We start from the raw sequence: 57,671 nt of genomic DNA, 5'->3' as shown, positions 1-57,671 counted from the left end.
GGCACCACCGGGCCGAACTGCTCTTCCTGATACACGCGCATCTCGGTGGTGACCGGGTAGAGCACTGCAGGATAGAAGAACGAGCTTCGGGATTCGCCGCCGTTGGCGTTTACCACTTTGGCGCCTTTACTCACGGCATCCGCCACCAGCGAGTGCAGATAATCGACTTTGCTCGATTCCGGCAGCGGTGTCAGCGCCACGCCGTTTTCCCAAGGCATGCCCGGTTTGAGGGACTGCAGCTTGTGGTTGAATTTCTCGATGAAGCTGTCGACCACGTCTTCATGGACGAAGAGGATTTTCAAGGCGGTACAGCGTTGACCGTTGAACGACAGCGAGCCGGTCACCGCTTCGTTGACTGCGTTGTCCAGGTCGACCTCGGGCAAAACAATCCCGGGGTTTTTCGCATCCAGCCCCAGGGCGGCGCGCAAACGGTGAGGTCTTGGGTGCAGTTTCTTCAGGTCACTGGCAGCTTTGTTGGTGCCGATGAAGGCAAAAATATCGATCTTGCCGCTGGCCATCAGCGCGCTCACGGTTTCGCGGCCGCTACCGTAGATCACATTGATCACCCCGGCCGGGAAGCTGTCGCGAAAGGCCTCCAGCAGCGGACGAATCAACAGCACGCCGAGCTTGGCCGGTTTGAACACTACGGTGTTGCCCATGATCAGGGCCGGAATCAGGGTGGTGAAGGTTTCGTTCAGCGGGTAGTTGTAAGGCCCCATGCACAGCGCCACGCCCATCGGCACCCGGCGAATCTGGCCGAGGGTGTCCTGTTCCAGCTCGAAACGGCTTGAACGACGGTCCAGTTCCTTGAGGGCATTGATGGTGTCGACGATGTAATCGCAGGTGCGGTCGAATTCCTTTTCCGAATCCTTGAGATTTTTACCGATTTCCCACATCAGCAGCTTGACCACTGCTTCGCGTTGTTCGCGCATGCGCCCGAGGAAGGTTTCGACATGCTGTATGCGTTCGGCGACGCGCATCGTCGGCCATTCGCCCTGACCTCTGTCGTAGGCACGGACGGCGGCATCCAGGGCGGTCAAGGCGGTGCTGGCATCCAGCAGCGGAGTGCTGCCGAGGATAACTTGTTCATCAGCGTTGTCACCGGCCAGGTACACCGGGCTTCGCACCTGCGCGAGGGGGCCGGGCCAGATTTGCAAGGTGCCATCGACCAGGTATTCGCGTTGTTCAATCCGGCCGTTGAGGCGGTATTTTTCCGGGATGTCGGCGGCGGTAGGAAACAGCTGGCTGAGAAGGTTATCTGTGGTCATGGTGCTACCCCGTATGGATTGGGTTTTGCAGACAAGAGTTTTTATTGTGAAGCGTGACCGATGGTCAAGGTATTGAGGCCACTCGCGGTGGTCCTCCATCGGTATTGCTGAATCGTTTTACCTGATTGTGACAAGGGTTGTCATGCGCCATTTATCCGGGCCTGTTCGACTCTAGCTCAATGCCGCCCTGATCGGGTCGATCGAGGAGGGCGCAGGCTACTGAAAATGCTATCGATCTCTGATGCTGTGCAAGGCGTGCCTCGGGAAACCTTGTCGCGCTTTTTTTGTCGCGGATGGTTCATTTCCCCTGAAACGGCAAGCGCTTGCCCCCGCCTGCCGGTTAAACTTCGCGTTTTCAACAGGAGTTCACATGAGTTACTAGCAGCCGGGCATCCTCGCCACTCCAGTACCGCCACAGGCACGCCATTTGTTTTTTGCGCTCCAATCCGCTGAAGCATTGCCGGCGGCGATCGACAAACTGTTGCAACTGGTGGACGGGAAAACCGCGGTAGTTGGCTTCGGCGAGTCGCTGGTACGGGCCCTTGGCGGTCGGATCGATGGTCTGCGGGCATTTGCGGCAATGACCGGAGTTGGCGTGGATAACCCTTCGACCCAGCACGCCCTCTGGTGCTGGTTGCACGGCGAAGACCGCGGCGAATTGCTGCATCGCAGCCGCGCCATTGAAACGGCATTGGCCCCGGCCTTGCGCCTGGTGCAGATGACTGAGGCCTTCCGCCACAAGACCGGGCACGACCTGACGGGTTACGAAGACGGCACCGAAAATCCCCACGATGAAGCGGCGGCGACAGCAGCCTTGGTGGGCGAGGGCGTTGGTCTGCACGGCGGCAGCTTTGCGGCGATTCAGCAATGGCAGCACGACCTGGACGGTTTCGCTGCGATGCCGGCCGAGGAACAGGATCACATCATCGGTCGGCGCAAGAGTGATAACGAAGAACTCGAGGACGCGCCAGAGTCCGCTCACGTCAAACGTACCGCCCAGGAGAGCTTCGCCCCTGAAGCCTTCGTCGTGCGCCGTTCCATGCCGTGGGTGGAAGGTGATCGCGCGGGTCTGGTGTTCCTCGCTTTCGGTTTTTCCCTCGATGCCTTTGAAGTCCAGCTGCGGCGCATGAGCGGCCTGGAAGACGGCATCGTCGATGGCCTTTATCGGATGAGCCGGCCGATTACCGGTGGCTACTACTGGTGCCCGCCGCTCATGGATGGTCATCTGGATCTGCGGGCGTTGCGGATTGGTTGAAGTGATGCATGTGCGGAGTATGCGGGGCTCCCAAAAGATCGCAGCCTGCGGCAGCTCCTACGCGCCGACCGTGTACAACCCTGAATTATCGGGTGTACACAAAACCTGGAGCTGCCGCAGGCTGCGATCTTGACGATCTCTCCCGCACAGAAGATCTTGAAATGCAGCTCTAACCTTATGCTCAAAGGGTATTTCCCAAGCCCCCAAGGCTTTCCCTAAGATCACGTCATAACTCGTTATGACAAGTGATATCGATGACCGACCCCGCCAACTCAGTGCTCTCACTTTCCAGTGTGCCGCTACATACCCAACTGCGTGACGTGCTGCGTGCACGGATTCTCGACGGCGAATACGCCCAGGACAGCCAGATGCCCTCGGAAAGCGAATTGGGCAATCTGTTCAAGGTCAGCCGCATCACCGTGCGCCAGGCCCTGGGTGATTTGCAAAAGGAAGGGTTGATTTTCAAGATCCACGGCAAAGGCACCTTTGTTGCCAAACCCAAGACCTTCCAGAACGTCAGCACCCTGCAAGGCCTGGCCGAGTCCATGACCGGTCGCGGCTACGAGGTGATCAACCGCCTGCGCAGCTTCAAGTTTATCGCCGCCGACAAGCTGGTAGCCGAGCGTCTGCAAGTGGCTGAAGGCGACACCGTGGCGCAGATCAAACGGGTGCGCCTGATCAATCGCGAACCGGTTTCCCTGGAAATCACCTACTTGCCCCAGGCCCTCGGCGAGCGTCTGGAGAAGGCCGACCTGGTGACTCGCGACATCTTTCTGATCCTCGAAAACGACTGTCACCTGGCGCTGGGCCATGCCGATCTGGCCATCGATGCGGTGCTAGCCGACAGCGAGCTGACCCAGGCGCTGAACGTCGAGGCCGGCTCGCCGATCATGCGCATCGAGCGCCTGACCCACACCGCCGACGGCCAGCCGGTGGACTTCGAACATCTCTACTACCGCGGCGATGCCTTCCAGTACCGCTTGCGGATCGACCGGCAAAAAGGGGATCAGGTATGACCCACAGCTCTATGACTAGCAGCTCCATGATTAGAAAGACCCTCGAACAGGAATACGACATCGTGGTGATCGGCGGCGGCACAACTGCAATGAGGCGAAGATCATGAACCAGGCCCCTGAATCGGTCGGCAACTCCACCAGCAAACAACAGTTGCGCCTGAGCTGGGCCGATGGCCGGGTGCAACTGCTTGATCACGCGCAATTGCGCCGCCAGTGCCCTTGCTCGCAATGCCGGGCCTTTCGCTTGCAAGGGCTGACACCGATGGTCGCCGCCAGCGTCCGTTTGCTGGAGCTCAATCCCCAGGGTTATGGCTTGCAACTGGTGTTCAGTGATGGGCATGGGCGGGGGATTTATCCATGGGCGTATCTGGCGGGGATCGACTGAGAGATCTGCCGACGATCAAAAGATCGCAGCCTTCGGCAGCTCCTACGCCGACCGAGTACACCCGTGAACTCTCGGGTGTACGGCAACCCCCCGTAGGAGCTGCCGCAGGCTGCGATCTTTTGATCTTCGCCTGGCGATCCCACCCGCGCCAATGCCGTTGACGACTGGCGGCTCTTGTCAGAAAAACCCGACAGGAGTACAAATGTACTCCATGACGACTTTAAGCCCCCGCCGCACCGCCATCCTGACCTTTATCCGCGATCGTATCGCGCAGCAAGGCCAGCCACCGAGCCTCGCCGAGATCGCCGAGGCCTTTGGGTTTGCCTCGCGCAGCGTGGCGCGCAAGCATGTGGTGGCTCTCACCGAGGCCGGTTTCATCGAGGTCAACGCCCATCAGGCGCGGGGTATCCGGCTGTTGAACCAGCCGCCCCGGCCCGAGCTGCTGGATATTCCGGTGCTGGGGCGGGTGGCCGCCGGTGTGCCGATCGGTGCCGATGCCGAGGTGCACAGTCGGCTGATGCTGGACCCGGCGATGTTCTCGCGAATCCCCGATTACCTGCTGCGGGTTCAGGGTGATTCGATGATCGGGGACGGCATTCTCGACGGCGACCTGGTGGGCGTACGGCGCAGTCTCGAGGCGCAAAACGGCCAGATCGTGGTGGCGCGGCTCGACGGTGAAGTCACCATCAAGCGTTTTGAACGGACCGCGGGGAGTGTGCGCTTGCTGCCGCGCAACCCGGCCTATGCGCCCATCGTTGTGCGCGCCGATCAGGACCTGGCCATCGAAGGGGTGTTCTGCGGCCTGGTGAGGCAAGGATGATGGGCGCCGTCGTTGCTCTGGACACGTTGTTCAATGGCGGCCAGGTCTGGAAGGGCCGGCCTGCCGCGCCGCCGGCCAGTCCTCAACCGACTGGCCATGTGGCACTGGATGCAGCCTTGCCCACTGGCGGCTGGCCGGAGTCGGCTCTGACCGAAATCCTGATTGCCGAGCAGGGCGTCGGCGAGTTGCAGCTGGTCTGGCCGACCCTGGCGCGGTTGTCCGCCGAGGGCGAGCGGATTGTCCTGGTGGCGCCGCCCCATGTGCCGTATCCGCAGGCCTGGCAGAACGCTGGCGTGGATCTGCGTCAGCTGTCGGTGATCCAGGCCAGTGAACGCGATGCCCTGTGGGCGGCTGAACAATGTCTGCGTTCGGGCAGTTGCGGCGCGGTCCTGTGCTGGCCGCAGAAGGCCGACGACCGAGCCTTGCGCCGGCTGCAGGTGGCCGCCGAAACCGGGCAGACCCTGGCGTTTGCCTATCGCTCGATCAAGGAAGCCATCAACCCTTCGCCAGCGGCCTTGCGGATCGCCATCGATGCCCGGCCCGCGCAACTGCGGGTGCTCAAGTGCCGTGGCGGCCTGGCCCGTTCGGCACCGATCGCCTTTACCACAGGGCATTGAGGTTGGCATGCGCTGGGTCTGTATTCTCTTTCCGCAGTTGGCGCTGGATGCTGCGTTGCGTCAGCGGCCCGATCCCGATGAACCGCTGGTGCTGCTGACGGGCACTGCGCAGCGTCGGGTATTGCAGGCGGTGAATGCCTCCGCTCGGGCGCTCGGCCTGCGGCCGGGGCAATCGCTGACCGCCGCCCATGCCATGAGCAAAGCCTTTGTCAGCGCCGAATACGACGTGGCCGAAATCGAGCGGTGGCAGCAGTTTCTTGCGGCCTGGGCTTACCGTTTCAGCTCCCAGGTCAGCGTGTTTTATCCCCGCGCCTTGTTGTTTGAAATCGAATCGAGCCTGGGTCTGTTCGGGCCCTGGCCGCACTTCGAGGCGCGGCTGCGGGCGGAACTCACGGAGCTGGGTTTTCGCCATCGCATCGTCGCCGCACCCAATCCGGCGGCTGCACGGATCCTGGCCAACGCTTATGACGGCCTGGCGGTGGCGGACAATCAGAGCTTGCAGCGAATCCTCGGGCAGATGCCCATTGACCGGGTCGGGCTCGAGCAGGAGGTCGCCACGGCCTTGTCGCGCATGGGCCTGCGGACCTTGAGTCAGGTTCAGGCGCTGCCCCGCCATAGCCTGGCGCGGCGCTTTGCAGCCCAGGTGCTCAAGCACCTCGACACACTGCAGGGCGACCGCCCGCTGGCCCTGGCGTTTTACCTGCCGCCGGACCGTTTTGACGCGCGTATCGAACTGAATTTCGATGTCTTGTCCCATCAGGCGCTGCTGTTCCCGTTGCGCCGGCTCACCGGTGATCTGTCGGCGTTTCTCTGTGGTCGCGACAGCGGCGTACAGCGTTTTGATCTGCATCTGGAACATGCCGGGTTGCCTGACACGCAGATCAAGGTCGGCCTGCTCAGCGCCGAGCGCGATCCGGCGATGCTCTTCGAACTGGCCCGCGGTCGACTGGAACAGGTGCAGGTCGGGTCGCCGGTACGGGGCTTTCGTTTGGTGGCCCATGACTTGCCCAGGTTCGTCCCGCAGCACCGCGAACTGTTCGACGAGCGCCCGCAGCAATCCATGCCCTGGGAACAACTGCGCGAACGCCTGCGGGCGCGACTGGGGGATGACGCGGTGCATGGCCTGCGCTTCCAGGCCGATCACCGGCCGGAGCACAGCTGGCAGCCGAGCGCCGATAGCCAGAGCTGCCCGCCGACCCCCGGCCTGCAGCGCCCGGGCTGGTTGCTCAGCGAACCGCTATCGGTGCACGAAGGCGCGGCGCGGATCCTCATGGGGCCGGAGCGCATCGAGTCCGGCTGGTGGGATGGCGGCGATGTGCGCCGCGACTACTACCTGATCGAAACCCGCTCCGGCCAGCAGGCCTGGGCCTGGCGCAGCGTGGGCGAGGCCGGGCCCTTGTGGCTGCAAGGCTGGTTCGCATGAGCCTCGAGTATGCCGAACTGCACTGCCTGTCGAACTTCAGTTTCCAGCGCGGTGCCTCCAGTGCCCGCGAGCTGTTCGAGCGGGCAAAACGTCAGGGCTATCAGGCCTTGGCGATTACCGACGAGTGCACCCTGGCCGGCATCGTCCGCGCCTGGCAGGCCGCCAAAGAGGTTGAGTTGCCGCTGATCATCGGCAGCGAAATGCGCATCGAAAACGGCCCGAAACTGGTGCTGCTGGTGGAGAACCTCGAGGGCTACCAGGCGCTTTGCCGGCTCATCACCCGGGCGCGGCGGCGGGTGGAGAAGGGTCAGTACCAAGTGCTGAGGGAGGACTTCAGCGAACCGTTGCCGGGGTTGCTGGCGCTGTGGCTGCCCGACACCCTGGAGGTCGAAGGGGAAGGGCGCTGGTTGCGGCAGGTGTTCGGCGAGCGGCTGTGGCTGGCCGTCGAACTGCACTGCGGGCAGAACGATGCCCGACGGCTGGCGGATTTGCTGGCCCTGGCCGCCGCCCTGGATATTGCGCCGGTGGCCAGCGGCGATGTGCATATGCACGCCCGTGGACGGCGCGCCTTGCAGGACACCATGACCGCGATCCGTCATCACGTGCGAGTCGCCGAGGCCGGGCAACGCCTGCACCCCAACGGCGAACGGCACTTGCGCAGCCTCGAGGCCTTGCAGGCACTGTATCCGCCGCAGCTGCTTGAAGAGTCAGCGCGCATTGCCCGACGCTGCACCTTCGACCTCGGCCAATTGCGCTACCAGTACCCCCGTGAACTGGTGCCTGAAGGTCACAGCGCAGCCTCCTGGCTACGTGAGCTGACCGAGCAGGGCATGCGCTGGCGCTGGCCTGAAGGGGTGGAAGACAAGGTGCTGGCGCTGATCGAAAAGGAACTGAAGCTGATCAGCGAGTTGAGCTACGAGAGTTACTTCCTCACCGTCCACGACATTGTGCGCTTCGCCCGCAGTCGCGACATCCTCTGCCAGGGTCGCGGTTCGGCTGCCAACTCGGCGGTCTGTTATGCCTTGGGCATCACCGAAATCAACCCCGGCCTGATGAACATGCTATTCGAGCGCTTCCTGTCCAAAGAGCGCAACGAACCCCCGGACATTGACGTCGATTTCGAGCATGAACGGCGTGAAGAGGTGCTGCAGTACGTGTTCCAGCGCTACGGCCGGACCCGCGCCGCGCTCACGGCGGTGGTCAGCACTTACCACGGGGCTGGCGCGGTGCGGGATGTGGCCAAGGCCCTTGGCTTGCCGCCGGATCAGGTCAATGCCCTGGCTGATTGTTGCGGCCACTGGAGCAACGAGCCGCCCTCGGTGGAGCGTCTGCGCGAAGGCGGCTTCGACCCGGACAGCCCGGTGTTGCACCGGGTACTGAGCCTGACCGGACAACTGATCGGCTTCCCCCGGCACCTGTCCCAGCACCCCGGCGGTTTCGTGATTTCCGAGCAGCCGCTGGACAGCCTGGTGCCGGTGGAAAATGCCGCCATGGCCGAGCGCACCATCATCCAGTGGGACAAGGATGACCTGGACATGGTCGGGTTGCTCAAGGTCGATATCCTCGCCCTTGGCATGCTCAGCGCCATCCGCCGTTGTTTTGACCTGCTGCGTCGTCATCGCGGGCTTGATCTGAGTCTGGCGAAGGTGCCGAAAGAAGATCCGAAAACCTACGAAATGATCGGCCGGGCCGACACCATCGGCGTGTTCCAGATCGAGTCCCGGGCGCAGATGTCGATGCTGCCGCGACTCAAGCCTGTGAAGTTTTACGATCTGGTGATCGAGGTGGCGATCGTCCGCCCGGGGCCGATCCAGGGCGGCATGGTGCATCCGTATTTGCGGCGGCGTAACAAGGAGGAACCTGAAACCTATCCGTCCGAAAAATTGAAAGCCGTCCTGGAGCGCACATTGGGTGTGCCGCTGTTTCAAGAGCAGGTCATGCAGATTGCCATCGTTGCCGCCGATTACAGCCCCGGCGAAGCCGACCAGTTGCGCCGTTCCATGGCTGCCTGGAAACGCCACGGCGGACTGGAACCCCATCAGCTACGGCTCAAGGAGGGCATGCTGAAAAATGGCTATACAGAAGAATTCGCCGCGCAGATCTTCGAGCAGATCAAGGGCTTTGGCAGTTATGGTTTTCCCGAGTCCCACGCGGCCAGTTTCGCCTTGCTGACCTACGCCAGTTGCTGGTTGAAATGCCACGAACCGGCGGCCTTTGCCTGCGCGCTGATCAACAGCTGGCCGATGGGTTTCTACAGCCCGGACCAGATTCTGCAGGACGCCCGTCGGCATCATCTGCAAATCCGCCCGGTGGACGTGCGCGCCAGCGACTGGGATTGCAGCCTGGAACCGAACCGGGGTGAACAGCCGGCGATCCGCATGGGCTTGCGGATGATCCGCGGTTTTCGCGAGGACGATGCCCGGCGCATTGAAGCGGCGCGGCTGGTCGGTGCCTTTGTCGATATAGCGGACCTCGGCGTGCGGGCCCGGCTCGACGCCCGGGCCCAGGAGCAACTGGCCGACGCCGGGGCTTTGCGCGGGCTGGCCGGGGATCGCCATCGGGCGCGCTGGGAGGTGGCAGGGGTGCAGAAGCAGCTTGGCTTGTTTGCCGGTTTGCCCAGCCAGGAAGAGTCGGTCGTGGTCTTGCCCAAGCCGACCGTGAGCGAAGACCTGCAAGCTGACTACGCCAGTGTCGGCACTACACTGGGTCCGCATCCGCTGGCCTTGCTGCGGGCTGAACTGAAAGCGCGGCGCTGCCGCAGTTCACGGGAATTGCTCGAGGTCGAGCATGGGCGCAACGTCAGCGTCGCCGGGCTGGTCACCGGCCGACAAAGACCGGGGACCGCCAGCGGCGTGACCTTCGTCACCCTGGAAGACGAGTTCGGCAACGTCAACGTGGTGGTCTGGCGTGACCTGGCCGAGCGTCAACGGCAGGTGCTGGTGGGTTCGCAGTTGCTGAAAGTCGACGGCACGCTGGAGACCGAGGGTGAAGTGCGGCATTTGATTGCCGGGCGCTTGAGTGACTTGAGTTCGTTGCTGACCGGGATCAGTGTGCGTAGCCGGGATTTTCGCTGACAAGAACGGGTTATCCCGGTTGTTTTCGTGGTGCCGGTCAAGCCCCCATCCAGAGCCAGCGCCAGCGCAAACCACCTCGCGTCGTACAAGTCATTCCACCGTTATTGCGCGATCGCCCGGCAATGGGCTATATGACATTCAGTCATTATTTGAGAATGAGTAGAACGGACCGACCCAGGCGAGTGTCAACTGACAGCAATAGTCCGTTACCTCCGACTCCCCGTGATATGTACAGAGTAAGCCGATGCAGTTTTTATCTGAAAGCCACGGGTGTCAGGGCTGGAGCGGTGAAATGGCCGGACGCATTCGCGCGTTCGACTGGACCCTGACTGAGCTGGGTGCCATCGAAACCTGGTCGACCAGCCTGCGCAGTACCGTGCAGTTGCTGCTCGCTTCGCCGGTGCCGCTGGTGATGCTCTGGGGCAAGCCTGGCTACATGATTTACAACGACGCCTATTCGCTGTTCGCCGGTGGGCGTCATCCGTATCTGCTGGGCGCTCCCGTTGAACTGGGTTGGCCGGAAATTGCCGAGTTCAACCGCACGGTGGTGGACACTTGCCTGGCCGGCGGTACCTTGTCGTTTCGCAATAAAGAGTTGGTGTTGTTGCGCAACGGCCAGCCAGAAAGCGTCTGGATGGATTTGTATTACAGCCCGGTGGCCGGTGACGACCAGGTCCCGGCGGGTGTCATGGCGATAGTGGTCGAAACCACCGCCCATGTCATATCCGAGCGCCGTCGACAGGACGCCGAGCAGGCCTGGCGCGCCGCCAACGAACGGGTGCAGCTGGCGCTCAATGCGGGGGCCTTGCTCGGTTCCTTTGTCATGGACATCAAGGCCAATCTGCTGTCCGGGGATGAGCGTTTTGCGCGGACTTTTTCCTATCCGCTGGAGCAGCCGCTGGATCAGTTGGCGCCTGATATTGCCGGAAGCAGGATTCACCCCGATGACCTGGAGGAGGTCAATCAACTGTTTGCGCATTCGCTGCAACATGGCAGTGCCTATAACGTGGAGTACCGCGTTCGCAATCCTGACGGCAGCTACCGCTGGGTGCTGGCCAGCGGTTGCTGCGAGTACGACGATCAGGGCCAACCCTTTCGTTTTCCGGGAGTTCTGATCGATATCCACGAACGGAAAATAGCCGAGGCCTCATTACTCAAACTCACCCGCAACCTCGAACAGCGGGTCGCTGACGAAGTGCAGGCGCGCCTGGCGGCCGAAGAGCAATTGCGTCAGTCACAGAAGCTGGAGGCGATTGGCGGATTGACCGGTGGTGTTGCCCATGACTTCAACAATTTGTTGCAGGTGATCGCCGGCAATCTGCACCTGCTGGCTCGTCATGAGCCAGACAACGCGAACGTGCAACGCCGGGTCAGTGCGGCAATCGCAGCGGTCGATCGCGGTGCCAGGCTTTCCTCGCAACTGCTCGCCTTCGCCCGTCGCCAGCCGCTGTCACCTGCGGTCTACAGCCCCCGGCGAATCTACGAAGGCCTGGGTGAACTGTTGCAGCGGGCCCTGGGTGAAACCATTCGGATTGACGTGCAGTTACCAAATGACCCCTGGCACATTCACGTCGACCGCAACCAGCTGGAAAATGCCGTACTGAATCTGGCCATCAACGCCCGGGATGCGATGAAGGGCGAGGGGACCATTTGCATCAGCGGGGAGAACATCGCACTGGACCGCAGGTTTTGCGCGGGCAAGGGCATCGCCGCGGGGGACTATGTGCGCCTGTCGGTGACCGACACTGGGGAGGGTATGCCTCCCGAGGTTCTCAAACAGGCCTTCGAACCCTTTTTCACCACCAAGGCTGACGGCCATGGCACGGGCCTCGGTTTGAGCATGGTGTTCGGTTTCGTCAAGCAAAGTGGTGGCCATGTGGAGATCGTCAGCAGCACCGGGCAGGGCACCACGGTGCAGATGTATTTTCCTCGCAGTACATTGCCGCAAACCCCTGAGTCGCCGATCAATGGCGCCCAACAGACGGGTGGGCAGGAGACCATCCTGGTGGTAGAAGACAACGAGGATGTGCGCGACGCCGCCGTCGAGCTGTTGCAGCAGTCGGGCTACAACGTACTGACCGCAGCCAATGGCGATATGGCAATGGAGATGTTATTGGAGGGGGGCAGGGTGGATCTGATTTTCACCGACGTGGTAATGCCAGGGCTGATCAAAAGCGCTGACCTGGCCGCGTGGGCCAAGGTGCAGTCGCCACCCATTGCGGTGCTGTTCACTTCGGGGCACACCCGGGACATCATCTCGCGCAACCACCAACTGAGTCCCGATACCCATCTATTGAGCAAACCCTACGGGCCGGATGCACTCGGCACTATAGTCAGAACCCTGCTCGGCGCTTGAGTCTTGCCCCGATATGAATTGAGCGACGACTCGGCACTCACCCACACAAGGCTGCCCATGACTTCACAGCGTAACAATCCTCCCGATCGTTCCGGCTTCGTCAAGGTACGGGGTGCCCGAGAGCACAACCTGCAGAATGTCGATGTGGACATTCCCCGGGACGCGCTGGTGGTCTTTACCGGAGTCTCCGGCTCGGGCAAATCCTCGCTGGCGTTCTCGACTTTGTACGCCGAGGCACAGCGGCGCTATTTCGAATCCGTGGCGCCTTATGCGCGGCGCCTGATTGACCAGGTGGGCGTGCCGGATGTCGATTCCATCGAAGGCCTGCCGCCTGCGGTGGCCCTGCAACAGCAACGCGGCACGCCCAGTACCCGTTCTTCGGTCGGCAGTGTCACCACCCTGTCGAGCTTGATCCGTATGCTCTATTCCAGGGCCGGCAGCTATCCGCCGGGGCAACCGATGCTCTATGCCGAGGACTTCTCACCGAATACGCCCCAAGGCGCCTGTGCGCAGTGTCACGGCCTGGGAAGGGTCTACGAAGTGACCGAAACGTCGATGGTGCCGGATCCAGGCCTGACCATCCGCCAGCGCGCCGTGGCGTCCTGGCCCACGGCGTGGCAAGGGCAAAACCTGCGGGACATTCTGGTGACTCTCGGTTATGACGTTGACGTGCCCTGGCGCGACCTGCCAAAAAAGCAGCGCGACTGGATCCTCTTCACCGATGAGCAACCGACGGTTCCGGTGTACGCCGGGTTCACCCCGGCGCAAACCCGCCAAGCCCTCAAGCGCAAACTCGAACCCAGCTATCAGGGCACTTTCACTGGCGCGCGGCGTTATGTCCTGCACACTTTCACCCACTCGCAAAGCGCCTTGATGAAAAAGCGTGTGGCGCAATTCATGCTCGGCAGCCCATGCCCTTTGTGTGATGGCAAACGTCTCAAGCGCGAAGCGCTGTCAGTGACCTTCGCCGGTCTGGATATCGGCGAGCTGTCGCAAATGCCTTTGCTGCAAGTGGCCGAGGTATTGAAACCGGTCGCCGCCCAGAGTTTCCTGGAACACGCCGATGATGGCGGTGAAGTGATGAGCCACAGCCAGACCCGCGAGGCGCGCGAGGAACGTGTGGCCCATGGGGGCATGGCCCACGCGGACGCACCGGATGTGCGCCACACGCCTAATCTGTCGCTGGAAAAGCGTCTGGCCGCGCAACGCATCGCCCAGGATCTGCTGGAGCGGGTCAGCACCCTGACCGACCTCGGGCTGGGCTATCTGGCACTGGAGCGCAGCACGCCGACCCTGTCATCCGGCGAGTTGCAGCGCTTGCGCCTGGCCACTCAGCTGGGCTCGCAGTTGTTTGGGGTGATCTACGTACTGGACGAACCCTCGGCCGGTTTGCATCCGGCTGATGGTGAAGCGCTGTTCGAAGCCTTGCAGCGCCTCAAGGCGGCGGGCAATTCGTTGTTCGTGGTCGAACACGACCTGGAAACCATGCGTCGCGCCGACTGGCTGATCGATGTCGGCCCGGCCGCTGGCGAGCATGGTGGTCACGTGCTGTATAGCGGACCTCCGGCCGGTCTGGCGCAGGTTGCAGCGTCGCAGACCCGCGCTTACCTATTCGCTGAGCAACGAACCACACAACCCGGCGTTCGCCAGGCCAGCGGTTGGCTGCGGCTCGAAGGCGTCAGCCGCAATAACCTGAACAATCTCAGCGTCGAATTTCCTCTGGGCTGCTTTACCGCTGTGACCGGCGTCTCCGGCTCCGGCAAGTCGAGCCTGGTCAGCCAGGCCTTGCTGGAATTGGTCGGCGCCCATCTTGGACGGGCGCAGAACAATGCCGAACCGCAAGAACTGAACCTGGAGGACGAGACGCCGCAAGCCAGTGGCGGACAGGTGATTGCCGGGCTGGAATCGATCAAGCGCCTGGTGCAGGTCGACCAGAAACCCATTGGTCGTACGCCACGTTCGAACCTGGCGACTTACACCGGGCTGTTCGATAACGTGCGCAAGCTGTTCGCCGCGACACCCGAGGCGCGCCAGGAAGACTATGACGCCGGCCAGTTTTCCTTCAATGTCGCCAAGGGCCGCTGCGCGACCTGCGAGGGCGAAGGATTTGTCAGCGTCGAATTGCTGTTCATGCCCAGCGTCTATGCGCCGTGCCCGACCTGCCACGGCGCGCGCTACAACCCGCAAACCCTGGCCATCACCTGGCGGGGTCTGAACATCGCCGAGGTGCTGCAGCTCACCGTGGAGCAGGCGGTCGAAGTGTTCGCCGAGCAACCCGGGGTGCGCCGTTCCCTGGAGGTCTTGCGCGATATCGGTCTGGGTTATCTACGCCTCGGCCAGCCCGCCACCGAGCTCTCGGGTGGCGAAGCACAACGGATCAAACTGGCCACCGAACTGCAACGCAGTCAGCGCGGCGCGACCCTCTACGTGCTGGATGAACCGACCACCGGCCTGCACCCGAGAGACGTCGACCGTTTGCTCGAGCAACTGAACAATCTGGTCGAAGCCGGGCATTCGGTGATCGTCGTCGAGCACGAGATGCGCGTGGTCGCGCAAAGCGATTGGCTGATCGATATTGGGCCCGGCGCCGGGGATCAGGGCGGCAAAGTGGTTGCCTGTGGTCCACCGCACAAGGTCGCGAAAAACCGGAAAAGTCGTACCGCGCCCTTTCTGGCCAGGGTCCTGGCTCAAGCAACCGCTTGATGGGAGGACTGCGGCGGTTGGTCGCGGTCCGGACACTCAATTGTCTTTTTTGTGGGCACTCTGGAGTTTTTTCGCCATTTGCAGATTGGGCGACGAACGGTTACCGCTGGTCTGATTGACGGTCGACAGAAGGGCGTAGGCAAGGCCATGCTGGTAATTGGTGATTGCGATAAAACGCAGTTGCCTCCGATCAACAAACGGAGGTGTTCCATGCCGGTGAACCATGATATTTATCAGGATTTGGGCTGTACGAAGGAAGTCATCCAACAAAAGCGCGCCAACGACCCCCATCTCCACTCCTTGCTCGATAAATACTCAAGCATTGATGCCGAAGTGCTGAAGGCCGAGGCTGCGGCAGCCGCTGATGATGATCTGAAGAAGCTCAAGGAGAAGCGTGTGTTGATCAAAAGAGAGATATTAAAGCTGACAAATCCATCCTGAATCCGTGAATCCCTGAGCGGGGCAGCGCAGATTGCCTGTGCACCCCGCCAGATTGTCCCTCAGTCATTATTTGAATGCTCACGCTGTCAGTTCTTCCGCCATCTCCAGAGGGTGTTTCATTCTGGGCAGGGTATTTGCGTCGACGGCCGGCGAGCAAATAAATGGAACGGCGATAAATGTCCACTCCTCGAAATATCAGAGTCTGACGTTTCAGGCTTCAAGCGAGGTGCTTATGAGCGATCCAAGATTTCCCAGCGAAGAACAGGGCGGTAATGACCCGATGCCAACGTCCCCTGACCCCATGGGCCCAGGACGGACCGCGGTCAAGCCGGAGAAAGAGCGGGGTATTGATGAACTGCCGGACAATGAAGGCGTGCGGCCGTTGGATGAGGACGATGAAACCGGTATGGATCCGGAGCGGATACGGGAAGAGACCGATAATGCGGTGCAGGATAAACCGATGGATCCGCGTTGAAATCAGCAAAAGCCCCAACGGAAATCTATAGCCAGGTGAGAATTTGTGGCGAGGGAGCTTGCTCCCGCTGGGGCGCGCAGCGGCCCCAAAACCAGCCATCGCGATTCTTCAGATAGGAACGCATCAGGCAGTTTAGGGCTGCTTCGCAGCCCAGCGGGAGCAAGCTCCCTCGCCACAGGGACCGCGTTCGACGCAAGATTTATTCTGCGCTGCGCATCGCCTGACTCAACGGCAACCGTGCCATATTGCTGGCCTTCAGCGACCCCAGATACAACCAGTCTCCATACTCGCGCACCGTGGTAATCGGCGAGTAATTGCCGCTGCTGTTGTCCTGCAGATTGGCAACCACCTTGCCTTCAGTGTCCAGCCCCAGCGCGAACGCGCGTTTCTCGATGGGCTTGGGCAGGACCATCAGCGCCCGGACCAGCACTTTACGTACATAGGGGTAACCCGCGGTGCCGTCGAGCAGTGGACTGCGCGGGGCATAAAGCGCGACCCAGAACCGGTCACGGCCGTTGAAACTCAGGTTGTCGGGAAGGCCAGGCAGGTTGTCGATAAACACGTCATGAGTACCGGCCCTGGCTCCGGTCAGCCAGTAGCGGCTGATGCGATAGGCACCCGTTTCATTGACCAGCACAAAGGCTTCGTTCGGCCCCAGTGCCACGCCATTGGCGAACTCCAGCCGGTCCAGCAGCAGCTCGGTCTTGCCGGTCTGGAAGTCGTAGCGCAACAGTCGCCCGTCGCCACCGTGTTCGATGATGGCCTCACCATCCTTGCCATAACCCCAGCGGCTCGAAGCATCGCTGAAATAGGCATAACGACCGGCCGCATCCACCGCGACGTCGTCGGTGAAACCGAAGGGCAGGCCGCCGGCCTCGATGGTCAGCACAGCCAACTGACCCTGAGCGTCCAGTGCCAGCAAACCTTTGACCCCGTCAGCAATGATCAGCCGACCGTCCGGATGCCGGCTCAGGCCCAACGGCCGGCCGCCGGTGTCGGTCAGCACGTCGAGGCTCTTGCCATCAAGGCTGGTGCGGATCACCCGACCGTCGTGCAGACCACTGATGAGAAAACCCTCCTCCAGCAGCAGCGCTTCAGGCCCGGCAATATCCGCGGCACCGACTTTTTCCGCAGCTTTGAGCTTTTGGTTTTCGGCATAGGCGCCGTTACTCAGCGACGGCGCGGTGGCGGGTATCCAGCTCACCGGCTGGACCTTGGTCGGCATCAGCAGCAGAAAGGCCGCGATGGCAATAACCAGCAGCAGAACCAGGTGGCGAATCTTGACTCGACGAGGGGTGGGGGCATTTTTCATCAAGCACTAACTCCTGTCTCGGCCGGGATGCTCCGTTGCGCCATCTCGGATAATGCCAGCAGGGACGCGGCCGATTCGCGCTCTATCCGTTGCTTGAACAGCAACTGATTGCCCAGGCGCATCAGCAGGCCGCTAAAGCGATATTCCAGGGTGCGGCTGAACCGGGTACCGTTGCCAGCGGCAGGCTGGCATTCATAGGTCACCCGCAACTCAAGGCCATGATCACCCTGGGCCCGCGCGCTCCAGCGCCGGCCAGGCAGGTACTCGTTGACTTCCCAACTCAAATGACCGGAACGGCCGCCGGCGCGAATGTCCTCTTCAAAGCGCGAACCGGCATGCAGCGGGCCGCTCTGGCCTTCGACCTTGAGCGAAGACGGATGCCACTCCGGCCAGCGGCTGGCGCTGCTGGCATAGGCGAGAACGGCTTCCGGGCTGCGGGCGATATCGACGTGATGCTGCATGCGGGTCATGGGCGGTCTCGTTGTCAGAGAGTAGGGGTTGCCTTCGGGCTCCCAATACAGCGTGCCAAAAAGATAGTCCATCAGCGGCAGGACGATGTTGAAATTGCGTTCCTGCATCAGTTCGTGACGGTGATGCAGTTCATGCAGACGGCGCATCTGGCGAATCCATGGCAGCCGAGTGATCGGGTTACCCGGCGGCAGATGTTCGCAGGCGTGAAACACTTCGTAGGCCAGATAACCGAGAATCATGCAGCCGGCAAACAGCGCGGCGACATTGGCGTTGAGCTGCTTGAGCAGCCACCAGGCGGGAAGGGTGATCAACAGGCTGTGCACCACGATCAACCAGGCCGGGAACAGAATCACCCGCCAGTCGCGGGCGCTGTTGTAGCTCATCTGGCCCGGTGCGAAAAAACTGTGGTGGTCACCGGCATGCCGCGCATAAAACATCCGCGCAAAGCTTTTTTTGTGATGGCCCAGATGCCGGTGCACGATGTAGATGCAAAGGTTGAAGAACAGCAAGGTCAGCGGCACCGTCAGCCATTCCAGCGGTTGGACCTGGTCCAGGGTGCGCCAGAAAAAGCCGATACACAGCAGACCGAAGACCAGCACGAAGCCGCCATGCAGCCACGGGTTGTACAGCGGATGGATGCCGGCACGGTAGCGGCTGCGAAACGCCTGGGTGGACTGCTTCACTGCGGTCTCCTGTTGTCATTGTTATAGACAGAAGATTAGCCCTGGCCGGGTTTGCCGGCTAATGGTTATTCGCGGTGATGGTTTGAGTTGTAGCTGGGGACATTGATCGCGCCAGTCGAACGCAATACCTGTGGCGAGGGAGCTTGCTGTGGCGAGGGGGCTTGCCCCCGTTGGGTCGCGAAGCGGCCCTAAAACCGGCAATTACGGTTATTCAGGTAGAACGCGTCAGCCGGTTTACGACTGCTTCGCAGCCGAACGGGGCGGTGCGGCGGTCCGACAAGCCCCCTCGCCACAGTAAGCCACCTCATCACAGGGTTTCCTCGCCAAGCCTTGGATTGGCTGTTTCGATCAGTGTCCCGGACTCACCGGCTCCCGCAGATGCCCCGTCGGAAAGTGCCGGGCATAGGCCTGGCACACCCGCAGTACCTGATCATCGGCATACCGCGCAGCGACCACCTGCAAACCCACCGGCAAGCCGTTCGGCGCCACTCCGCAGGGCACCGACGCGGCGGGTTGCTGGGTCAGGTTGAAGGGGTAGCTGAAGGGGGTCCACTCCATCCATTCGCCAAAGGGCGAACCTGGCGGCACGTTGTGGCCGGCTTCGAACGCGGTGATCGGCAGCATCGGCGAGACCAGTACGTCATAGCGCTGGTGGAAGGCGCTCATCCGCGCCACCAGGGCGGAGCGGGCTTCGAGGGCGCTGGTGTAGTCGCTCAAGCTGATCCGTTCCCCGAGCTCGGCGATTCGCAGCAGCCCCGGATCAAGCAGTTCGCGCTGGGCACTGCTCAGCTGCCCGGCCAGGCGCGCGGCCCCGGCGAACCACAGGGTGTTGAACATCTCCAGCGGGTCGCTGAAGCCCGGGTCGATCTGCTCGACCTCAGCGCCCAGCTCTGCCAGGCCTTGTACCGCCAGGGCCACCAGCCGGGCGACCTGCGGGTCTACCTGCACATGGCCGAAGTCCGGGCTGTAGGCGATGCGCAGGCCTTTGAGGTCGGCGCCTTCCCGCAGCCAGGGCGTGCTGCGTGGCGCGCCGATCAGCCCGTCGCGGGCATCGGGGCGGGCGACGGTTTGCAGCATCAGCACAGCGTCTTCCACGGTGCGGGTCATGGGCCCCAGATGGGAGAGGATGGTCATGGCGCTGGCCGGCCATTGCGGTACATAACCAAAAGTCGGTTTGATCCCGAAGGTGCCGGTGAAGGCACAGGGAATCCGGATCGAACCGCCGGCATCGCTGCCCTGGTGCAGCACCCCGAGATTCAGCGCGGCCGCGGCCGCGGCACCGCCGGACGAGCCGCCGGCGGTCATCCGCGTGTCCCACGGATTGCGGGTGATGCCGTACAGCGGGTTATCGGTCACGCCTTTCCAGCCGAATTCCGGGGTGGTGGTCTTGCCCAGCAATACCGCACCGGCCTCGCGCATGAACGCAGTGAAGGGCGCGTCCACCTCCCACGGTCCCTGGGCCGAAGTACTGCGCGAACCTTTGCGCGTCGGCATGCCCCGGGTCAGGGTCAGGTCCTTGATCGACCCCGGCAATCCATCCAGCGCACCGCAGGGCTGGCCCTTGAGCCAGCGCTGTTCGGAGGCGCGCGCCGCCGCCAGCGCGCCTTGCGGGTCGACATGGCAGTAGGCGTTGACCAGCGGGTTGAAGCGCTCGATTCGCCCCAGCGCATCTTCGGTCACTTCGACTGGAGACAGGCTTTTGTCGCGGTAGCGGGCGAGCAGTTCGACGCCGCTCATCTCGGCGATAGTGCGGTGCTCGATCATGCGGATTTCCCTCCCTGGGCGGCATTGACCATCGCCCGCAGCAATACTGCACAGCCGGCGGCCAGATCATCCGGGGCGGCGTTCTCGATTTCGTTGTGGCTGATGCCGCCTTCGCACGGCACGAAGATCATCCCCGCCGGGCCGAGTTCAGCGACGAAGATCGCGTCATGCCCGGCGCCGCTGACGATGTCCATATGGCTCAGGCCCAGACGCTGCGCGCCCTGGCGTACCGCGTCGACGCACTCTTGAGCGAAGTCCAGCGGCGGGAAATCGGCGGTCGGGGTCAGCTCGAAGCTCAGCCCGTGCTGCTCGCAGGAGGCCTCGATGACCGCGCGGACTTCATCGACCATGGCTTGCAGCTTGTCCGAGTGCAGGTGGCGCAGGTCAATGGTCATATGCACCTGGCCAGGGATCACATTGCGCGAACCCGGATGCAGGTTCAGGCAACCGACGGTGCCGCAGGCATGGGGATGATGGGCATGGGCGATACGGTTGACCGCGCTGACCACTTGCGCGGCGCCGACCAGGGCGTCCTTGCGCAGGTGCATGGGCGTCGGTCCGGCATGGGCTTCGACACCGGTCAGGGTCAGGTCGAACCATTTCTGCCCGAGGCAACCCATGACCACGCCGATGGTGGTTTGCCGGTCTTCGAGCACCGGGCCCTGTTCGATATGTGCCTCGAAATAGGCACCCACTGGATGCCCGAGTACCGCCCGCGAACCGGCGTAACCGATGCGCTGCAATTCGGCACCCACCGATACCCCTTGTTCGTCCTGCTTGAGCAGGGTTTCGCCGAGGTCGAATTTGCCGGCGAACACCCCCGAACCCATCATGCACGGTGGAAAGCGTGAGCCTTCCTCGTTGGTCCAGACCACCACTTCGATGGGGGCTTCGGTTTCCAGCCCGAGGTCATTCAGGGTGCGGATCACTTCCAGTCCGGCCATGACCCCGTAGCAGCCGTCGAACTTGCCGCCGGTGGGTTGGGTGTCGATATGGCTGCCGGTCATTACCGGCGCACGCTGCGAATCGCGCCCGGCACGGCGGGCAAAGATGTTGCCGATGGCGTCGACGCTGACGCTGCATCCGGCCTCTTCGCACCAGCGCACGAACAGGTCGCGGGCCTGGCGATCGAGGTCGGTGAGGGCCAGGCGACAGACGCCGCCCTTGACGGTGGCGCCCAATTGCGCGAGGTCCATCAGTGATTGCCAGAGGCGGTCGCGGTTGATCAGTGGTGCGTTGCTGTCGAGCTGTTGCGATGGATCGAGACGGCTGTTCATAAAAGAAGCTCTCCGGTCAGGCGCTCAGGGCCAGGTAACGGTTTTTGATCATCGGGTCGGCACGGAAGGCCGCGGCGCTGCCTTCGTAGACCACGCGACCCTGTTCGAGCACGTAATGACGGTCGGCGAGCTTGTCGCAGACCATCAGGTTCTGCTCCACCAACAACACCGGCAGGCCGTCCTCCTTGATCTTGCGCAGGATCTTCACCAGCTCGTCGACGATCACCGGCGCCAGGCCTTCGGTGGGCTCGTCGAGGATCAGCAGCTTCGGGTCATTGAGCAGCGCACGGGCGATGGCGAGCATCTGTTGCTCGCCGCCGGACAAGGCGTGGCCGGCATTCTTGCGGCGCTCCTTGAGCCTGGGGAACATGCCGTAGACGTCTTCCATCTGCCAGCGGCTGGTCTTGCGCACGGCGATGCGCAGGTTTTCCTCGACGGTCAGCAACCGGAAAATCCCTCGATGTTCCGGGACCAGCGCCAGACCCTGGCGGGCAATCTCGAAGATCTTCTGGCCGACCAGGGCCTTGCCGTTGAAATGGATCTGGCCCTGGCGCGGGCAGATGATCCCGAGGATGCTGCGCAAGGTAGTGGTCTTGCCGGCACCGTTGCGTCCGAGCAAGGTCACCAGTTCGCCGGGGTTGACGGTCAGCGACACGCCTTCGAGGACGTGGCTCTTGTCGTAGTAGGAGTGGATATTCTCGACGATCAGCATCAGGCGGCTTCTCCCAGATAGGCGGCACGCACGCGCTCATCGGCGCGGACGAATTCCGGTGTGCCTTCGACCAGGATCTGGCCGTGGCTCATGACGGTGATGCGTTGGCTGATGGACATGACGATGCTCATGTTGTGTTCGATCAACAGCACCGTATGGTCACGGCCCAGGTCGCTGATCAGCTGGGTCATGATCGGAATGTCATCGATGCCCATGCCCGAGGTCGGCTCATCGAGCATCAGCAGTTTTGGCCGCGAGCAGATCGACATGCCAACCTCCAGCACCCGCTGCTGGCCGTGGGACAGCTCGCCGGCGAGGGTGTCGGCCCGCGGCGTGAGCTTCAGGCGCTCCAGCACCTGGTCGGCCATCTCCAGGTGCTGGCGACGGCTCTCCACCCGGCTCCAGAAATTCAGCGCGCCGAGGCCATCCCGGCCCTGGGCGGCCAGGCGCAGGTTCTCCCGCACACTGAGGTTCTGGAACAGGCTGGTCAGTTGAAACGAACGGGCCATGCCCAGGCCGACCCGGCTGTGGGTCGGTTTGCGCACGATGTTCTTGCCGTCGAAGTGAATGGCTCCGGCGGTGGCCTGGCGCTCGCCGGTCAGGCAGTGGAACAGGCTGGTCTTGCCGGCGCCGTTGGGGCCGATGATGGTGTGGATAGTCCCGGCCTGGACCTTCAGGTTGACGCCATTGACCGCATGAAAGGCGCCGTAGGCCAGCTCCAGGTCGCGGGTTTCCAGCAGGTAGTGTTCAGCGCTGCTCATAACAGTTTCTCCTTGGCCTGCAGGGCCGCCTTGCGATTGCCGCGAAAACGTTCCACCAGTGACGACAAGCCGCCCCACAAACCGCCGCGCATAAATACCACCACCAGGATCAGGATGATCCCCAGCAGCATCAGCCAGCGCGGCCAGAGGTCGGAGAGGAAGTCACCGAGCAATACGATGGAGCCGGCGCCGAGCAAGGAGCCGAACAGCGATCCGGTGCCGCCGACTATGGTCATGATCAGGATGTTCTCGGACATCGCCAGGTCGATGTTCGACAGCGGCACGAAGTGCAGCAGCATGGCGTACAGCGCCCCGGCGATACCGGTCACTGCACCGGACAGGACGAACACCAGGATCTTGAAGTGCCGGGTGTCGTAGCCGATGGCGGCGGCGCGGGTTTCGTTCTCGCGGATCGCCATCAAGGTGCTGCCGAACGGCGAGGCAATGACCCGGCGGGCGGCGATGAAGATCAGCAGGAACAGCACCGCGACGAAGCCGTAGAAGGACCGCGCGTCGGTGAGCGACAGCAGCTCTGTTTCGCCGATGCGGATTTCCGGGCGCGGCACGTTGAGCAGGCCGTTGTCGCCGCCGGTCCAGTCGCTCAGGGTGTAGGCGATGAAGTAGGCCATCTGGCTGAAGGCCAGGGTCAGCATGACGAAATAGATGCCGGTGCGACGAATCGCCAGGGCACCCACCAGAAACGCCAGGAAGCCGCCGGCCGCCGCCGCGCCCAACAGCGCGCTGAACAGGCCCAGTTGCAGGTGGATCATCAGCAGCGCCGCACAGTAGGCGCCGGCACCGAAGAAAATGCCTTGACCGAAGGACAGCAGCCCGGTGTAACCCAGCAGCAGGTTACAGGCGAGGGCGGCCATGGCGAAAATCAGGATTTCCGTGGCCAGGGTCGCCGACGGCAACACCAGCGGCAGGCCGATCAGCACACCGATCACCAACAGCAGCATGTAGCGCGACTGAGTCTTGGCAAAGGGCAGGGGATTTTTCTCAGTCATGTTCATGCTCTCCCGAACAGGCCGTAAGGACGCACCAGAATCACCAGCGCCATGGCGCCATAGATCATCAGGCTGGCGCCCTGGGGCCAGATTGTGGTCATCAGGCTTTGCACCACCCCGACCAGCAGACCGCCGATCAGCGCGCCGCTGAACGAGCCCATGCCGCCGATCACTACCACCAAGAACGCCACCCCGAGAATCTCCGGGCCGACGAAGGGCTGGGCACCGCGCAAGGGCGCAAACAGCACCCCGGCGACACCCGCCAGGGCCACGCCCAGGGCGAAGGTCATGGAGAACAGCCGGAAGATATTGGTGCCCAGCAGCGATACGGTTTCGGTGCTTTCACTGCCGGCCCGCACCAGCGCGCCAAAGCGGGTGCGCTCCAGCAGCAGCCACAGCGCCAGGCCGATCAGCCCGGAAAAGACGATCAGGAACAAGCGGTAGTAGGGATACACGAAGTCGCCGATGATCAACACGCCGCGCAGCAGTTCCGGCACCGCCACGCTCTTGCCCACCGGGCCCCAGATCAGCACGCTGGCCTCCTGGATAATCAGCGCGATACCCAGGGTCACCAGAATCTGGAAGGTATGGGGCAAGTGATAGATCCGCTGGATCAATAATCGCTCGATGGCCCAGGCCAGGGCGGCCACCACCAACGGCGCGACGAGCAGTGCCAGCCAGAAACTTCCGCTCAGGCTGACGACGGTGTAGCAGATGTAGGCGCCGAGCAGGAAAAACGCGCCGTGGGCGAAGTTGACGAAGTTCAGCAGGCCGAAAATGATCGTCAGGCCGACCGCGATCAGGAAGTAGATCATCCCCAGGCCAAGGCCATTGAGGATCTGGAACAGGTAAAGATTGAGCATGCAGGAACCCTCTGCAGGGAGCCGAACGACAACACGTCACTCGGCCCGCTGCCTGTGGCAAGCGGTAGAAAGGTTTCTCGGTTTAGCCCAGTACGCAGCCGGTCGCATCTGCCGGCGGGAATGAGCGCCCGGAGCTGACCACTTGCGCCAGGTCATCCTTGTCGCGCATGTCGGCGGCGGCCTTGCCCACCAGCAGGTAGTAATCCTTGATCACCTGGTGATCGCCGGCGCGGATCGATTCCTGGCCGGTCGGCCCTTCGTAATTTAAACCCTGCATGGCCTTGGCCACGGTCGGGCCGTCGAAGCTGCCGGTGGCGATAATGCTGTCGAGCATGATCTTGGTGCCGATGTAATCTGCCGCCAGCGGGTAGGTGGGATTGATGCCGTATTTGGCCTGGGTGATCTTCACCAGTTCGCGATTGAGTGGTGTATCGATCTGGTGCCAGTACTGCGCACCGAGGTACACGCCTTCGAGGACATCGCTGCCCAGTTCCTGGAACTGATCGAGCCCGGCGGACCAGACCAGCAGCACCTTCATGCGTTCCTTGATGCCAAAGTTCACCGCCTGGCGCAGGGTGTTGGAGGACTGGCTGCCGAAGTTCAGCAGCACCAGCACGTCCGGCTTGGCGGCGATGGCGTTGGTCAGGTAGCCGGAAAATTCCTGCTCCTGCAGTGAGTGATAGCTGTTACCGATATGTTCGACGCCATGCTCGGCGCAGACTTTTTTCGCGCCTTCGAGCAACGCTTCGCCGAATACGTATTGCGGGGTAATGGTGTACCAGCGCTTGGCCTCGGGCAGCAGCTTGATCAGCGGCACCAGGGTCTCGCGGATCGCCCCGTAGGTCGGCACCGACCAGCGAAAGGTCGCCGCATTGCAATCCTTGCCGGTGATTTCATCGGCGCCCACCGGGGTCATGAATACCCCGCCGACCTTGCCCACTTCCTTGGCCACCGCCAGTGCCGAGGACGACAAGGTACAGCCCTGGAAGAACCGTGCCCCGTCCTGCGCAATCGCCTCCTGTACCTTGCGTACCGCCTTGCCGGCGTTGCCTTCGGTGTCGATCACCTTGTAGTTCAACGGACGACCGAGCAAGGTCGGATGCTGCTCGATCGCCAGGCGCGAGCCCATGTCGGCGAACTTGCCATAACTGGCGAAGGCCCCGGACATCGATTTGAGCCCGTAAAAGGTGAACGGCTCGGCGGCAAAAGCGTGGCGCACACTCAGCGGAAGGCTGAGGGCACCGGCGACGGTCAGACTGGCTTTCAACAACGTACGACGCTGCATAGGGTAACTCCCTGGTTTAATTATTGGTAGGAGTGGCAATGGCAAAACGGCGCATCACGGCCTGTGGGCAGGCCTTTTATTGGAGGTCGGGACGGGTGTCAGTGACTGTGATCGAACTCCAGCAAAAAGTGGCGGGTGACTTCCCCTTCGAGGGCGCTCATGTGGTGCTCGGCATCGCACATGTGTTCATGCATCAATTGCCGCACGCTGTTCTCGTCCTCGGCTTGCAAGGCGTTGAGCAGGCGCTTGTGGTAGTCGAGGTTGGCCGCATCGAACTGCTTGCGCTTGGGTTTGTAGGCTTTCTTCAACACCACCAGATCGCGCAGCAGGTCATTGAGAAATTGCGCCATGAAAGCCAGCAGCGGATTGGGGCAGGCACGGGCCAGCAGGTTGTGGAATTCCAGTTCCGCCAGGCGCTGTTCGCGCTGGCCGGCTTCGCTGTCTTCCGGTGCGCTGCAGAAATCGACGTTGTCCTGCAGGGCCTTGAAGTCAGCCGCGCTGAGGCGGCCGATCACCGACACCGCCAGTTCGACCTCGATGACCTTGCGCAGTTGGTACACCTGCTCGCCGTCCAGGTGCTGGAAGTGCAGGTAGTTGCGCAAGGCGCGGCTCGCCGGTTCGGTCCCGGCTTCATTCAGGTAAGCGCCGCCGCTGGGGCCGGTGCGGGTGTTGACCAGGCCTTCGACCTCAAGGGCCTTGAGCGCTTCACGGGCCGAGCCCTTGGAGCACTGGAAGCTTTCCATCAGCTCGCGCTCGGTGGGCAAACGGTCACCGGGGCGCAGCGCGTCGGTGACGATGGAGCGCTTGACCGACTCGACAATCACGTCGGAAAGCTTCTGGCGTTTGCGGCGGAGCGGGCGACTGAGCATGTTTTCTATTTATCCTATTAATGCGGATAAATAGCACTTAATAGGGCTTGGTCGGACACGTCAACTGCTGGCATGGCGGAGGGGTCGCTTTCAGCGGAAAAGGGTCGTAAACAGATATAGCGGCTAGTCTGTCGGGACTGGCAGCAACCCGAGACTCAGTTCGATGATTCAATGCAAACGCGCCTACAGCCCGGCAGAGGCCAGTGATGGTTACCGGGTGCTGGTCGATCGTCTGTGGCCCCGCAACAGCCGCAAGGACCAGCTGGCGCTGGATGAATGGCTGCGCGAGGTTGCACCGTCAACCGAACTGCGACGAGCGTTCAAGCAGGCGCAGGTGGACTTCGAGACCTTTCGCAGCCGCTATCGGCAGGAACTGACTGCCCGGCCCGAGCTTTGGTGGAAACTGCTGGAAAAGGCGAGGACGGGCACGCTGACGCTGATTTACTCGGCAAAGGACGAGCAACACAACAATGCCCAAGTACTGGCGCAGTGGCTGGAAGACGAACTGGATCGGAGCGGTGATTCGAGTTCGCCGGTGTGTTACGCGGGGGATTTTGACTGAAGCCGAGAGCTCTGTGAATGCAGAACCCCTCGCCACAGGGGGGGCATCGCCAGCCGTTGTTAATCGGGACCCGAGCGCTTGCGTCGGTTACCGGTGATCATCGACAGCGGCAGGTTTTCCCGCAAGCGCAGGCTCTCCACCACGGCGGCGGCAATATGCACACAGACCATAGTGAGCAGGGCGTTGGCCATCAGCTCGTGGATATCCCGTGGCAAGTCCTCGCCCCAGAAATAATCCACTTCTTCCATCAGGAAGCCGGTGATGCCGAGGCCGACCATCAACAGCAGCATCAGGACCATCACCAGCGCACCGATGGGTGAATGCCCCATGCGGTGATAGTCCTTGCCGCCCAGCAACGTGCGGGTATGCCAAACGAGGCGCGCAGGGGTCGGCCAGAAGTCTGACCAGCGCGCCGCCGGCGAGCCGATAAAACCCCAGACCACGCGTACCAGCACCACAACCACTGCGTAATAGCCCAGCCAGCGATGCCAGCCGTCACCTTCCTCATTGAGGAAGTAATCGCCAACGAAGGCGACCACCAGGGACCAGTGGCAAAAACGTACCAGTGGGTCCCAGAGGCGCAGGGTTTCAGTGTTCATGTCATTCCTTTTCGATCTCTTGCTTCACGACTTTGCCAGAGACCGGGTCGAAGTAGATCTCGACTTTTTGCTTGGCTTTGTTCCAGCCATAGATTTCATAGCAGTTGCCGGAGGTGACCTTGAACTTCTTTATGTCATAACCCTGAGCCTTGAGGTCTTCCTGGAACTTGGCCGGGTCCTGCCATTGAGCCTTGTCGGTCTTGGTGCATTCAGTGGCGGCCAGAGTCAACGGGCTGATTGCCAGAAGGGAGATCAGAAGAAGTGTGCGCATGGGGGCTCCTCGGGATGTTGTTGTTCACTGGCAATGCGAGAGATTCTCACTCAATTTGCCACTGCGCTGAAGCTTAGTAGGGCTTTCAAGACCTGTCACTGCAGCGTTGGCAACTTCGCACCGTATTTGAAGGGCGCCTCTTATTGTTACTTGAGTGCAATATTAATGAACTTAAGAAGCATTATTATCAAGTTGTGGTGAGTTGTCTGAGGCCGCACACTGGTTCTGCTTCGTCCTGCAGCACTTTCCCGGTCTTACTGACCGACCTTCTTTATCGGCATCTGACGCTTGCTTATCCATTTAACTGGAGAGCGGAATTCTGCTGCACGGACCTGTCAGCGACTTCTTGTGTGATGGAATGATTATGGCCAGTGCAATACTTTCCGACAGTAACACCACCTACAACTATGAGATCGTCAGACGCTTCACGTTGATGACGCTTTTCTGGGGCATCGCTGGCATGGGCATGGGGGTATTTCTTGCCGCCCAACTGGTCTGGCCGGAGCTGAACTTCGGACTGGCCTGGACCTCTTTTGGCCGCTTGCGACCGATCCATACCAACCTGGTGATCTTCGCCTTTGGTGGCGGTGCGTTGTTCGCCACTTCGTTTTATGTGGTGCAACGCACCAGTCGCGTGCGGCTGATCTCCGAGCGCCTGGCCAACTTCGTATTCTGGGGTTGGCAGGCGATTATTGTGGCGCTGGTGATCAGCTATCCGCTGGGCTATACCACGTCCAAGGAATACGCCGAAATGGAGTGGCCGATCGCCCTGGCGGTGACAGTGGTCTGGGTGGCTTATGCTTGTCTGTTCTTCGGCACCATAGCGCGGCGCACGGTCAAACATATCTATGTCGGTAACTGGTTTTACGGTGCGTTCATTGTGGTCACGGGCATGGTTCATGTGATCAACCATATCTCGATTCCCGTCAGCCTGATGAAGTCCTACTCCAGCTATTCCGGGGCCACCGACGCAATGATTCAGTGGTGGTACGGCCACAGTGTGGTGGGCTTCATTCTCTCGGTGGGTTTTCTGGGAATGATGTATTACTTCGTGCCGAAGCAGGCCGAACGGCCGATCTACTCCTATCGCCTGTCGATCATCCACTTCTGGGCGATCATCACCCTGTATATCTGGGCCGGCCCGCACCATCTGCACTACACCGCATTGCCGGACTGGGCCCAGTCGCTGGGCATGGCCATGTCGATGATCCTGCTGGCGCCGAGCTGGGGCGGGATGATCAACGGCATGATGACCCTGTCCGGTGCCTGGCATAAATTGCGCACCGACCCGATCCTCAGGTTCCTCGTGGTGTCGCTGGCGTTCTACGGCATGTCGACTTTCGAAGGGCCAATGATGGCGATCAAGACGGTCAACGCACTGTCCCACTACACCGACTGGACCATTGGCCATGTGCATGCCGGTGCCCTCGGCTGGGTGGCGATGATCAGCATCGGCACGCTCTATCACATGATCCCGAAACTCTATGGCCGCGAGCAGATGCACAGCATCGGGCTGATCAATGTGCACTTCTGGCTGGCGACCATCGGCACGGTGTTGTACATCGCCTCGATGTGGGTCAACGGCATCACCCAGGGGTTGATGTGGCGGGCGATCAACGACGACGGCACGCTGACCTATTCCTTCGTCGAAGCGCTGCAAGCCAGTCATCCGGGTTACATCGTGCGCCTGATCGGCGGCGCGACATTCGCCAGCGGCATGCTGCTGATGGCGTACAACACCTGGCGCACGGTGAGGGCAGGGGAACGACTGGTCTCGGCGCCTATTGCGGCAATGGCCTGATGTCCGGGGGCATGTGTGTGCGAAGATCAAAAGATCGCAGCCTGCGGCAGCTCCTACGAGGGGGATTTGCCTACACCCGCGAAATGGCGGATGTACGAGGTCGGCGTAGGAGCTGCCGCAGGCTGCGATCTTGGCGATATGGGCAGCGCTGAAAGTGTTTCGATCAAATCAGCGGATCCCAACGTTGCGACCAGTCACTGTCGGCCTTGACCACTGCTCTGAGCAGCTCGAACGCCAGCTGCAAGGTGGTCGAATCGCGATCCCGGGAATAGACCAGGTAAGTCGGGTAACTGAACTCCGGTGCTTTGGGCACCCGTTCCAGTACGCCGCTGTGCAGGTAGCTTTGCACCACTCGGGTTCGGAAATAACCTGAACCGCCGTTTTCGAGGATGTATTGCAACGCCAGTGGCCCGAGGTTGAAGCTGAGGGCGGCCTTTGCCTTGTCCGGCAACGCTGCGTCGTGTTGCCGGCGAAAGTCTTTGCCCCAATCGATATAGATATAGGGCTCGGGGTTGGCGACCAGGCGCACCTGAATCAGCTTTTCTTCCAGCAACTGCTCGACTTGCAGGCGTGGCCAATATTCCGGTTGATAGACCAGCGCCGCGTCCAGTACCCCCAGTTCAAGCTGGCGCAAGAGGTTTTCGCCATCGCGAATTTCCGTGCGCAAGGCATGGCTGGGAATTTTTTCGCGCAACTCGCGAGCCCAGCTGAGCATCAACGGGTTGCAGAGGCTGACCTCACCGCCTATATGCAGCACGTTACGGTAACCGTCAGGCAATGGCAGATCGCGGCGGGCCGCTTCCCAGGTCTGCACCAGTTGGTTGGCATAGACCACGAAGGCTTCGCCATCCGGGGTCAGCCTGGCACCGGCGCGATTGCGCACGAACAAGGTGCTGGAGAGTTGGCTCTCGAGTTTCTGCACCCGTGCGGTGATGGCGGTCTGGGTGACGTGCAACTTCTCGGCCGCCGAGGCCAGGCTTCCGTGGCGAACGATCTCCAGGAAGGTGCGGGCTAGATCGATGTCCATGGGCATCCCGGTATTGAAAGTGGCTTGCAGTGTAAAGCAAGCGCCATTTCGATGGGTCGGATGGCCTGAAGCAGTCGACGCCGGAACTCAAATCAAAAGGCAAAACACGAACAGCCAAACGCCCCCCAGAATCCCTGGAAGTCGCTGGTTGGCACTGACGACAAACGCGCGCTCTCATGACGGTGGGCATGCACCGCGCACGGGCCGACGCAGTGGTGAACCTGCGCGGTCAGCGGCGCAGTCGGCTTCCAGTGGCCCGGGACCTTGAGCACCGGCGACCAGTCCGGCATCACCGGCACGGCGGGTGGAGCAAGCTTGTCGAACTCCAGGGTGCCGTGGACTACCTTGCCATCGACCACCGTCAGCACTGATTCGATCCATTTGATGGCTTCGTCGTCGACGCTGAAGTAGTCCGCGGACAGCGCCACCAGGTCCGCCAACTGGCCGACCTTGATCTGACCTTTTTTGCCCTGTTCGGAGGAAAACCAGGCGCTGCCGTGGGTGAACAGTTCCAGTGCGGTGTCGCGACTCAGGCCCTGCGGGTACAACTCCAGGCCACCGACGGTGCGTCCGCTGACCAGCCAGTACAGAGAGGTCCAGGGGTTGTAGCTGGACACCCGGGTGGCATCGGTGCCGGCACCCACCGGGAGGCCTTCGGCGAGCATGCGCTGGATCGGCGGTGTGTGCTCGGCAGCTTTGGCGCCGTAGCGCTCGACGAAATATTCGCCCTGGAAGGCCATGCGATCCTGGATGGCAATGCCGCCGCCGAGGGCGCGGACCCGCTCGATATTCTGCGGGGTGATGGTCTCGGCATGGTCGAAGAACCACGGCAGACCATTGAACGGAATGTCGCGATTGACCTTTTCGAAGACGTCGAGCATTCGCGTGATCGATTCGTTGTAGGTGGCGTGCAGGCGGAACGGCCAGCGTTGTTCCACCAGATGCCGAACCACCGGCTCCAGTTCCTGCTCCATGGTCTGCGGCAGGTCCGGGCGCGGTTCGAGGAAGTCTTCGAAGTCGGCCGCCGAGAACACCAGCATTTCCCCGGCACCGTTATGCCGCAGGAAGTCATCGCCCTGGCCGTACTTCGAGGTGCTGGTCCAGTTCTTGAAATCGCTCAGCTCTTCCTTGGGTTTCTGGGTGAACAGGTTGTAGGCGATACGCACCGTGAGTTGCTGGTCGCGGGCCAGTTGCCGGATGACCTGGTAGTCGTCGGGGTAATTCTGATAGCCACCGCCAGCATCGATGGCGCTGGTCACGCCGAGGCGATTGAGTTCGCGCATGAACTGGCGGGTCGAGTTGACCTGGTATTCCAGCGGCAGTTTCGGCCCTTTGGCCAGGGTCGAGTAGAGGATCATCGCGTTGGGCCGCGCAATCAGCATGCCGGTGGGGTTGCCATTGGCATCGCGCTGGATCTCGCCACCCGGCGGGTTCGGGGTGTCGCGGGTGTAGCCGACCACCTTCAACGCCGCGCGGTTGAGCAGGGCGCGGTCGTAGAGGTGCAGGACGAAAACCGGAGTGTCCGGCGCGGCTTTGTTCAGTTCTTCAAGGGTCGGCAGTCGCCGTTCGGCGAACTGGAATTCGTTCCAGCCACCGACCACCCGGACCCATTGCGGCGCGGGGGTGCGATCGGCCTGGTCCTTGAGCATGCGCAAGGCGTCGACCAGTGAAGGCACGCCTTCCCAGCGCAGTTCCAGGTTGTAGTTGAGACCGCCGCGGATCAGGTGCAGGTGCGAATCATTGAGCCCGGGAATCACCGTGCGTCGTTGCAGGTCGATGACCTGGGTGGCCGCGCCGCGCAGGGCCATGGCCTCGGCGTCGCTGCCGACGGCAATGAACAAACCGTCCTTGATCGCGACGGCAGTGGCCTGAGGTTTGTCACGGTCGACGGTGTGCAAGCGACCGTTGTACAGAATCAGATCGGCCGGGGCGCTGGACATGGTACTGCTCCCTGCGATTAAAGGACTGATCCAGGCGCCGAGTGCGCCTGCTGAAAGGCCTTGCAGGACACGACGGCGATTGAAACCGTCGTGCTCGTCGGCTGGACTCATGCTGTTGTTCTCCCCGTGACAGGTGCTGGCCCAATGAACTGGCGTTCACCTGCCGGACGGCACACAAGTGTGCAGGCAGAAGCGCCGCAGAGAAATATAGACCGCAAATCCGCACCCCATGGTCCGGGGTGCGCAAATACCTGTATCCGGAAAATACCAATCCCGCCATGAAGGTGTGCCAACTGAAGCAGTTGGTTATTTTTACAGCGACTTTCCTGCAATCGATTGTAGGCAGTTTCTGAATAAGCTTCGGAAGTTTCCTAATGGTGCTTCAAGGGATGGATTGGCCGCGTGAGATAGTTCATTGTCGTTGTAGGGAGGAGATCGGTGTGCGTATCGCAAGTGCTTTGCCCGTATGTTTAAAATGGAATTTATGTGCTGTGGCTGGCAAGTTTTTGTATTGGGTCGGCTAAAGGTGTGAATTCCAGTCTTACTTGATTGTCGTGATGGCATTTGCTGTTGCGCAAGTGTCTGGAGGAGTTATGGCTACAAGCAGTTTTCAAAATGAAGTGCCTAAGGCTCGGGTCAATATCAAGCTCGATTTGCATACCGGCGGTGCGCAGAAAAAGGTCGAGTTACCGCTGAAGTTGATGGTGATGGGGGATTACAGTAACGGCAAGGAACAGCGTTCGTTGTCCGAAAGAAGCAAAGTCGATGTTAATAATTATAACTTCGACAGCGTTTTGGCCGAGTTTTCTCCGAGGCTGAAACTGGCGGTGGAAAATACCCTGGTTAATGACACCGACACATCTGTCGAGTTGAGTTTCCAAAATATGAAGGATTTCGAGCCAGAGCAGGTGGCGCGGCAAATACCGCAACTACGTGCCCTGTTGGCCATGCGCAACCTGCTGCGCGACCTCAAGTCGAACTTGTTGGATAACGCGACCTTCCGTCACGAACTGGAACGCATCCTCAAGGATGATGCACTGAGTGACGAACTGCGAGCGGAATTGGCCGCCCTGGCTTCACAGGAAGATCGTTAATTCACCTAGGTTCGTTTAAAAGGAAGTTCCCATAATGTCCGTAGAACATTCTGGCGTGCAATCGCGCGGCGCCGCAGTATTGACTGAAGAAAATCAAAGCGTATATGGCGCCTTGTTCAGCAAGATCAACCTCAGCCCGGTTGCAGAACTGGGAGGTATCGAAGCTTTTCAGAACGCTGAGGCATTGTCCGAGGCTTCCGCCGATGAACGGGTTAGCGCCGCAGTCAGCGTGTTCTTGAACTTGCTCAAACAATCGTCGCAGAAAGTCGAACGTCTGGATAAAACGCTGCTGGATGAGCACATTGCGTCGTTGGATGCGCAGATCAGTCGCCAACTTGATGCGGTGATGCACCACCCTGATTTCCAGCGAGTCGAGTCGACCTGGCGCGGCGTGAAATCGCTGATCGATCAGACTGATTTTCGCCAGAACGTACGTATCGAACTGTTGGATGTCAGTAAGGATCACTTGGTACAAGATTTCGAAGATGCACCGGAGATCGCCCAGAGCGGCCTGTAACCGGCTGACCCTGCGACCTCTGGCGAAGGAGTGAGCAATGACCGAACTCAATCCTTCGCTCTACGAAATGCTCCTGCAGAATTTCGACGGCGAGCTGGACCTGTATCGAGTCGGCGAAGAGGACCAGCACACCCTGTCGGTACTGGACAACCTGCAACGCATCCTCAACAGCCGGGCTGGGACGCTCAGCCATCTGCCGGACTACGGTCTGCCGGATATGGGCCTGATCCTGCAGGGACTACCCGCTACGGCGCATGGGCTGATAGGCACCATGGCCGACACCTTGCTCAAGTACGAGCCGCGTCTGGTGGCGGTGAACATCGAACTACTGCCGCAGGCTCAAGCGGGTCATCTGGAGTACGCCCTCGACATGCAACTGAACGGGGGCAAGCGGGTGACCTTCGGCACTACCCTTGCGCCCGAGGGCAAAGTGCTGGTGCGCCACCTGAAGCGGCAGAACTACCTGTCGAAGTCGTGAAACCTCTAACGGAAAGGATGCTGGATGACGGCGTTGTTTGAAATGCGTATTCGAGTTGGCGGTGATCCGCGTGGCTTCGCCGAGTTTATGGCACTGCACGATGAACTGGCCAAACTGAGCCACCCGGCGTGTCCGGACGTGGACTGGTTCAAGGTGGAACAGCTGTGCCTGACGTTATTCCAGAGGAACGGGGCGGAATTGCAAACCCTGACCTCCTTCGCGCTGGCTCGCAGCCAACGCCATGGTTTGGATGGCATGGTGCAGGGGGTGGCGCTGATAGAGACGCTTGTCTGCGAATGGCCGAACTTATGGCCCACTGCGCCGTCAGTGCGCCTGGATATCCTGGCCTGGTTGTTCGCTCAACTGCAGCCGTTGCTGCGCAGCCTGGAGTTGACTGCGCAGAGTCTGCCAGCGCTGGTCCATCTGGACACCGAGTTGGCGCGTTTGAACGAGCGGTTGGATCGCCAGGTGCAGGTCCCTCTGGTCACGCTGCAGGCTCTGCGTCAGCAGGTCGGCAGCCTGATGCAACGCCTGGAACGAAACATCTCTTCGGGTGAAACGCAGCGGCAGTCGATGAGGGTGCCTGAACCGCCATTCATGATGCCTGTGGTCATTCTGCCGGCCCCCCATGAGCCCGAAGTGTCGGCCTCTCAGCTGAAAACAAAGAGGCGTCGTATCGCCCTGTGGTTGTTTGCAGTGGCGGCTACTATCACCTTGGCCGGCTGGTTTGGGTCCAGGGACTGGCTGGCAGGTCCGGACAGTGATGGTTTATTGTCCGATCCGGTGCGCCTGGACAGTCTGTCACTGTTCGAGGCCGGCAGCGCCGAGCTCAAGCCTGGCTCGACCAAGGTGCTGATTAATGCCCTGGTCGACATCAAGGCCCAGCCAGGCTGGCTGATCGTCATCGCCGGGCATACCGATGCCACTGGCAACGCCGATCACAACCTCCAGCTGTCCCGCGCCCGCGCCTTGGCAGTGCGTGACTGGATGCAGCGCATGAGCGATATCCCCGACAGTTGCTTTGCTGTCCAGGGGGTCGCGGCCAGCCAGCCGATCGCCAGCAATGATACCGAGTCCGGGCGAGCGGCCAACCGTCGTGTCGATATCCGCCTGGTGCCGCAAGTGGGGGCCTGTGGACAACCCACTGTGGGCTCGTTCACATAATTTTTGGTTACCCTTGAGGCGGAAAACACGAATCCCGCCATAAAGGCGGGATTCGCTTGTAGCCAGACTTGCTCCCGAGAGTCGGGAGCTACGCGCTTAGGCCGGGAACAATTCGCTCAGCTTCATCGCCAGCATCATGTCGCCTTCAGCGCGCAGTTTGCCGCCCATGAACGCCTGCATGCCGTCGGTTTCGCCGCTGACGATGCCTTGCAGGGTTTCGCTGTCCATGACCAGGGTCACGCCTGCGTCAGGGTTTTCACCTTCTTTCAGCTCGCAAGTACCGTCTTTGACGACCAGCGAGAAGTTCTGTTCTTCGTCGATGCGAAAACCGAATACCAGGTCCAGGCCCGCGGCAGCGGCTGGGTTGAACTTGGCTTTCATTGCTTGTACGGCGTCAGCTACGGAGGTCATGGTTCGATCCTTTTTATGGGGTTGTTACAACAAGGGTCAATTGCCCGGTACTCAACGGAAGGTGATGAGTTCCGGGGTCTTCAGCAGCTGCAGATGTGCATGACTGTTGAAGGAAGCCAGGGCAACCTCGCGACCGCGAAACTTGAGCAGGTTGAGCGAGGTGTTGACGATTTGCCAGTTCAGTTCAAAGGCCTGTGCGGCGGGCATTTGAGTAATCAGGTGGAGCAGGGCAGTGATGGTCCCGCCGGAAGTGAACACGGCGATTTTCTGGGTGTTGTCCGCTTGCTCGAGGATACGCTGCAAACCGGCCTGGACACGACCGACAAACCCCAGCCAGCTTTCCAGCCCTGGCGTGTCGTAGGTGCCACTGAGCCAGCGCTCGATGATCAAGGCGAAGATGCGCTGAAACTCTGCGCGATTTTGCGTGGCATTGCGCAGGATGTTCAGCGCTTCGGGTTCTTCCGTCAGCAGGCCGGGAAGCAGGGCACGGATGATCGCGTCGGCATCGAATTCGTTGAAAGCAGAATCGATTTCCAGGGGCGGCACAGGCATGCCGACCGCGCTGAATTGTTCAAGTGCCGAGTTAGCCGTGTGCTGTTGCCGGCGCAAGTCGCCCGACAGGCAGCGATCGAAGCTCAGGCCCAGTTCGGCCAGGTGGCTGCCGAGCAGTTGTGCCTGGCGCACACCGGTCGGCGACAGTACGTCATAGTCGTCTGCACCAAAGGAGGCTTGGCCATGTCGAATCAAGTAGATGCTGCCCACGTGCGCGTCATCCCGGTGCGTTGTAAGTTTTGCGAGGTTATGAGGATGGCGGTGGGCTGTCAATGAAAAAACATACGCTTGTTTGAAATGTTCGTTAGAGGCCGGTAACAGCAGGTTTCACGGCTGGCCGCGAGGCGGGCGCATGAGTATGCTTGAGGTATCCCGCGACCGATTGTCCAGCGGCGCACAGTATTTAAGGAGTCCCTGTGGAGTTTTTTGCGGAGTACGCAACTTTTTTGGCTAAAACCATCACCCTGGTGATCGCTATTCTGGTGGTCCTGGCCAGTTTCGCGGCCCTGCGCAGCAAAGGCCGGCGCAAGGCTGCGGGCCAGTTGCACGTCAGCAAGCTCAACGATTTTTATAAAGAGCTGCGTGAGCGCCTGGAGCAGGCCTTGCTCAGCAAGGATCAACTCAAGACCCTGCGCAAAGTCGAAAGCAAGCTCGAGAAAAAACAGAAGAAACAGCATGAGGCCAAGCCACGGGTGTTCGTGCTGGATTTCGATGGCGACATCAGAGCCTCCGCCACTGAAAGCCTGCGTCACGAAATTACCGCTCTGCTGAGCCTGGCGACGCCCAAGGATGAAGTGGTGCTGCGTCTGGAAAGCGGCGGCGGCATGGTCCACAGCTACGGCCTGGCTTCTTCGCAACTGGCGCGGATCCGTCAGGCCGGGGTGCCGTTGACCATCTGCATCGACAAGGTTGCAGCCAGTGGCGGCTACATGATGGCCTGCATCGGCGAGAAGATTATCAGCGCGCCATTTGCCATCCTTGGCTCGATCGGCGTGGTGGCGCAGTTGCCCAACGTCAATCGCCTGCTGAAAAAACACGACATCGACTTTGAGGTCCTGACCGCCGGCGAGTACAAACGCACCCTGACCGTATTTGGCGAAAACACCGAGAAGGGTCGGGAAAAATTCCAGGAAGAACTGGACATCACCCATCAGCTGTTCAAGAACTTCGTCTCGCGCTACCGCCCGCAACTGGCCATCGATGAAGTGGCAACTGGCGAAGTCTGGCTCGGTGTCGCGGCGCTGGACAAGCAACTGGTCGACGAACTGCAGACCAGCGACGAATACCTTGCCGAACGCGCCAAGGGTGCCGAGCTTTACCACCTGCACTACGCCGAGCGTAAAAGCTTGCAAGAGCGTGTCGGACTGGCGGCGAGCGGCTCGATTGACCGTGTGTTGTTGAGCTGGTGGAGTCGATTGACTCAGCAGCGGTTCTGGTAAGTACAAGGGGCAGGCTGGAGCTGGAGGGTAGGGGAGAAGAGCCAGCTTGCCCTTTCGTTTGAATTTTCTGCACGCTGTTATCTTTCACTGATAGTGGATATCTGACGGTTGTCGGTCTGTTTGGTATCCATGCATCTGGATGTTTTTATTGTCACTGTACTGCACCGATTGTCGATGAGTCCTACAGTCTCTATCTCTATGGAATGGTTTTTATTGTAGTTGATTTAGATAAACTCGGTTTTCCATAAATAGCAGCAAGGACGTTGCAGTCATGTTGAATTTAAACAAATACAATACTGATCCGGATATTTTCGCGATTTTTGAAAAGCTCCTGCCCAAGCCATCCATGTTTCTTATTGATGACCGGTTAACCCTTGACCTCAAGGTTGTCTATCGCTCGCAATCGGGTGACATTGAATATGCCTTCATCAATCATCATCAAAAAAATCAATGGGGGTCTGACATTAAGTATTTTATTGAGGGTGAGTACTGGGGGAGTTTGAACAAGAAGTTGTATGATGATGTGCCTGCCTTGGCCGCAGCTCTACGGAAGCGTGGTCTGGAACAGGTCGAATTATAAATATTACAATTGGTTGTTTAATGGATTGAATGGTAATAATTTTTTCCGGTCAATCATTAGGCCCTGACCCAAGAGTGGATTCTTGAGTCAGGGCTTTTGCCGGGGTTTGGCCAGAGGGTGGTATTTATCTATAGTCGGTTGTTGTTGAGTGAGTTAGTAAAAGGCTTGACCGCTAACGCCCTGGCCAGAAACCCCAGCCTTCAGTGACCGATAACTGCCGCAGAGTGAGCGGCTCGATCGAGATGGCGGCCGCTTGTGTTTAACGCTTCCGGACCCACCGCAAAGGAATTGCACAATGATTGACTCTAAAGACAACCTCGAATCCGACAAACCCAGGCTGCCCGTTGCACCGAAGCGCGCGGATCTGCAGGCAACCGTTGAAACGGCGTTGCCACTATCGCCTGGCCAGGTTGGTGCGCAGCTCATCCAGGCAAAATGGGGTAAAGATATCGACCCGCAGACTGCACTGCTGGTAACGCTTGACTACAACTACCACGGCCATCCTGTACAAAACGGTGTCAAGCAGGGGCGGGTAGCGAGCTGCCAAAGCCTGACGCAAGTGTTGTCGGCCAATTATCAAACCGTGGGTGATGGGCGTTTCGGGGAAACCGCTTTCGGTCTATACACGCCCCCCGACATCGGCCCGCAGGTGCGGATAGTCGATAAGGTCGATGAATTCGCCGATGTTGGCAGTGGCAACCATGAAACCTATGAAGGCATCTATCGGCGCACCAATCCGCAAACCTATGGTCCGCTCACGCAAATTGCATTGAGGCCCGCCGACTTTAAAAAGTGGGTGTGGGAACTCGAGTTCAAGGATCAATACCGTGACTATGTGCGTTCGGCCTGGCCGTCGGACGAGGTGATCGTTGCACCGGCAGCCTATCCGGCGCGGACATCGGTCAAAGCGGCTTTTGTCATGACGGCCTTTTTGCAAAGGCAAGAGAACAGCCTCACACAGGACGGTCTTGAAGTGGCGCTGCGAGCGGCAGGGTTGGCGCCCGACCAGCAGTGGCAGGATCTGACTGTCGAGCAGTTGCAAGCTCCGACGCGCGCGTCCCATCTGGTCGAAGTTGCACGGCTGGTGCTCTATCGCTACACCGCCAGCGATATCTGGATTTTCCGTCACCGTTCCAGCGCAAGGGTCCTGTTGTATGTTCCAGGGAACTCTTCGCCGTTGCATTACTTTGCCGATGCCAAGGCGTTGCATGGCTGGATCGTGGAGCAGGGCAAGGATGCGGACAAGAAACAGGCACTGGCCGCCCACTTTGCCGAAGATGATCGCAATGACGGCACCTTCCATGGGGGTGTGCTGACGGCACTGGATGGCATGGCCACTTATCCTCGCCAGTACCATCTGAAAAAAGGTGCCGGGTTTTTCAATGATGACGGCTATTGGGACCCTGCCGACTACATCCACTTCCAGGTTGCACCTTCCGGCACCGATCCTTTCGCGCAACTGGTGCTGAGCATGAAACAGGCGGCGCAGGCCAGCATCGAAACCATCCGCAGCGATGCCCAGGTCAACCGGGATAACCTGAGCGCAGTGGTCGAGCCGATCGTGCAATGGGTCAACCAGTTCGGGCCATTGGCCTTGTTTGTTCCGGGTGGTGAAGGCTTGCTGGCGTTGGCTGGAATCATCGATGCCGGTTTCGGCCTGGACCAGGCGATAAACGGCAAGAACCCGGACGACCGATCAGCAGGTATTGCTCGTACGGTGTTTGGTTTGCTGAATGCGCTTCCTCTATTGGGTGCGGGTGCTGCGCTGAAAGGCGAAGATACTACCGAGGCGCTGACAGGTTCTGGAGAAAATCCGGGGGAGCCCGGTATCAGACCGCAAACAGACGAAACGCCACTACTCAAGGATAATTTGTCCGGTGACGCGGTGGCCGCGACATCAGCGCCGGCAGGAGCCAGGACGCGCCTGGAGTTGTTGCGAGGGATCGGCTCCGACGTTGCGTCATTCAGCGATGAGGTGCTGGCGCAAATGGGTAACGTCAGCGCGGTCGACAACGACATGCTGCGCCTGATGCAGGCCGGACGCCCACCGACACCACTGTTGGCCGATACGATCAGCCGCTTCAGGATTGATCAGGACCTTCAGGTTTCTACCCCACAGACGGGTCTCGGGCAACAGACCGTCATTAGTCGGTCTGAACTCTTCCAGACTCGTTACGAGGCGCTCCAGCATTCCGAGCATAAATGGGTGAGGCTGTTTCAACGTCAATACCCAGGCTTGCCCAAAAGCGCCATAGAGCAGGTGCTCGAGAGGTCAGGGGTGGATATTCAGGTGCCACCCACCGTGGCTGAGGCCAAGCGCCTGCTCAGTCAGTTGAATGGCAAGATGACCCATTACAGGCAACACGTACGACTCGATCGCGCCTATGAAGGGTTTTACCTGCGTTCAGTAGGAAACCCCGAAACGGACATACTGGCCTTGCATTCACTGCAAGCGTTGCCGGGATGGCCCGAGGCGGTTCGTATCGAAGTGCGAGAGGGTTCGGCTGGAGGCAGAGTCCTGGACCACATCGGTCCTGTCGATGCATCTGTGCGTAGACATCTGATCAAGGTTGCAGACCGGTACCAGGGATATGACGCTCAGGGTCTCGTTCGCCAAGACACGAATGATATCTATCAGGCCGTTCTCGACACCCTCCCAGAGGTTGAACGCTCAGCGCTGCAGTTGCAACCGCTTGACGAAGTGCGGGACCTGAAGCTGAAAATCGGCGAACGAAGGCTCTCGCGTTCCGAACTCATTACAGGACTTCAGCGGATGGACTCCGGGTTGTCTTTTGAGCCTGAAGGGCTGCGAGGTGGAGGTTATCCGACGGACTCAGCGGGTGACGCGTTATCGCGCGATGTCGGGAAGTTTCAGCTCAAGTCGATTTACCCCGAGTTCACTACCGCGCAGATCGATGAGTTTCTGCAGCGCCTGGGCGCCGGGCCTCTGGAAGAACTGAGGCAGCTACAGATACAGCTCACACAACTTAATCTCGACTTGACCGGATGGATCAACCAGGTCCTGCAGGAAGTTGGCGATTTGGAAGTTGAGCTTCTGGTCGCGGGCGAAGAGGCGGCACAAGGGATGGATGCTGCGCAGATCGCAGAGGAGAACCTCGAGCGAGTCGAAACGGCGGTACATTATGAGCGGGAGGCGAGGATTGAACTGGCATCCGAGCTAATGAGCTTCTGGCAAAAGCGCGGGCATGAAAGTAGTCGCCTCTATGCAGGGGAGCAGTTACTCGGTTACAAACTGGAACTGGATTTCGAGGAGTTTCATCGCCTGCCGACCTTGAGCGCGAAGTTCACTGACGTCCTCGAACTGTCCATGAAAAACTTCCAGCTGACCCGGCCTGAAGGACTTAGCGATTTCCTGGAATGTTTTCCCAATCTTCGAACGTTGAATATGGAGGGTGTCGACCTGCGCCTGTTGAATGTACAGGGCGTGTGGGAAGGCGTCTTGCCGCAAGCCATTCCTCGTATGCTCAACCTCACCACACTGAACCTCAAGTCGACCTTGTTGGTGTTGACCGAGCGAGCAGCAGGTCAGCTGTCTGACCTGGTTCGCCTGCAAGTATTGGACTTGAGCGATAACCCCTTGGGTGAGCCTCCGTTGATCCTGGGGATGACTGAGTTACGCAAGCTGAACCTGAGCAATACCGGCATCACCCGCTATCCGTTAGGCATCCCCGATCATCCGCAGTTGGAGTCCCTGGACCTGAGCAACAACCGGCTCAACCGAATACCTGCGGAGGTTCTGGCTCAGGCGGTGGCCAGGGATCGCGTCTTGCTGTGGGGTAATCCGCTGACGGATGAGAACAGCCTGCGGCGCATCATTGCCCATCGGGAACAAACCGGTATCAATCTCTGGTTGAGCGCGCCAAGACCGGATTTCAGTCAACCCGCTGTCTGGTTGCAACGGCTTCCTGAGGCGCATGTGGCGCTCAAACGTCTCATGTGGCAGCGCCTGGAAGCGAAGCTTGGGTCTACCCGCTTTTTACGAGTGTTCGAGGGGTTGAGTCGCACTGCCGATTTCCAGGTGAGTTACCCGGTGCTGCAGGCACGGATATGGGGCTTGCTGGAGCAGGCGGATGCGTCGGACGAATTGTGGGGGCTGCTAAGCAGGGATGTAGCGTTATCGGCTCTGGATGTTGAAAATCCGTTCGTGAGCTTCACGCGTCTCGAAAACAGGGTCAGGTTGTACCGCGACTGGGTACAGATGGGCAGACCCATTCCGATAGCTGAGCTGTAGTACGACTGATTGGTGCAGCAAGCCTTGAACCCGGGGCCGGGTTCAAGGCTTTTGAGCATTTAGCGTCGACGGAACAGCGGTAGCGGTTCGTCAGCGGCAGCCTGATAGGTCACCGAGAAGTCCCTGAGGCTTTCCAGGGCTTCGTACGGGTCTTTGTCCGCGCGCAGGGCGTAGGCATCGAAGCCGCAACGGTGCAGATAGAACAGCTGGTCACGCAGCACATCGCCGATGGCCCGCAGTTCACCCTTGAAGCCATAACGATCGCGCAGCAGGCGCGCGTTGGAGTAGTTGCGCCCGTCGGTGAAGGCCGGGAAATTCAAGGCAATCACCTGGAAAAACTCGACGTCGTCGCCGATCTCTTCGGCTTCTTCATCGGCGTCCAGCCACACACCCAGGCCGCCGTCGCGGGCCTTGAGGGCGTGAGCATGATCACGCCACAAGGCCAGCGGGACGATCAGGTCGTCGCAGTTGGAGATACCGTCGAGGGTCGCGTCCTTGGGCATCAAGTGCCAGGTTTCGTCGATGACCTCGTTGTTCTTAATTATTCGCTGCATAGACGCGTTCCTTGAAGAGGTCAATGCCGATACGTTGGTAAGTGTCGATGAAACGTTCGTCTGGAGTACGTTGTTCCAGATACACGTTGATCAACTTCTCGATCACGTCGGGCATTGCATCCTGGGCGAAGGAAGGACCGAGGATCTTGCCCAGGCTGGCATCGCGGCTGCCGCTGCCACCGAGGGAGACCTGGTAGAACTCTTCGCCTTTCTTGTCGACTCCGAGAATGCCGATGTGGCCAACGTGGTGGTGACCGCAGGCATTCATGCAACCGGAGATGTTCAGGTCCAGCTCACCGATATCGAACAGGTAGTCCAGGTCTTCGAAGCGACGCTGGATCGACTCGGCAATCGGGATCGACTTGGCATTGGCCAGGGAGCAGAAGTCACCGCCCGGGCAGCAGATGATGTCGGTCAGCAGGCCTATGTTCGGCGTGGCGAAACCTTGCTCGCGCAGCTCGCCCCACAGAGTAAACAGCTGGCTCTGCTCGACGTCGGCGAGAATGATGTTCTGCTCGTGGGAAGTGCGCAGCTGGCCGAAGCTGTAGCGATCGGCCAGGTCGGCAATCCCGTCGAGCTGCTTGTCGGTGACGTCGCCCGGGGCAACCCCGGTCGGTTTCAGCGACAGGGTTACCGCCACATAGCCCGGCTTTTTGTGGGCCAGGGTGTTGCGGGTGCGCCAGCGGGCGAAACCTGGGTGTTGTTTGTCGAGTTCGGCCAGCTCCGCGGCCTGGTCGGCCAGGGCTTTGTATTCCGGATCGACGAAATGCTTGGCGACACGATGAACTTCGGAGTCGGTCAGGGTGGTCTGGCCACCGCGAAGGTGGACCATTTCCGCGTCGACTTTCTCGGCGAACACTTCAGGGGTCAGGGCCTTGACCAGAATCTTGATCCGCGCCTTGTATTTGTTGTCGCGACGGCCATAGCGGTTGTAGACCCGCAGGATGGCATCGAGGTAACTCAACAGGTCCTGCCATGGCAGGAACTCGTTGATGAAGGCGCCGACCACCGGGGTCCGGCCCAGGCCACCACCCACCAGCACCCGGAAGCCCAACTCGCCAGCGGCGTTATGCACCGGCTCCAGGCCGATGTCGTGGACTTCAATGGCTGCGCGGTCCGAGGTCGATCCGTTGATGGCGATCTTGAACTTGCGCGGCAGGTAGGCGAATTCCGGGTGGAATGTCGTCCATTGACGAACGATCTCGCACCATGGGCGCGGGTCGATCAATTCGTCGGCAGCGACACCGGCGAACTGGTCGGTGGTGACGTTGCGCAGGCAGTTACCACTGGTTTGAATGGCGTGCATCTGCACGGTTGCCAGTTCAGCCAGGATATCCGGGATGTCTTCCAGCGCCGGCCAGTTGAACTGCACGTTCTGCCGGGTGCTGATGTGGGCATAGCCCTTGTCGTAGTCGCGAGCGACCTTGGCCATCATTCGCGTCTGGCGCGAAGTCAGTTGGCCATAGGGCACGGCAACCCGCAGCATCGGGGCGAAACGCTGGATATAAAGGCCATTTTGCAGGCGCAGGGGGCGGAATTCTTCTTCGCTCAGCTCACCTGCCAGATAGCGTCGGGTCTGATCACGGAACTGCTTGACGCGGTCCTCGATGATCCGCTGATCGTATTCGTCGTATACGTACATATAAGTCCTGTTCTCAGGCTGCTTTGCCACAGCAAATCCGCGCGCACGGCCGCGCACTCCCAACGGAGCCGAGGCACGATACCAGTTTGCAGTTATGCGCAAAAGTGATGTTTGAGTATATGCAAAGAACTAAAACGACTAATGGACTCCATGGGAGTGAAACCCACATTTGTGGTGCGGGCAATACTGGACTTTACTGTGCTCGAGTCTTCGTGCAATCACCGATAAAACCGACAAGAGGCGATGCAATGAACAACACGACCAAAGCCAGTAAAAGCGACAGCAGTGTCGATGCATGGGCAATTCTGTTTCTGATCGTCCTGGTGGTCTCGACCGCGGTGTACTGGGTCAGCCATCAATAAGTAACCCAGAGTCCGGGCCCTGATCCGACAATTTTCGGACAAAATGGAAATCAAGCGCAGGAGATGGCATTAAGCCAGTATTCTGCGCCGCTGATTTTCCGGGGCTCGGATGACTATATTGAAGTTTTTTTTGCGGTGTATTGCTGGCGTCAGGCGTGATTATCGGGCCGGATGCGCATGTAGCGTCGGTGCTGTTCCTGAATCCGGGGGCCAGACTGCTGGCGCATTGACCTGCGCTTCAGACGCCGGCCAGATGCAAGACCAGTTTCACAATGCCAAACAGCGCCAGCGCAAAAACCACCGTGAACACAATGCCCAGCACCACGAAATGACTGGGTTTGCCGTGGGTGAAATCCCGCTCGCGATTTTTCCCGCTTTGCACGCCAAATGCAGCGGCCACGATGCTGTGCAGCATCTGCCACAGGGTCGGCGGTTTGTTGTTGGCAGGGTCGGCCATAAAGCCCTCGACACAGGTTGGGTGCACAGAGCATAGCCAATTTGTGGCAATGGTGGTGACTGCAAAAAGATCGCAGCCTGCGGCAGCTCCTACGCGCCGACCGCATACATCCTCAATGTCGAGGGTGTACGTCAATCCACTGTAGGAGCTGCCGCAGGCTGCGATCTTTTGATCTTGATCTTGATCTTGACCTTAATTGTCATAACCCAGGTTAGGCGACAACCAGCGTTCGGTAACACTCAGGTCCTGGCCTTTGCGTGCGGTGTAACTCTGCACCTGATCCTTGTCGATCTTGCCCACGGCGAAATACTGCGCTTGCGGGTGGGCGAAGTACCAGCCACTGACCGCCGCTGCCGGGAACATTGCATAGTGTTCGGTGAGAAACACGCCGCTGCGGCCGGCCTTGAGTTCGCTGGCCTCTGGATCGAGCAGCTGGAACAAGGTGCCTTTCTCGGTGTGATCCGGGCACGCCGGGTAGCCTGGGGCAGGGCGGATGCCGGTGTATTGCTCTTTGATCAGCGCGTCGTTGTCGAGCTGTTCGTCCTTGGCGTAACCCCAGTAGTTTTTCCGCACCTGCTGGTGCAGCCACTCGGCGCAGGCCTCGGCCAGGCGGTCGGCCAGAGCCTTGACCATGATCGAGTTGTAGTCGTCGCCAGCGTCCTGATAAGCCTTGGCCACTTCTTCGGCGCCGATCCCGGCGGTGGTGATGAAGCCGCCGACATAGTCAGTGATGCCGCTCTCTTTCGGCGCAACGAAATCGGCCAGGGAGAAGTTCGGCTTGCCGTCGGTCTTGATGATCTGCTGGCGCAGGTGATGCAATTTGGCGATGGGCTTGCCGTCGTCGCCATAGACTTCCAGGTCATCGTCCTGCACCTGGTTGGCCGGCCAGAAGCCGAACACCGCGCGGGCGCTGATGAGTTTTTCGTCGATCAGCTTGGCGAGCATTTCCTGGGCGTCGGCAAACAGCGAGGTGGCTGCTTCACCGACCACTTCATCGGTGAGGATGCGCGGGTACTTGCCGGCCAGGTCCCAGGAGATGAAGAACGGCGTCCAGTCGATGTATTCGGCCAGCACCTTGAGATCGATGTTGTCCAAGACCTTGGCGCCAGTGAAAGTCGGCTTCACCGGCTGGTAGCCGCTCCAGTCGAACTGCGGCTTCTTGGCGATCGCCACCGGGTAGCTCAGGCGTTCGGTGCGGGCGCTGCGATTGGCGGTGCGCTCGCGGACTTCGATGTATTCCAGGCGGGTCTTCTCGACGAAGGCCGGTTTCAGTTCCTTGGACAGCAGCTGAGTGGCTACACCCACGGCACGGGAGGCGTCAGTGACGTAGATCACCGCATCGTTGCTGTACTTGGGCTCGATCTTCACCGCCGTGTGGGCCTTGGAAGTGGTCGCGCCGCCGATCATCAACGGCAGATAGAAGTTCTGCCGCTGCATTTCCCGGGCAACGTGGACCATCTCATCCAGGGACGGGGTGATCAGGCCGGACAGGCCGATGATGTCGCACTTCTGTTCCTTGGCGACCTGGAGGATTTTCTCCGCCGGCACCATGACCCCGAGGTCGACAATGTCGTAGCCGTTACAGCCCAGCACCACGCCGACGATATTCTTGCCGATGTCGTGCACGTCGCCCTTGACCGTGGCCATGAGGATCTTGCCCTTGGCTTCCGGTTTGTCGCCTTTTTCCAGCTCGATGAACGGGATCAGGTGGGCCACGGCCTGCTTCATTACGCGGGCGGATTTCACCACCTGCGGCAGGAACATTTTGCCGGCGCCGAACAGGTCGCCGACGATGTTCATGCCGGACATCAGTGGGCCTTCGATCACTTCGATCGGGCGGGCGAACGACAGCCGGGATTCTTCGGTGTCTTCAACAATGTGCGTAGTAATACCCTTGACCAGCGCATGCTCCAGACGCTTGTTGACCTCCCAGTTGCGCCACTCGCCGGTTTCGGCTTCCTTGACGCTGCCATCGCCCTTGTACTTGTCGGCAATCGCCAGCAGCGCATCGGTGCCGTTCGGGGTGCGGTTAAGCACCACGTCCTCGACGGCGTCACGCAGCTCGGCCGGGATCTGGTCGTAGATCTCCAGTTGGCCGGCGTTGACGATGCCCATGCTCAGGCCGTTGCGGATCGCATACAGCAGGAACACCGAGTGGATCGCCTCGCGCACCGGGTTGTTACCCCGGAACGAGAACGACACGTTGGACACGCCACCGCTGGTCAGCGCGTAGGGCAGGTGGTCGCGGATATAGGCGCAGGCATTGATGAAGTCGACCGCGTAGTTGTTGTGCTCTTCGATACCGGTGGCGATGGCGAAGATGTTCGGGTCGAAGATGATGTCTTCCGGCGGGAAGCCGACTTCGTTGACCAGAATGTCGTAGGAGCGTTTGCAGATTTCCTTCTTGCGCTTTTCGGTGTCGGCCTGGCCGGCTTCGTCGAAGGCCATCACCACCACTGCGGCACCGTAGCGCTTGCACAGTTTGGCGTGCTGGATGAACTGCTCGACACCTTCCTTCATGCTGATGGAGTTGACGATGCCCTTGCCCTGGATGCACTTGAGGCCGGCTTCGATCACTTCCCACTTCGAGGAGTCGATCATGATCGGTACGCGGGAGATATCCGGTTCACCGGCGATCAGATTGAGGAAGGTCACCATGGCCTTCTTCGAATCGAGCATGCCCTCGTCCATGTTGATGTCGATCACCTGTGCGCCGGCCTCGACCTGCTGCAGGGCGACTTCCAGGGCTTCGGTGTAGTTGTCTTCGCGGATCAGCCGGGCGAAACGCGCGGAACCGGTGATGTTGGTTCGCTCGCCGACGTTGACGAACAATGAATCGCGATTGATGGTGAACGGCTCCAGGCCCGACAGGCGGCAAGCCTTCGGGATGTCCGGAATCGGCCGCGGCGCGTAGTTGGCCACGGCTTTGGCGATGGCTTCGATGTGGGCGGGGGTGGTGCCGCAGCAGCCGCCGACGATGTTCAGGAAGCCGCTTTGGGCGAACTCTTCGATGACCTTGGCGGTTTCCGACGGCAGCTCATCGTATTCACCGAACTCGTTCGGCAGGCCGGCGTTCGGGTGCGCGGACACATAGGTGTTGGCCTTGTCCGACAGCTCTTCCAGATACGGGCGCAGCTCGCTGGCACCCAGGGCGCAGTTCAGACCGACGGAAATCGGCTTGGCGTGGCTGATGGAGTTCCAGAAGGCTTCGGTGGTCTGGCCGGAGAGGGTGCGGCCGGAAGCATCGGTGATGGTCCCGGAAATCATGATTGGCAGTTCGATCCCCAACTCTTCGAACACGCCTTGCACGGCGAAGATCGCTGCCTTGGCGTTCAAGGTGTCGAAGATGGTTTCGATCAGGATCAGGTCGGCGCCGCCTTCGATCAGGCCTTTGGTGGCTTCACTGTAGTTCTCCACCAGCTCGTCGAAGGTCACGTTACGGTAGCCAGGGTTATTCACATCCGGCGACAGCGAGCAGGTGCGACTGGTAGGGCCGAGCACCCCGGCGACGAAGCGCGGCTTGTCCGGGGTTTCCAACGTCTTGGCGTCGGCCACCTTGCGCGCCAGGCGCGCACCTTCTACGTTCAACTCGTAGACCAGCGCTTCCATGCCGTAATCGGCCTGGGACACCTGGGTGGCGTTGAAGGTGTTGGTTTCGAGAATGTCGGCACCGGCGTCCAGATACGCCTTCTCGATCGCCCCGATCACGTCCGGGCGGCTGAGAATCAACAGGTCGTTGTTGCCTTTGATGTCACTTGGCCAGTCGGCGAAGCGTTTACCACGGTAGTCCTGCTCCTCGAGCTTGTAGCTCTGGATCATCGTGCCCATACCGCCATCGAGAATCAGGATGCGCTCTTTGAGAGCTTGATGAAGGGCTTGAAGGCGAGCGCTGCGATCGGACATAGGACTACCTGGTAAGGCCAATACAAAGAGGCGCGATGATAGCAAACCTGTGCGCTTTTAGAGCATGGCAGGGTTTTGCATGAATATCGCTCATGTTGGTGGCGGGGCTGGGCCGATAGAATCGCGACGTTTTTTCTATCATCGGGACAGGGATATGCCGTATCGCGTGGTCATCAGCAGTGTACTGCTGCTTTTAAGTGGTGCCGTCACAGCGCAAGGTCCGACGCCGGCGGTTTCCTACGCCCGCGACATTCAACCGATCTTCACCGAAAAGTGCGTGGCCTGCCATGCCTGCAATGACGCCGCCTGTCAGCTCAACCTGGGCAGCGGGGAGGGCGCGGCACGGGGTGCGAGCAAAATCCCGGTCTATGACGGTGAACGCCGCCGGGCTTCAGCTCCGACGCGGCTGTTCTACGACGCCTTCGGCGAGCAAGGCCTGACCCCCAGCGCTAAAGAGGCGTTGCAGATTGCTCAGTGGGAAAACCTGCTCAATGCCCCAGGCAGCAGGGAAAGCCTGGTCGGCCGCTGGTTGTTCGAGCACTGGTTCCTTGCGCACATCTACTTCAAGGACGGCGAGCCGGGGCATTTCTTCCAATGGGTGCGCTCGCGTACGCCGCCGGGGCAGCGATCGAGCTGATCGCCAGCCGCCGCCCGAATGACGACCCGGGGACCCGGGTCTATTACCGCTTATGGCCGGTGCAAGGGGTAATCGTGCACAAGACTCACATCACCTACCCCTTGAGCGCGGCGAAAATGGCGAGGATCAAAACCCTGTTTTACAGTGGTAGCTGGCAGGTCAGCGCATTGCCGGGCTACGGGCCGGAGCGCCGGGCCAATCCGTTCGAGACCTTCCAGGCGATCCCGGCTCAGGCGCGGTATCAGTTCATGCTCGATAACGCCGAATATTTCGTGCGAACCTTTATCCGCGGTCCGGTCTGCCGTGGGCAGATTGCCACCGACGTCATTCGCGACAACTTCTGGGCGCTGTTCCAGGCGCCGGAACACGACCTCTACATCACCGACCCCAACTACCGTGGCCAGGCAACGCCATTGCTGGCCATGCCGGGACAGAACGACGACGTCGGCAGCGTCCTGAGCCTGTGGCACGGCTATCGCGACAAGCGCAACGAATACGAAGCCTTGCGCCGGGACAGCTACGCCGATGCGCCGGCACCGAGCTGGTCGACCCTGTGGGCGGGCAATGACAACGCGCTGCTGAGCATTTTTCGGCACTTCGACAGCGCCTCGGTGAGCAAGGGCTTGATCGGTGAAGTGCCGCAAACCCTGTGGCTGTTCGACTATCCGTTGCTGGAGCGCACCTATTACCAGTTGGCGGTCAATTTCGATGTGTTCGGCAACGTTTCCCACCAGGCGCAGACCCGTCTGTACTTTGACCTGATCCGCAACGGCGCCGAGCAGAACTTCCTGCGTCTGATGCCGGCCGACTCCCGGGATGCCTACCTCGACGATTGGTACCAGAACAGCGGCAAGTTCAAGATGTGGCTGGCCTATGAGTCCATCGATAACGACCAGCCCACGGCATTGAATCTGGATGAGCAGGATCCGAAGCGGGACTTCGTCAATCAATTGCTGATTCGCTACGGTGACTTGAACGCCAGGCCCGACCCGATCAACCGCTGCGGCGGGGCTTATTGCTCGCGGCCGAACATCGATCCGGCCCTGCAGGAAGCCGAACAGGCCTTGAGCCAGCTGGCTTCGCACCCGGCCGCCGGGCTCAGGGTGGTCGACCAGCTGCCGGAAGCCACGGTGCTGCGCATCGAGAGTCAAAGCGGCAAACGCGAGGTCTACAGCCTGCTGCGCAATCGCGCCCACAGCAACGTGGCGTTCATGCTCGGCGAATCCCTGCGTTATCAGCCGGGGCTGGATACCGTCACAATTTATCCGGGGGTGCTGAGCAGCTATCCGAACTTTATCTTCAACATTCCAGCCGGGCAGGTGCCTGATTTTGTTGCACGGATGGAGCAGGTCAGGGACGCCGGCGGGTTCGAGAAAATCGTCGAGCGTTGGGGGATTCGTCGCAGTCATCCGCAGTTCTGGCAATATTTCCATGACCTGAGCCAGTACATGCGTGAAACCGAGCCGGTGGAGGCGGGGGTGCTGGACATGAATCGCTACGAAAATCTGTAAGCGCTATGCCGGCCGTCATCGGGGATGACCGGTACTTTCCCGACATAAATACTAGGACTTTGTCCGGCGCGATGATTGGCGTAAACTGCGTCCAAGCCTGTGAGGAGTCTCCATGACCGCCATAACCATTACCGACGCCGCCCACGATTATCTGGCTGATCTGCTATCCAAGCAGAACACCCCGGGGATTGGCATCCGCGTTTTTATCACCCAGCCGGGCACCCAGTATGCCGAAACCTGCATTGCCTATTGCAAGCCGGGTGAGGAAAAACCGGAAGATACCGCGCTGGGGCTCAAAAGCTTCACCGCTTATATCGATTCCTTCAGCGAAGCCTTCCTTGACGATGCCGTGGTTGATTACGCCACCGATCGCATGGGTGGCCAGTTGACCATCAAGGCGCCAAACGCCAAAGTGCCGATGGTCAACGCTGACAGCCCGATCAACGAGCGCATCAGCTATTACCTGCAAACCGAAATCAACCCGGGGCTGGCCAGCCACGGTGGTCAGGTCAGCCTGATCGAGGTGGTTGAAGACGGTATCGCCGTGCTGAAGTTCGGTGGCGGTTGCCAGGGTTGCGGCCAGGCCGATGTCACCCTGCGTGAAGGCATCGAGCGCACGCTGCTCGAGCGCATTCCCGAGCTCAAGGGTGTACGTGACGTCACCGACCACACGCAGAAAGAAAACGCCTACTACTAAGGCGTTCGCTGCAAACAGAAAAAACGGCTGTGGCGAGGGGGCTTGCCCCCGCTGGGGTGCGAAGCAGCCCTAAAATCTGCGACCGCGATTTGTCAGGTAAAACGCGTGCCTCTGGTTACGACTGCTACGCAGCCGAGCGGGGGCAAGCCCCCTCGCCACAGGTTCTGCGCTCACTCGGGCAATGGCTTATGGTCTGTACAAATGCGCATGCCCTGCACGATACAACGACGACTCACTGAAATTGTCACTGCCCAGCACCCGGCCCACCAGAATCAGCGCCGTACGGCGAAATCCCTTGGCCTGAACCTTTTGCGCGATATCTGCCAGCGTCCCCACCACCCAATCCTGATCCGGCCAGGTGGCGCGATGAATCACTGCGATCGGGCAGTCCGACCCATAGTGCGGAAGCAGCTCGGCGATGATTTTTTCCAGGTGGTTGACCCCCAGATGAATCGCCATGGTCGCCCCGTGCTGCGCCAGGTTGGCGAGTTCCTCTCCGGCCGGCATCGCGGTTTTGTCGGCATACCGGGTCAGAATCACGCTCTGGGACACATCCGGCAGCGTCAGCTCCGCACCCAGCAGCGCCGCGCAGGCGGCCGTGGCGGTCACGCCGGGGACGATTTCGAAGGGAATATTCAGCTCGCGCAAGTATCGAATCTGCTCGCCAATCGCGCCGTACAGGCTCGGATCACCGGAATGCACCCGAGCCACGTCCTGGCCTCTGCCATGGGCGGTCTTGATCAGTTCAATGATTTGTTCCAAGTGCAACTCGGCGCTGTTGACCACCTGTTCGGCCTGGTGGCCATCCAGCACGGCTGTCGGCACCAGCGAGCCGGCATAGATGATCAGCGGGCAGCTGCGGATCAGCCGCTGGCCTTTGACGGTGATCAGTTCCGGGTCGCCGGGACCTGCGCCGATAAAGTAGACGGTCATGCCGGTCTCCTGTGCAAAGTCGTGGCGGCAATGCTTCAGATGAAGATTGCTCATGATCGAGGGCGGGGATTATCGGGGATTTTACGCGCCGGAGGCTAATGCCAGGGTTGCCTGGCCGTATTTTTGCCGCAGGATCAGCAGCCTGGCCGGGGTTTGCGCCAGTTGTTCGGCCAGTGCCAGGGCCGCGCTTTCAGCCACGCCGTAGCAGCCGGTGCGCTCGAAGGCTATCTCTGAGTGATGGCTGAGGTGTGGCTCAAAACTGGCGAGTTGCGTGCTACTGAACAGCGTCAGCGGCAGTGCCAGTTGCTCGGCCAGTTCGAGCAGGCCAGGCTCATCGCGTTTCAAGTCGATACTGGCCAAGGCCCGGATCGCTCGAAGCTCGATGTTATGGGCCTGCAACGCCTGGTCGAGCAACGCCCGCAGTGTGCTGGCGGGGCAACCACGCTGGCAGCCCAGTCCGACCACCAGGGTCGGCGCTGTGCTGATCGGCGTCATGAGTGTTACTGACCTGCGCCGTTGCGGCGGAACAACCAGGCGCTGATCAGGCCAAGGGCCAGCCAGAACGCCGCGTTGGTCAACTGCGAGGCGATTTTGAATTGGGCTTCGAGCGCTTCCGGGGCGAGCATCGAATGCACTTCGGGCTGTGGTGCGCCAATGATGTGCGGCACGGCCAGAGTCGCCACGCCGAGGATCTTCAGCGCCCAATGTTTGCCGAACACGATCAGCGCGATGCCGACGGCGGTGGACGCCGCGGTACCGACCCACCAGATCTGCCGTTGCGCCAGGTCGGCCGCGGCAGTACCCGGCAGCTCGGGCGGCAGGCCCAGAGTCGGCGCCAGGCAGAAGGTCGCGTAACCGGCCAGACCCCAGAGCAAGCCCTGAGAGGTACGGCTCGGTGTGCGCAAGGTGTAGAGACCGGCGAGCATCAGGGCGAAACCGACCGCCACCACCAAATTGCCACCGGTGGTCGACAGCACGCGCTGCCAGCCGTCTTCCGGCTGCCAGGCTTCGGCGTCATGGGTGTGAGCGGCGACCGCGCCTTCAGCATGTTCGTGAACTTCGGCAGCCGGGGCATTTTCATAGGTTTCCGCCTGGAGAATCAGCGGCGCGACCCAGAAGCTTTGCAGCAGGGTCAGCAACAAGGCCGCGAGCAGACCGGTGAAACCTGCGGTTTGCGCAATACGCTTGATCATGTCGGCAGGTCTCAGTGGCACGGAAAGGCGGAGCTGTGACGGGTGTCGTGGGCGGCATTGTGCACCGCTTCTATGTGCGAGAAGCCGGCGAAATACACCAGGCACGCGCCGAGAATCGATGCGCCGATAGCGGCAATCAGGCGTTGGCTGAGGGTGGTTGTGGTGCTGCTGGTGCCTGCGTGGCGGGTGCTGCTGATGATCGACATGGCGCTTCCCTCTGGTGTGTCAGTGGGTGATTCGAGCGCAGGAAAACCCCGCGAGACAGGCCCGCAGAGGTTCAAACAGCGCCCGCCCACCGCGGGTTTGTTATTCAGTATTGCGGGCCGGTCTCCGGGCTCGCGAGGGGCTGGGCTTGCGCCCGAGCCTGCAAGAATCACCTTCCCATGCCGAACTGCTGGCACAGTGGATCTGACTCTTCGCTCGCTTACCGTTGCGGGGGCAGCACCGGACTGATCAAGGCTTGAGTAAAGCACATGACTCACCGGTTTCCCGTTTCACCCTGTGAAGGGCACCCGTAACAAGGCGTGTAGGAGAGCATGGGCGGGGGCTGGGAGTCAATTGGCAAGGGTTCTCAACTGAAGATTGCGCAGGTCCCTGTGGCGAGGGGGCTTGCCCCCGTTCGAGCGCGAAGCGGTCGCAATTGGGTTTACTCGTACTACCTGATGAATCGTGGTTGCAGATTTTACGACTGCTGCGCAGCCGAGCGGGAGCAAGCTCCCTCGCCACAGGTGACCGCAATAGCCGATGAACATTGACCCGCCCTCAAGCGATGCGTAGCCTTGCGCTTTCGAGGTTCTTCGGCACTCAAACCGAAGCTAAGAAGGGAACGCGGTCAATGCCGCGGCTGCCCCCGCAACTGTGAACGGTCAGGTTTTCTGCCATGCCACTGCGCCATCTATCCAGAGGCGCGGGAAGGCGCAGAACTCGCCAGTCGAAAGACTGGCACACCGTCAGCCAGGAGACCTGCCTCGTCCCAGATTCTCACTACAACCGGGCGGGGTGATCCGGTGGCGAAATCTTCCGCGCTTGTGCGCGCGGTCAAGTCGTCCCGTATGCCCGCCACCTTGCCAAAGGGCATCCGATGAAAACACTGGCCAAACTTCCCGTCACCATCGTTACCGGCTTCCTCGGCTCGGGCAAAACCACTTTGCTGCGGCACATGCTCGACAACGCCCAGGGCCGGCGCATCGCAGTGATCGTCAACGAATTTGGCGAGCTGGGTATCGACGGCGAAATCCTCAAGCAGTGCTCCATCGGTTGCACTGAAGAAGAAGCCAGCGGCCGGGTCTATGAACTGGCCAACGGTTGCCTGTGCTGCACGGTCCAGGAAGAGTTCTTCCCGGTGATGCGCGAGTTGGTTGCCCGTCGCGCTGACCTGGACCACATCCTCATTGAAACCTCCGGCCTGGCCCTGCCAAAACCCCTGGTACAAGCCTTCCAGTGGCCGGAAATCCGTAGCGCCTGCACCGTCGATGCGGTGATCACCGTAGTCGACAGCCCGGCCGTGGCCGCTGGCACCTTCGCCGCGTTCCCGGACCAGGTGGATGCCCAGCGCAAGCTCGATCCGAACCTGGACCACGAGTCGCCGCTGCATGAGCTGTTCGCTGACCAACTGGCCAGTGCCGACCTGGTAATCCTCAACAAGGCCGATTTGATCAGCCCTGAAGACCTTGCCCGTGTGCGCCTGGAAGTCGCCGAAGAACTGCCGCCAGCGGTCAAAGTCATCGAAGCCAGCAGCGGTCGGGTGCCACTGGATGTTTTGATCGGCTTGGGCGCCGGCTCCGAAGAACACATCGACAGCCGTCACAGCCACCACGACCATCACCACGGCGACGCTGATGGTGAAGGGCATGATGACCATGACCACGACGCTTTCGATTCCATCTCCATCGAACTGCCGCAAGCCGACGAAAGCCTGCTGCTCGACGCCCTGACACAACTGGTGGTCGAGCACGGCATCCTGCGGGTCAAGGGCTTCGCCGCGGTTCCGGGTAAGCCGATGCGCCTGCTGATTCAGGGCGTGGGCACGCGCTTTGACAAACACTTCGACCGCGCCTGGCGCGCCGAAGAATCCCGTGCGACCCACCTGGTGCTGATCGGACAGCAACTGGACGCAGCCCTGATCGAAGCGCAATTGCGCGCCGCCCTCAGCGTCTGACCCATGCATCTGCTCAGGACCCAGCCGGGCGGTTTCGTCTCGGATGACAACATTGCCGACCTTGGCCAAACCCCCGCCGAGCTGGTGATCCTGTGCAGCG

47 protein-coding genes, 2 pseudogenes and 2 riboswitches (2 of these 51 running past the window's edge) are annotated in these 57,671 nt (G+C 60.5%); of the genes and pseudogenes, 24 read left to right on the top strand and 25 right to left on the bottom strand.

The window, feature by feature from the left end; translation table 11 throughout:
* Positions 1–1,268, bottom strand: partial view of an NADP-dependent glyceraldehyde-3-phosphate dehydrogenase gene (locus tag ACA064_RS19445; RefSeq protein WP_497669571.1) — the 5' portion only. The gene continues 358 nt to the left of window position 1, outside the view; only the first 1,268 of its 1,626 coding nucleotides appear in the window; its start codon is at positions 1,266–1,268; its stop codon lies beyond the left edge, outside the window.
* A 391-nt stretch (positions 1,269–1,659) separates the two neighbouring features.
* Here ACA064_RS19445 and ACA064_RS19440 point away from each other — a divergent pair, with 391 nt between their 5' ends.
* The 11 genes from ACA064_RS19440 (at position 1,660) to ACA064_RS19390 (ending at position 15,833) form a co-directional block, all read left to right on the top strand.
* Positions 1,660–2,523: a Dyp-type peroxidase gene (locus ACA064_RS19440; protein WP_497674286.1), complete on the top strand. Its 864-nt coding sequence runs from the start codon at positions 1,660–1,662 to the stop codon at positions 2,521–2,523.
* 254 nt (positions 2,524–2,777) lie between these two features.
* Complete coding sequence (locus ACA064_RS19435) at positions 2,778–3,539, top strand: GntR family transcriptional regulator (RefSeq protein WP_497669570.1); 762 nt, start codon at positions 2,778–2,780, stop codon at positions 3,537–3,539.
* A 103-nt stretch (positions 3,540–3,642) separates the two neighbouring features.
* Positions 3,643–3,924, top strand: coding sequence for a DUF971 domain-containing protein (locus ACA064_RS19430; RefSeq protein WP_497669569.1), 282 nt, complete (start codon positions 3,643–3,645; stop codon positions 3,922–3,924).
* 202 nt (positions 3,925–4,126) lie between these two features.
* Positions 4,127–4,744, top strand: a complete 618-nt coding sequence (gene lexA, locus ACA064_RS19425; RefSeq protein ID WP_497669568.1) for a transcriptional repressor LexA — start codon at positions 4,127–4,129, stop codon at positions 4,742–4,744.
* Positions 4,744–5,361, top strand: a complete 618-nt coding sequence (imuA, locus tag ACA064_RS19420) for a translesion DNA synthesis-associated protein ImuA (RefSeq protein WP_497674285.1) — start codon at positions 4,744–4,746, stop codon at positions 5,359–5,361. The genes lexA and imuA overlap by 1 nt, the downstream gene beginning before the upstream one ends.
* 7 nt (positions 5,362–5,368) lie before the next feature.
* On the top strand, positions 5,369–6,784 hold the full coding sequence (locus ACA064_RS19415) for a Y-family DNA polymerase (protein WP_497669567.1): 1,416 nt from the start codon (positions 5,369–5,371) through the stop codon (positions 6,782–6,784).
* Positions 6,760–9,858, top strand: coding sequence for an error-prone DNA polymerase (locus tag ACA064_RS19410; RefSeq protein WP_497669566.1), 3,099 nt, complete (start codon positions 6,760–6,762; stop codon positions 9,856–9,858). Before ACA064_RS19415 ends, ACA064_RS19410 begins: the two co-directional genes overlap by 25 nt.
* 244 nt (positions 9,859–10,102) lie before the next feature.
* On the top strand, positions 10,103–12,214 hold the full coding sequence (locus tag ACA064_RS19405; protein ID WP_497669565.1) for a hybrid sensor histidine kinase/response regulator: 2,112 nt from the start codon (positions 10,103–10,105) through the stop codon (positions 12,212–12,214).
* 57 nt (positions 12,215–12,271) lie between these two features.
* Positions 12,272–14,917, top strand: a complete 2,646-nt coding sequence (gene uvrA, locus ACA064_RS19400) for an excinuclease ABC subunit UvrA (protein ID WP_497669564.1) — start codon at positions 12,272–12,274, stop codon at positions 14,915–14,917.
* Between the two features lie 210 nt (positions 14,918–15,127).
* Positions 15,128–15,358 carry a hypothetical protein gene (locus tag ACA064_RS19395; protein WP_497669563.1) on the top strand — a complete coding sequence of 77 codons (231 nt, stop codon included), beginning with the start codon at positions 15,128–15,130 and terminating at the stop codon, positions 15,356–15,358.
* Positions 15,359–15,590: 232 nt separating this feature from the next.
* Positions 15,591–15,833, top strand: coding sequence for a hypothetical protein (locus ACA064_RS19390; protein ID WP_497669562.1), 243 nt, complete (start codon positions 15,591–15,593; stop codon positions 15,831–15,833).
* A 199-nt stretch (positions 15,834–16,032) separates the two neighbouring features.
* On the opposite strand, the gene ACA064_RS19385 is transcribed toward ACA064_RS19390, so the two are convergent.
* The 10 genes from ACA064_RS19385 to ACA064_RS19340 form a co-directional block, all read right to left on the bottom strand.
* Positions 16,033–17,145 (bottom strand): SMP-30/gluconolactonase/LRE family protein, encoded by a 1,113-nt coding sequence (locus ACA064_RS19385; RefSeq protein ID WP_497669561.1) that lies wholly within the window; start codon positions 17,143–17,145, stop codon positions 16,033–16,035.
* The gene (locus ACA064_RS19380; protein WP_497669560.1) at positions 17,145–18,299 is read right to left on the bottom strand and encodes an SRPBCC family protein; all 1,155 of its coding nucleotides are present in this window, start codon (positions 18,297–18,299) and stop codon (positions 17,145–17,147) included. The genes ACA064_RS19385 and ACA064_RS19380 overlap by 1 nt, the downstream gene beginning before the upstream one ends.
* A 348-nt stretch (positions 18,300–18,647) precedes the next feature.
* Positions 18,648–20,063: an amidase gene (locus ACA064_RS19375; RefSeq protein WP_497669559.1), complete on the bottom strand. Its 1,416-nt coding sequence runs from the start codon at positions 20,061–20,063 to the stop codon at positions 18,648–18,650.
* A complete protein-coding gene (locus tag ACA064_RS19370) occupies positions 20,060–21,340 on the bottom strand; it encodes a Zn-dependent hydrolase (RefSeq protein ID WP_497669558.1) in 1,281 nt (426 codons plus the stop codon). The genes ACA064_RS19375 and ACA064_RS19370 overlap by 4 nt, the downstream gene beginning before the upstream one ends.
* A 16-nt stretch (positions 21,341–21,356) precedes the next feature.
* Positions 21,357–22,052 (bottom strand): ABC transporter ATP-binding protein, encoded by a 696-nt coding sequence (locus ACA064_RS19365; RefSeq protein WP_150644600.1) that lies wholly within the window; start codon positions 22,050–22,052, stop codon positions 21,357–21,359.
* Positions 22,052–22,813, bottom strand: coding sequence for an ABC transporter ATP-binding protein (locus ACA064_RS19360; RefSeq protein WP_497669557.1), 762 nt, complete (start codon positions 22,811–22,813; stop codon positions 22,052–22,054). Before ACA064_RS19360 ends, ACA064_RS19365 begins: the two co-directional genes overlap by 1 nt.
* Entirely contained in the window at positions 22,810–23,820 is a 1,011-nt protein-coding gene (locus tag ACA064_RS19355; RefSeq protein WP_497669556.1) for a branched-chain amino acid ABC transporter permease, read from the bottom strand. The genes ACA064_RS19360 and ACA064_RS19355 overlap by 4 nt, the downstream gene beginning before the upstream one ends.
* 2 nt (positions 23,821–23,822) lie before the next feature.
* A complete protein-coding gene (locus ACA064_RS19350) occupies positions 23,823–24,683 on the bottom strand; it encodes a branched-chain amino acid ABC transporter permease (protein ID WP_497669555.1) in 861 nt (286 codons plus the stop codon).
* A gap of 82 nt (positions 24,684–24,765) precedes the next feature.
* Positions 24,766–25,968 (bottom strand): ABC transporter substrate-binding protein, encoded by a 1,203-nt coding sequence (locus tag ACA064_RS19345; RefSeq protein ID WP_497669554.1) that lies wholly within the window; start codon positions 25,966–25,968, stop codon positions 24,766–24,768.
* Positions 25,969–26,066: 98 nt separating this feature from the next.
* A complete protein-coding gene (locus ACA064_RS19340) occupies positions 26,067–26,837 on the bottom strand; it encodes a FadR/GntR family transcriptional regulator (protein WP_497669553.1) in 771 nt (256 codons plus the stop codon).
* Between the two features lie 163 nt (positions 26,838–27,000).
* On the opposite strand from ACA064_RS19340, the gene ACA064_RS19335 reads away from it, so the two are divergent.
* Positions 27,001–27,399 carry a DUF488 domain-containing protein gene (locus ACA064_RS19335; RefSeq protein WP_497669552.1) on the top strand — a complete coding sequence of 133 codons (399 nt, stop codon included), beginning with the start codon at positions 27,001–27,003 and terminating at the stop codon, positions 27,397–27,399.
* A 59-nt stretch (positions 27,400–27,458) separates the two neighbouring features.
* Here ACA064_RS19335 and ACA064_RS19330 read toward each other — a convergent pair whose 3' ends face one another.
* Both ACA064_RS19330 and ACA064_RS19325 read right to left on the bottom strand, forming a co-directional pair.
* Positions 27,459–27,998, bottom strand: coding sequence for a cytochrome b/b6 domain-containing protein (locus ACA064_RS19330; protein ID WP_497669551.1), 540 nt, complete (start codon positions 27,996–27,998; stop codon positions 27,459–27,461).
* 1 nt (position 27,999) lies between these two features.
* Positions 28,000–28,269 (bottom strand): PepSY domain-containing protein, encoded by a 270-nt coding sequence (locus ACA064_RS19325; RefSeq protein ID WP_497669550.1) that lies wholly within the window; start codon positions 28,267–28,269, stop codon positions 28,000–28,002.
* Positions 28,270–28,633: 364 nt separating this feature from the next.
* On the opposite strand from ACA064_RS19325, the gene ccoN reads away from it, so the two are divergent.
* Positions 28,634–30,070, top strand: a complete 1,437-nt coding sequence (ccoN, locus tag ACA064_RS19320) for a cytochrome-c oxidase, cbb3-type subunit I (protein ID WP_497669549.1) — start codon at positions 28,634–28,636, stop codon at positions 30,068–30,070.
* A gap of 163 nt (positions 30,071–30,233) precedes the next feature.
* On the opposite strand, the gene ACA064_RS19315 is transcribed toward ccoN, so the two are convergent.
* A complete protein-coding gene (locus ACA064_RS19315) occupies positions 30,234–31,097 on the bottom strand; it encodes a LysR family transcriptional regulator (RefSeq protein ID WP_497669548.1) in 864 nt (287 codons plus the stop codon).
* Positions 31,098–31,189: 92 nt separating this feature from the next.
* On the bottom strand, positions 31,190–33,037 hold the full coding sequence (locus ACA064_RS19310) for an amidohydrolase (protein ID WP_497669547.1): 1,848 nt from the start codon (positions 33,035–33,037) through the stop codon (positions 31,190–31,192).
* 593 nt (positions 33,038–33,630) lie between these two features.
* Here ACA064_RS19310 and tssB point away from each other — a divergent pair.
* The 4 genes and pseudogenes from tssB to ACA064_RS19290 all read left to right on the top strand — a co-directional run bounded on the left by tssB (position 33,631) and on the right by ACA064_RS19290 (position 36,290).
* A complete protein-coding gene (gene tssB, locus ACA064_RS19305; RefSeq protein WP_497674284.1) occupies positions 33,631–34,131 on the top strand; it encodes a type VI secretion system contractile sheath small subunit in 501 nt (166 codons plus the stop codon).
* A 34-nt stretch (positions 34,132–34,165) separates the two neighbouring features.
* A pseudogene (locus ACA064_RS19300) lies at positions 34,166–34,645 on the top strand (type VI secretion system contractile sheath domain-containing protein); the annotation flags it as partial.
* A gap of 40 nt (positions 34,646–34,685) precedes the next feature.
* A complete protein-coding gene (gene tssE, locus ACA064_RS19295) occupies positions 34,686–35,126 on the top strand; it encodes a type VI secretion system baseplate subunit TssE (protein WP_497669546.1) in 441 nt (146 codons plus the stop codon).
* Positions 35,127–35,150: 24 nt separating this feature from the next.
* Entirely contained in the window at positions 35,151–36,290 is a 1,140-nt protein-coding gene (locus ACA064_RS19290) for an OmpA family protein (RefSeq protein WP_497669545.1), read from the top strand.
* Between the two features lie 96 nt (positions 36,291–36,386).
* Here the strand turns inward: ACA064_RS19290 and ACA064_RS19285 are convergent, their stop codons facing one another.
* Together ACA064_RS19285 and ACA064_RS19280 are read right to left on the bottom strand one after the other, a co-directional pair.
* Positions 36,387–36,701 (bottom strand): SCP2 sterol-binding domain-containing protein, encoded by a 315-nt coding sequence (locus tag ACA064_RS19285; protein ID WP_497669544.1) that lies wholly within the window; start codon positions 36,699–36,701, stop codon positions 36,387–36,389.
* A 51-nt stretch (positions 36,702–36,752) separates the two neighbouring features.
* A complete protein-coding gene (locus ACA064_RS19280) occupies positions 36,753–37,463 on the bottom strand; it encodes a histidine phosphatase family protein (protein ID WP_497669543.1) in 711 nt (236 codons plus the stop codon).
* A gap of 206 nt (positions 37,464–37,669) precedes the next feature.
* Between ACA064_RS19280 and sohB the strand changes: the two genes are divergently transcribed.
* From sohB to ACA064_RS19265, 3 genes are all read left to right on the top strand, one after another.
* Positions 37,670–38,692: a protease SohB gene (gene sohB, locus ACA064_RS19275; RefSeq protein ID WP_497669542.1), complete on the top strand. Its 1,023-nt coding sequence runs from the start codon at positions 37,670–37,672 to the stop codon at positions 38,690–38,692.
* A gap of 271 nt (positions 38,693–38,963) precedes the next feature.
* A complete protein-coding gene (locus ACA064_RS19270; RefSeq protein WP_497669541.1) occupies positions 38,964–39,272 on the top strand; it encodes a hypothetical protein in 309 nt (102 codons plus the stop codon).
* Between the two features lie 295 nt (positions 39,273–39,567).
* Complete coding sequence (locus ACA064_RS19265) at positions 39,568–43,524, top strand: dermonecrotic toxin domain-containing protein (protein ID WP_497674283.1); 3,957 nt, start codon at positions 39,568–39,570, stop codon at positions 43,522–43,524.
* A gap of 59 nt (positions 43,525–43,583) precedes the next feature.
* On the opposite strand, the gene ACA064_RS19260 is transcribed toward ACA064_RS19265, so the two are convergent.
* From ACA064_RS19260 to metH, 4 genes are all read right to left on the bottom strand, one after another.
* Entirely contained in the window at positions 43,584–44,078 is a 495-nt protein-coding gene (locus ACA064_RS19260) for a DUF934 domain-containing protein (protein ID WP_497669540.1), read from the bottom strand.
* Positions 44,062–45,720: a nitrite/sulfite reductase gene (locus tag ACA064_RS19255; protein ID WP_497669539.1), complete on the bottom strand. Its 1,659-nt coding sequence runs from the start codon at positions 45,718–45,720 to the stop codon at positions 44,062–44,064. The genes ACA064_RS19260 and ACA064_RS19255 overlap by 17 nt, the downstream gene beginning before the upstream one ends.
* 600 nt (positions 45,721–46,320) lie before the next feature.
* Positions 46,321–46,539, bottom strand: a complete 219-nt coding sequence (locus ACA064_RS19250; protein WP_497669538.1) for a DUF2970 domain-containing protein — start codon at positions 46,537–46,539, stop codon at positions 46,321–46,323.
* A 192-nt stretch (positions 46,540–46,731) separates the two neighbouring features.
* Complete coding sequence (gene metH, locus ACA064_RS19245; protein ID WP_497669537.1) at positions 46,732–50,442, bottom strand: methionine synthase; 3,711 nt, start codon at positions 50,440–50,442, stop codon at positions 46,732–46,734.
* 154 nt (positions 50,443–50,596) lie between these two features.
* Here metH and ACA064_RS19240 point away from each other — a divergent pair.
* A pseudogene (locus ACA064_RS19240) lies at positions 50,597–52,590 on the top strand (fatty acid cis/trans isomerase).
* A 112-nt stretch (positions 52,591–52,702) separates the two neighbouring features.
* The gene (nfuA, locus tag ACA064_RS19235; RefSeq protein ID WP_497669536.1) at positions 52,703–53,287 is read left to right on the top strand and encodes a Fe-S biogenesis protein NfuA; all 585 of its coding nucleotides are present in this window, start codon (positions 52,703–52,705) and stop codon (positions 53,285–53,287) included.
* Between the two features lie 186 nt (positions 53,288–53,473).
* Here nfuA and cobM read toward each other — a convergent pair whose 3' ends face one another.
* The 4 genes from cobM to ACA064_RS19215 form a co-directional block, all read right to left on the bottom strand.
* The gene (gene cobM, locus ACA064_RS19230; protein ID WP_497669535.1) at positions 53,474–54,220 is read right to left on the bottom strand and encodes a precorrin-4 C(11)-methyltransferase; all 747 of its coding nucleotides are present in this window, start codon (positions 54,218–54,220) and stop codon (positions 53,474–53,476) included.
* A gap of 81 nt (positions 54,221–54,301) precedes the next feature.
* Positions 54,302–54,715, bottom strand: a complete 414-nt coding sequence (locus ACA064_RS19225) for a cobalamin biosynthesis protein (protein WP_497669534.1) — start codon at positions 54,713–54,715, stop codon at positions 54,302–54,304.
* Between the two features lie 5 nt (positions 54,716–54,720).
* Positions 54,721–55,413, bottom strand: a complete 693-nt coding sequence (locus ACA064_RS19220; protein ID WP_497669533.1) for a CbtA family protein — start codon at positions 55,411–55,413, stop codon at positions 54,721–54,723.
* An 11-nt stretch (positions 55,414–55,424) separates the two neighbouring features.
* Complete coding sequence (locus ACA064_RS19215; protein ID WP_497669532.1) at positions 55,425–55,619, bottom strand: CbtB domain-containing protein; 195 nt, start codon at positions 55,617–55,619, stop codon at positions 55,425–55,427.
* A 98-nt stretch (positions 55,620–55,717) separates the two neighbouring features.
* Positions 55,718–55,944, bottom strand: a riboswitch (cobalamin riboswitch).
* A gap of 242 nt (positions 55,945–56,186) precedes the next feature.
* A riboswitch (cobalamin riboswitch) is annotated at positions 56,187–56,398 on the top strand.
* Between the two features lie 96 nt (positions 56,399–56,494).
* Here ACA064_RS19215 and cobW point away from each other — a divergent pair.
* On the top strand, positions 56,495–57,571 hold the full coding sequence (cobW, locus tag ACA064_RS19210; RefSeq protein WP_497669531.1) for a cobalamin biosynthesis protein CobW: 1,077 nt from the start codon (positions 56,495–56,497) through the stop codon (positions 57,569–57,571).
* Between the two features lie 3 nt (positions 57,572–57,574).
* Positions 57,575–57,671: the start of a cobaltochelatase subunit CobN gene (gene cobN / locus ACA064_RS19205; RefSeq protein WP_497669530.1), read on the top strand. Its footprint extends 3,677 nt past the window's final position; only the first 97 of its 3,774 coding nucleotides appear in the window; its start codon is at positions 57,575–57,577; the stop codon falls past the right edge of the window.

The sequence above is a fragment of the Pseudomonas sp. LBUM1658 genome, assembly GCF_059716055.1.
This window is presented reverse-complemented; position numbering and strand designations above follow the sequence as displayed.

What these genes read in the sequence shown, in the direction of transcription:
- ACA064_RS19435 (WP_497669570.1), top strand. Translation starts at nt 2,778, where the DNA reads ATGACCGACCCCGCCAACTCAGTGCTCTCACTTTCCAGTGTGCCGCTA.
- ACA064_RS19430 (WP_497669569.1), top strand. Translation starts at nt 3,643, where the DNA reads ATGAACCAGGCCCCTGAATCGGTCGGCAACTCCACCAGCAAACAACAG.
- lexA (WP_497669568.1), top strand. Translation starts at nt 4,127, where the DNA reads ATGTACTCCATGACGACTTTAAGCCCCCGCCGCACCGCCATCCTGACC.
- imuA (WP_497674285.1), top strand. Translation starts at nt 4,744, where the DNA reads ATGGGCGCCGTCGTTGCTCTGGACACGTTGTTCAATGGCGGCCAGGTC.
- ACA064_RS19415 (WP_497669567.1), top strand. Translation starts at nt 5,369, where the DNA reads ATGCGCTGGGTCTGTATTCTCTTTCCGCAGTTGGCGCTGGATGCTGCG.
- ACA064_RS19405 (WP_497669565.1), top strand. Translation starts at nt 10,103, where the DNA reads ATGCAGTTTTTATCTGAAAGCCACGGGTGTCAGGGCTGGAGCGGTGAA.
- uvrA (WP_497669564.1), top strand. Translation starts at nt 12,272, where the DNA reads ATGACTTCACAGCGTAACAATCCTCCCGATCGTTCCGGCTTCGTCAAG.
- ACA064_RS19395 (WP_497669563.1), top strand. Translation starts at nt 15,128, where the DNA reads ATGCCGGTGAACCATGATATTTATCAGGATTTGGGCTGTACGAAGGAA.
- ACA064_RS19390 (WP_497669562.1), top strand. Translation starts at nt 15,591, where the DNA reads ATGAGCGATCCAAGATTTCCCAGCGAAGAACAGGGCGGTAATGACCCG.
- ACA064_RS19385 (WP_497669561.1), bottom strand. Translation starts at nt 17,145, where the DNA reads ATGAAAAATGCCCCCACCCCTCGTCGAGTCAAGATTCGCCACCTGGTT.
- ACA064_RS19375 (WP_497669559.1), bottom strand. Translation starts at nt 20,063, where the DNA reads ATGATCGAGCACCGCACTATCGCCGAGATGAGCGGCGTCGAACTGCTC.
- ACA064_RS19370 (WP_497669558.1), bottom strand. Translation starts at nt 21,340, where the DNA reads ATGAACAGCCGTCTCGATCCATCGCAACAGCTCGACAGCAACGCACCA.
- ACA064_RS19365 (WP_150644600.1), bottom strand. Translation starts at nt 22,052, where the DNA reads ATGCTGATCGTCGAGAATATCCACTCCTACTACGACAAGAGCCACGTC.
- ACA064_RS19360 (WP_497669557.1), bottom strand. Translation starts at nt 22,813, where the DNA reads ATGAGCAGCGCTGAACACTACCTGCTGGAAACCCGCGACCTGGAGCTG.
- ACA064_RS19355 (WP_497669556.1), bottom strand. Translation starts at nt 23,820, where the DNA reads ATGACTGAGAAAAATCCCCTGCCCTTTGCCAAGACTCAGTCGCGCTAC.
- ACA064_RS19350 (WP_497669555.1), bottom strand. Translation starts at nt 24,683, where the DNA reads ATGCTCAATCTTTACCTGTTCCAGATCCTCAATGGCCTTGGCCTGGGG.
- ACA064_RS19345 (WP_497669554.1), bottom strand. Translation starts at nt 25,968, where the DNA reads ATGCAGCGTCGTACGTTGTTGAAAGCCAGTCTGACCGTCGCCGGTGCC.
- ACA064_RS19340 (WP_497669553.1), bottom strand. Translation starts at nt 26,837, where the DNA reads ATGCTCAGTCGCCCGCTCCGCCGCAAACGCCAGAAGCTTTCCGACGTG.
- ACA064_RS19335 (WP_497669552.1), top strand. Translation starts at nt 27,001, where the DNA reads ATGATTCAATGCAAACGCGCCTACAGCCCGGCAGAGGCCAGTGATGGT.
- ACA064_RS19330 (WP_497669551.1), bottom strand. Translation starts at nt 27,998, where the DNA reads ATGAACACTGAAACCCTGCGCCTCTGGGACCCACTGGTACGTTTTTGC.
- ACA064_RS19325 (WP_497669550.1), bottom strand. Translation starts at nt 28,269, where the DNA reads ATGCGCACACTTCTTCTGATCTCCCTTCTGGCAATCAGCCCGTTGACT.
- ccoN (WP_497669549.1), top strand. Translation starts at nt 28,634, where the DNA reads ATGGCCAGTGCAATACTTTCCGACAGTAACACCACCTACAACTATGAG.
- ACA064_RS19315 (WP_497669548.1), bottom strand. Translation starts at nt 31,097, where the DNA reads ATGGACATCGATCTAGCCCGCACCTTCCTGGAGATCGTTCGCCACGGA.
- ACA064_RS19310 (WP_497669547.1), bottom strand. Translation starts at nt 33,037, where the DNA reads ATGTCCAGCGCCCCGGCCGATCTGATTCTGTACAACGGTCGCTTGCAC.
- tssB (WP_497674284.1), top strand. Translation starts at nt 33,631, where the DNA reads ATGGCTACAAGCAGTTTTCAAAATGAAGTGCCTAAGGCTCGGGTCAAT.
- tssE (WP_497669546.1), top strand. Translation starts at nt 34,686, where the DNA reads ATGACCGAACTCAATCCTTCGCTCTACGAAATGCTCCTGCAGAATTTC.
- ACA064_RS19290 (WP_497669545.1), top strand. Translation starts at nt 35,151, where the DNA reads ATGACGGCGTTGTTTGAAATGCGTATTCGAGTTGGCGGTGATCCGCGT.
- ACA064_RS19285 (WP_497669544.1), bottom strand. Translation starts at nt 36,701, where the DNA reads ATGACCTCCGTAGCTGACGCCGTACAAGCAATGAAAGCCAAGTTCAAC.
- ACA064_RS19270 (WP_497669541.1), top strand. Translation starts at nt 38,964, where the DNA reads ATGTTGAATTTAAACAAATACAATACTGATCCGGATATTTTCGCGATT.
- ACA064_RS19265 (WP_497674283.1), top strand. Translation starts at nt 39,568, where the DNA reads ATGATTGACTCTAAAGACAACCTCGAATCCGACAAACCCAGGCTGCCC.
- ACA064_RS19260 (WP_497669540.1), bottom strand. Translation starts at nt 44,078, where the DNA reads ATGCAGCGAATAATTAAGAACAACGAGGTCATCGACGAAACCTGGCAC.
- ACA064_RS19255 (WP_497669539.1), bottom strand. Translation starts at nt 45,720, where the DNA reads ATGTACGTATACGACGAATACGATCAGCGGATCATCGAGGACCGCGTC.
- ACA064_RS19250 (WP_497669538.1), bottom strand. Translation starts at nt 46,539, where the DNA reads ATGGCCGACCCTGCCAACAACAAACCGCCGACCCTGTGGCAGATGCTG.
- metH (WP_497669537.1), bottom strand. Translation starts at nt 50,442, where the DNA reads ATGTCCGATCGCAGCGCTCGCCTTCAAGCCCTTCATCAAGCTCTCAAA.
- nfuA (WP_497669536.1), top strand. Translation starts at nt 52,703, where the DNA reads ATGACCGCCATAACCATTACCGACGCCGCCCACGATTATCTGGCTGAT.
- cobM (WP_497669535.1), bottom strand. Translation starts at nt 54,220, where the DNA reads ATGACCGTCTACTTTATCGGCGCAGGTCCCGGCGACCCGGAACTGATC.
- ACA064_RS19225 (WP_497669534.1), bottom strand. Translation starts at nt 54,715, where the DNA reads ATGACGCCGATCAGCACAGCGCCGACCCTGGTGGTCGGACTGGGCTGC.
- ACA064_RS19220 (WP_497669533.1), bottom strand. Translation starts at nt 55,413, where the DNA reads ATGATCAAGCGTATTGCGCAAACCGCAGGTTTCACCGGTCTGCTCGCG.
- ACA064_RS19215 (WP_497669532.1), bottom strand. Translation starts at nt 55,619, where the DNA reads ATGTCGATCATCAGCAGCACCCGCCACGCAGGCACCAGCAGCACCACA.
- cobW (WP_497669531.1), top strand. Translation starts at nt 56,495, where the DNA reads ATGAAAACACTGGCCAAACTTCCCGTCACCATCGTTACCGGCTTCCTC.